55 protein-coding genes, 1 tRNA gene, 1 other RNA gene and 1 pseudogene (1 of these 58 running past the window's edge) are annotated in these 54,485 nt (G+C 73.7%); 24 read left to right on the top strand and 34 right to left on the bottom strand.

Annotation, left to right across the window (positions count from 1 at the left end; genetic code table 11):
- A protein-coding gene (locus tag ABGB16_RS01495; RefSeq protein ID WP_347666111.1) for a hypothetical protein crosses the window boundary here: on the bottom strand, positions 1 to 140 show its 5' portion. 64 nt of this gene lie to the left of the window's left edge; the window shows 140 of its 204 coding nt (coding positions 1–140); its start codon is at positions 138 to 140; its stop codon lies off the left edge, out of view.
- A gap of 319 nt (positions 141 to 459) precedes the next feature.
- Here ABGB16_RS01495 and ABGB16_RS01490 point away from each other — a divergent pair, with 319 nt between their 5' ends.
- The 4 genes from ABGB16_RS01490 (at position 460) to ABGB16_RS01475 (ending at position 2,456) form a co-directional block, all read left to right on the top strand.
- Positions 460 to 1,236 (top strand): nucleotidyltransferase domain-containing protein, encoded by a 777-nt coding sequence (locus tag ABGB16_RS01490; RefSeq protein ID WP_347666110.1) that lies wholly within the window; start codon positions 460 to 462, stop codon positions 1,234 to 1,236.
- Positions 1,237 to 1,298: 62 nt separating this feature from the next.
- Positions 1,299 to 1,613, top strand: a complete 315-nt coding sequence (locus ABGB16_RS01485) for a hypothetical protein (protein WP_347666109.1) — start codon at positions 1,299 to 1,301, stop codon at positions 1,611 to 1,613.
- Positions 1,614 to 1,700: 87 nt separating this feature from the next.
- Positions 1,701 to 1,973 (top strand): hypothetical protein, encoded by a 273-nt coding sequence (locus ABGB16_RS01480; RefSeq protein ID WP_347666108.1) that lies wholly within the window; start codon positions 1,701 to 1,703, stop codon positions 1,971 to 1,973.
- A 114-nt stretch (positions 1,974 to 2,087) separates the two neighbouring features.
- Positions 2,088 to 2,456: a hypothetical protein gene (locus ABGB16_RS01475; RefSeq protein ID WP_347666107.1), complete on the top strand. Its 369-nt coding sequence runs from the start codon at positions 2,088 to 2,090 to the stop codon at positions 2,454 to 2,456.
- A 397-nt stretch (positions 2,457 to 2,853) separates the two neighbouring features.
- Here the strand turns inward: ABGB16_RS01475 and ABGB16_RS01470 are convergent, their stop codons facing one another.
- The 3 genes from ABGB16_RS01470 to ABGB16_RS01460 form a co-directional block, all read right to left on the bottom strand.
- Positions 2,854 to 2,979 carry a hypothetical protein gene (locus ABGB16_RS01470; RefSeq protein WP_347666106.1) on the bottom strand — a complete coding sequence of 42 codons (126 nt, stop codon included), beginning with the start codon at positions 2,977 to 2,979 and terminating at the stop codon, positions 2,854 to 2,856.
- Positions 2,980 to 3,259: 280 nt separating this feature from the next.
- Positions 3,260 to 4,558: a low temperature requirement protein A gene (locus tag ABGB16_RS01465; protein WP_347666105.1), complete on the bottom strand. Its 1,299-nt coding sequence runs from the start codon at positions 4,556 to 4,558 to the stop codon at positions 3,260 to 3,262.
- Positions 4,559 to 4,764: 206 nt separating this feature from the next.
- Positions 4,765 to 5,256: an HNH endonuclease gene (locus ABGB16_RS01460; protein ID WP_347666104.1), complete on the bottom strand. Its 492-nt coding sequence runs from the start codon at positions 5,254 to 5,256 to the stop codon at positions 4,765 to 4,767.
- A 212-nt stretch (positions 5,257 to 5,468) separates the two neighbouring features.
- Here ABGB16_RS01460 and ABGB16_RS01455 point away from each other — a divergent pair, with 212 nt between their 5' ends.
- Both ABGB16_RS01455 and ABGB16_RS01450 read left to right on the top strand, forming a co-directional pair.
- Positions 5,469 to 6,032, top strand: coding sequence for a dihydrofolate reductase family protein (locus tag ABGB16_RS01455; protein ID WP_347666103.1), 564 nt, complete (start codon positions 5,469 to 5,471; stop codon positions 6,030 to 6,032).
- A 542-nt stretch (positions 6,033 to 6,574) separates the two neighbouring features.
- Positions 6,575 to 7,054 carry a DUF1707 domain-containing protein gene (locus ABGB16_RS01450; protein ID WP_347666102.1) on the top strand — a complete coding sequence of 160 codons (480 nt, stop codon included), beginning with the start codon at positions 6,575 to 6,577 and terminating at the stop codon, positions 7,052 to 7,054.
- 148 nt (positions 7,055 to 7,202) lie between these two features.
- On the opposite strand, the gene ABGB16_RS01445 is transcribed toward ABGB16_RS01450, so the two are convergent.
- Positions 7,203 to 7,733: a tyrosine-type recombinase/integrase gene (locus ABGB16_RS01445; RefSeq protein WP_347666101.1), complete on the bottom strand. Its 531-nt coding sequence runs from the start codon at positions 7,731 to 7,733 to the stop codon at positions 7,203 to 7,205.
- A gap of 75 nt (positions 7,734 to 7,808) precedes the next feature.
- Here ABGB16_RS01445 and ABGB16_RS01440 point away from each other — a divergent pair, with 75 nt between their 5' ends.
- Positions 7,809 to 8,396 carry a GNAT family N-acetyltransferase gene (locus ABGB16_RS01440; protein WP_347666100.1) on the top strand — a complete coding sequence of 196 codons (588 nt, stop codon included), beginning with the start codon at positions 7,809 to 7,811 and terminating at the stop codon, positions 8,394 to 8,396.
- 392 nt (positions 8,397 to 8,788) lie between these two features.
- On the opposite strand, the gene rnpB is transcribed toward ABGB16_RS01440, so the two are convergent.
- The 3 genes from rnpB to ABGB16_RS01425 all read right to left on the bottom strand — a co-directional run bounded on the left by rnpB (position 8,789) and on the right by ABGB16_RS01425 (position 11,224).
- Positions 8,789 to 9,206: RNase P RNA component class A (gene rnpB, locus ABGB16_RS01435), an RNA gene on the bottom strand.
- 72 nt (positions 9,207 to 9,278) lie between these two features.
- The gene (locus tag ABGB16_RS01430; RefSeq protein ID WP_347666099.1) at positions 9,279 to 10,721 is read right to left on the bottom strand and encodes a hypothetical protein; all 1,443 of its coding nucleotides are present in this window, start codon (positions 10,719 to 10,721) and stop codon (positions 9,279 to 9,281) included.
- Positions 10,718 to 11,224 (bottom strand): SigE family RNA polymerase sigma factor, encoded by a 507-nt coding sequence (locus ABGB16_RS01425; protein ID WP_347666098.1) that lies wholly within the window; start codon positions 11,222 to 11,224, stop codon positions 10,718 to 10,720. Before ABGB16_RS01425 ends, ABGB16_RS01430 begins: the two co-directional genes overlap by 4 nt.
- 121 nt (positions 11,225 to 11,345) lie before the next feature.
- Here ABGB16_RS01425 and ABGB16_RS01420 point away from each other — a divergent pair, with 121 nt between their 5' ends.
- The gene (locus ABGB16_RS01420) at positions 11,346 to 12,107 is read left to right on the top strand and encodes a sulfite exporter TauE/SafE family protein (protein WP_347666097.1); all 762 of its coding nucleotides are present in this window, start codon (positions 11,346 to 11,348) and stop codon (positions 12,105 to 12,107) included.
- A gap of 93 nt (positions 12,108 to 12,200) precedes the next feature.
- Here ABGB16_RS01420 and ABGB16_RS01415 read toward each other — a convergent pair whose 3' ends face one another.
- Positions 12,201 to 13,433: an MFS transporter gene (locus tag ABGB16_RS01415; RefSeq protein ID WP_347666096.1), complete on the bottom strand. Its 1,233-nt coding sequence runs from the start codon at positions 13,431 to 13,433 to the stop codon at positions 12,201 to 12,203.
- 54 nt (positions 13,434 to 13,487) lie between these two features.
- Here ABGB16_RS01415 and ABGB16_RS01410 point away from each other — a divergent pair, with 54 nt between their 5' ends.
- Positions 13,488 to 13,964, top strand: coding sequence for a MarR family transcriptional regulator (locus ABGB16_RS01410; protein ID WP_347666095.1), 477 nt, complete (start codon positions 13,488 to 13,490; stop codon positions 13,962 to 13,964).
- Between the two features lie 56 nt (positions 13,965 to 14,020).
- On the opposite strand, the gene ABGB16_RS01405 is transcribed toward ABGB16_RS01410, so the two are convergent.
- The 7 genes from ABGB16_RS01405 to ABGB16_RS01375 form a co-directional block, all read right to left on the bottom strand.
- Positions 14,021 to 15,676 (bottom strand): sodium:solute symporter, encoded by a 1,656-nt coding sequence (locus ABGB16_RS01405; RefSeq protein ID WP_347666243.1) that lies wholly within the window; start codon positions 15,674 to 15,676, stop codon positions 14,021 to 14,023.
- A complete protein-coding gene (locus tag ABGB16_RS01400) occupies positions 15,676 to 15,924 on the bottom strand; it encodes a DUF3311 domain-containing protein (protein ID WP_347666094.1) in 249 nt (82 codons plus the stop codon). The genes ABGB16_RS01405 and ABGB16_RS01400 overlap by 1 nt, the downstream gene beginning before the upstream one ends.
- A gap of 135 nt (positions 15,925 to 16,059) precedes the next feature.
- Positions 16,060 to 17,262 carry a bifunctional RNase H/acid phosphatase gene (locus ABGB16_RS01395; RefSeq protein ID WP_347666093.1) on the bottom strand — a complete coding sequence of 401 codons (1,203 nt, stop codon included), beginning with the start codon at positions 17,260 to 17,262 and terminating at the stop codon, positions 16,060 to 16,062.
- A gap of 6 nt (positions 17,263 to 17,268) precedes the next feature.
- The gene (locus ABGB16_RS01390; RefSeq protein WP_347666092.1) at positions 17,269 to 18,006 is read right to left on the bottom strand and encodes a C4-type zinc ribbon domain-containing protein; all 738 of its coding nucleotides are present in this window, start codon (positions 18,004 to 18,006) and stop codon (positions 17,269 to 17,271) included.
- On the bottom strand, positions 18,003 to 18,914 hold the full coding sequence (locus tag ABGB16_RS01385; protein ID WP_347666091.1) for a Nif3-like dinuclear metal center hexameric protein: 912 nt from the start codon (positions 18,912 to 18,914) through the stop codon (positions 18,003 to 18,005). The genes ABGB16_RS01390 and ABGB16_RS01385 overlap by 4 nt, the downstream gene beginning before the upstream one ends.
- 102 nt (positions 18,915 to 19,016) lie before the next feature.
- Complete coding sequence (locus ABGB16_RS01380) at positions 19,017 to 19,619, bottom strand: flavoprotein (RefSeq protein ID WP_347666090.1); 603 nt, start codon at positions 19,617 to 19,619, stop codon at positions 19,017 to 19,019.
- Positions 19,616 to 20,845 (bottom strand): helix-turn-helix domain-containing protein, encoded by a 1,230-nt coding sequence (locus ABGB16_RS01375; protein WP_347666089.1) that lies wholly within the window; start codon positions 20,843 to 20,845, stop codon positions 19,616 to 19,618. Before ABGB16_RS01375 ends, ABGB16_RS01380 begins: the two co-directional genes overlap by 4 nt.
- A gap of 240 nt (positions 20,846 to 21,085) precedes the next feature.
- Between ABGB16_RS01375 and ABGB16_RS01370 the strand changes: the two genes are divergently transcribed.
- Together ABGB16_RS01370 and ABGB16_RS01365 are read left to right on the top strand one after the other, a co-directional pair.
- Positions 21,086 to 21,757: a bifunctional DNA primase/polymerase gene (locus ABGB16_RS01370; protein WP_347666088.1), complete on the top strand. Its 672-nt coding sequence runs from the start codon at positions 21,086 to 21,088 to the stop codon at positions 21,755 to 21,757.
- Between the two features lie 570 nt (positions 21,758 to 22,327).
- Positions 22,328 to 22,585 carry a DUF3040 domain-containing protein gene (locus tag ABGB16_RS01365; RefSeq protein ID WP_145773073.1) on the top strand — a complete coding sequence of 86 codons (258 nt, stop codon included), beginning with the start codon at positions 22,328 to 22,330 and terminating at the stop codon, positions 22,583 to 22,585.
- Here the strand turns inward: ABGB16_RS01365 and ABGB16_RS01360 are convergent.
- Both ABGB16_RS01360 and ABGB16_RS01355 read right to left on the bottom strand, forming a co-directional pair.
- Positions 22,580 to 23,572, bottom strand: a complete 993-nt coding sequence (locus ABGB16_RS01360; protein ID WP_347666242.1) for an SWIM zinc finger family protein — start codon at positions 23,570 to 23,572, stop codon at positions 22,580 to 22,582. The genes ABGB16_RS01365 and ABGB16_RS01360 overlap by 6 nt on opposite strands.
- A gap of 95 nt (positions 23,573 to 23,667) precedes the next feature.
- A complete protein-coding gene (locus ABGB16_RS01355) occupies positions 23,668 to 26,937 on the bottom strand; it encodes a DEAD/DEAH box helicase (protein WP_347666241.1) in 3,270 nt (1,089 codons plus the stop codon).
- 64 nt (positions 26,938 to 27,001) lie between these two features.
- On the opposite strand from ABGB16_RS01355, the gene ABGB16_RS01350 reads away from it, so the two are divergent.
- Positions 27,002 to 27,874: a carbohydrate kinase family protein gene (locus ABGB16_RS01350; RefSeq protein ID WP_347666087.1), complete on the top strand. Its 873-nt coding sequence runs from the start codon at positions 27,002 to 27,004 to the stop codon at positions 27,872 to 27,874.
- A gap of 112 nt (positions 27,875 to 27,986) precedes the next feature.
- Here the strand turns inward: ABGB16_RS01350 and ABGB16_RS01345 are convergent, their stop codons facing one another.
- Entirely contained in the window at positions 27,987 to 28,511 is a 525-nt protein-coding gene (locus ABGB16_RS01345; RefSeq protein WP_347666086.1) for a DinB family protein, read from the bottom strand.
- A gap of 82 nt (positions 28,512 to 28,593) precedes the next feature.
- Here ABGB16_RS01345 and ABGB16_RS01340 point away from each other — a divergent pair, with 82 nt between their 5' ends.
- Positions 28,594 to 28,800, top strand: a complete 207-nt coding sequence (locus ABGB16_RS01340) for a hypothetical protein (RefSeq protein ID WP_347666085.1) — start codon at positions 28,594 to 28,596, stop codon at positions 28,798 to 28,800.
- Between the two features lie 31 nt (positions 28,801 to 28,831).
- On the opposite strand, the gene ABGB16_RS01335 is transcribed toward ABGB16_RS01340, so the two are convergent.
- Positions 28,832 to 29,983, bottom strand: a complete 1,152-nt coding sequence (locus ABGB16_RS01335) for a polysaccharide pyruvyl transferase family protein (protein ID WP_347666084.1) — start codon at positions 29,981 to 29,983, stop codon at positions 28,832 to 28,834.
- A 70-nt stretch (positions 29,984 to 30,053) separates the two neighbouring features.
- Positions 30,054 to 30,440, bottom strand: coding sequence for a GNAT family N-acetyltransferase (locus ABGB16_RS01330; protein ID WP_347666083.1), 387 nt, complete (start codon positions 30,438 to 30,440; stop codon positions 30,054 to 30,056).
- A gap of 111 nt (positions 30,441 to 30,551) precedes the next feature.
- Between ABGB16_RS01330 and ABGB16_RS01325 the strand changes: the two genes are divergently transcribed.
- On the top strand, positions 30,552 to 31,487 hold the full coding sequence (locus ABGB16_RS01325) for a phosphotransferase (RefSeq protein WP_347666082.1): 936 nt from the start codon (positions 30,552 to 30,554) through the stop codon (positions 31,485 to 31,487).
- Positions 31,488 to 31,517: 30 nt separating this feature from the next.
- On the opposite strand, the gene ABGB16_RS01320 is transcribed toward ABGB16_RS01325, so the two are convergent.
- Entirely contained in the window at positions 31,518 to 32,315 is a 798-nt protein-coding gene (locus ABGB16_RS01320; RefSeq protein ID WP_347666081.1) for an alpha/beta fold hydrolase, read from the bottom strand.
- A gap of 155 nt (positions 32,316 to 32,470) precedes the next feature.
- On the opposite strand from ABGB16_RS01320, the gene ABGB16_RS01315 reads away from it, so the two are divergent.
- Complete coding sequence (locus tag ABGB16_RS01315) at positions 32,471 to 33,829, top strand: GAF domain-containing SpoIIE family protein phosphatase (RefSeq protein WP_347666080.1); 1,359 nt, start codon at positions 32,471 to 32,473, stop codon at positions 33,827 to 33,829.
- A 38-nt stretch (positions 33,830 to 33,867) separates the two neighbouring features.
- Here ABGB16_RS01315 and ABGB16_RS01310 read toward each other — a convergent pair.
- The 7 genes and pseudogenes from ABGB16_RS01310 to ABGB16_RS01280 all read right to left on the bottom strand — a co-directional run bounded on the left by ABGB16_RS01310 (position 33,868) and on the right by ABGB16_RS01280 (position 39,905).
- Positions 33,868 to 33,942: transfer RNA gene (locus ABGB16_RS01310), tRNA-Val, on the bottom strand.
- 82 nt (positions 33,943 to 34,024) lie between these two features.
- A complete protein-coding gene (locus ABGB16_RS01305) occupies positions 34,025 to 34,492 on the bottom strand; it encodes a peroxiredoxin (protein WP_347666079.1) in 468 nt (155 codons plus the stop codon).
- Between the two features lie 102 nt (positions 34,493 to 34,594).
- Positions 34,595 to 35,032, bottom strand: coding sequence for a DUF3052 domain-containing protein (locus ABGB16_RS01300; protein ID WP_347666078.1), 438 nt, complete (start codon positions 35,030 to 35,032; stop codon positions 34,595 to 34,597).
- Between the two features lie 112 nt (positions 35,033 to 35,144).
- Complete coding sequence (locus tag ABGB16_RS01295) at positions 35,145 to 38,024, bottom strand: transketolase C-terminal domain-containing protein (protein WP_347666077.1); 2,880 nt, start codon at positions 38,022 to 38,024, stop codon at positions 35,145 to 35,147.
- Between the two features lie 51 nt (positions 38,025 to 38,075).
- A pseudogene (locus tag ABGB16_RS01290) lies at positions 38,076 to 38,502 on the bottom strand (MarR family transcriptional regulator).
- A 242-nt stretch (positions 38,503 to 38,744) separates the two neighbouring features.
- Entirely contained in the window at positions 38,745 to 39,149 is a 405-nt protein-coding gene (locus tag ABGB16_RS01285) for a YjbQ family protein (protein WP_347666076.1), read from the bottom strand.
- A gap of 204 nt (positions 39,150 to 39,353) precedes the next feature.
- On the bottom strand, positions 39,354 to 39,905 hold the full coding sequence (locus tag ABGB16_RS01280; RefSeq protein WP_347666075.1) for a hypothetical protein: 552 nt from the start codon (positions 39,903 to 39,905) through the stop codon (positions 39,354 to 39,356).
- A gap of 356 nt (positions 39,906 to 40,261) precedes the next feature.
- Between ABGB16_RS01280 and aceE the strand changes: the two genes are divergently transcribed.
- Positions 40,262 to 43,006: a pyruvate dehydrogenase (acetyl-transferring), homodimeric type gene (gene aceE, locus ABGB16_RS01275; RefSeq protein ID WP_347666074.1), complete on the top strand. Its 2,745-nt coding sequence runs from the start codon at positions 40,262 to 40,264 to the stop codon at positions 43,004 to 43,006.
- Positions 43,007 to 43,168: 162 nt separating this feature from the next.
- On the opposite strand, the gene ABGB16_RS01270 is transcribed toward aceE, so the two are convergent.
- Positions 43,169 to 43,618, bottom strand: coding sequence for an SRPBCC family protein (locus tag ABGB16_RS01270; RefSeq protein WP_347666073.1), 450 nt, complete (start codon positions 43,616 to 43,618; stop codon positions 43,169 to 43,171).
- Positions 43,619 to 43,804: 186 nt separating this feature from the next.
- On the opposite strand from ABGB16_RS01270, the gene gltX reads away from it, so the two are divergent.
- Positions 43,805 to 45,214 (top strand): glutamate--tRNA ligase, encoded by a 1,410-nt coding sequence (gene gltX, locus ABGB16_RS01265; protein ID WP_347666072.1) that lies wholly within the window; start codon positions 43,805 to 43,807, stop codon positions 45,212 to 45,214.
- A 149-nt stretch (positions 45,215 to 45,363) separates the two neighbouring features.
- Here gltX and ABGB16_RS01260 read toward each other — a convergent pair whose 3' ends face one another.
- Positions 45,364 to 45,966 (bottom strand): copper resistance protein CopC, encoded by a 603-nt coding sequence (locus ABGB16_RS01260; protein WP_347666071.1) that lies wholly within the window; start codon positions 45,964 to 45,966, stop codon positions 45,364 to 45,366.
- 265 nt (positions 45,967 to 46,231) lie between these two features.
- Between ABGB16_RS01260 and ABGB16_RS01255 the strand changes: the two genes are divergently transcribed.
- Positions 46,232 to 46,876, top strand: coding sequence for a hypothetical protein (locus ABGB16_RS01255; RefSeq protein ID WP_347666070.1), 645 nt, complete (start codon positions 46,232 to 46,234; stop codon positions 46,874 to 46,876).
- A 39-nt stretch (positions 46,877 to 46,915) separates the two neighbouring features.
- Here the strand turns inward: ABGB16_RS01255 and ABGB16_RS01250 are convergent, their stop codons facing one another.
- Positions 46,916 to 47,236, bottom strand: a complete 321-nt coding sequence (locus ABGB16_RS01250; protein ID WP_347666069.1) for a hypothetical protein — start codon at positions 47,234 to 47,236, stop codon at positions 46,916 to 46,918.
- Between the two features lie 279 nt (positions 47,237 to 47,515).
- On the opposite strand from ABGB16_RS01250, the gene ABGB16_RS01245 reads away from it, so the two are divergent.
- The 6 genes from ABGB16_RS01245 (at position 47,516) to fabF (ending at position 53,451) form a co-directional block, all read left to right on the top strand.
- Positions 47,516 to 48,367, top strand: coding sequence for a septum formation family protein (locus ABGB16_RS01245; RefSeq protein WP_347666068.1), 852 nt, complete (start codon positions 47,516 to 47,518; stop codon positions 48,365 to 48,367).
- Positions 48,368 to 48,445: 78 nt separating this feature from the next.
- A complete protein-coding gene (locus ABGB16_RS01240; RefSeq protein ID WP_347666067.1) occupies positions 48,446 to 49,684 on the top strand; it encodes a helix-turn-helix domain-containing protein in 1,239 nt (412 codons plus the stop codon).
- 101 nt (positions 49,685 to 49,785) lie between these two features.
- Positions 49,786 to 50,958: an acyltransferase domain-containing protein gene (locus ABGB16_RS01235; protein ID WP_347666066.1), complete on the top strand. Its 1,173-nt coding sequence runs from the start codon at positions 49,786 to 49,788 to the stop codon at positions 50,956 to 50,958.
- Positions 50,955 to 51,899, top strand: coding sequence for a beta-ketoacyl-ACP synthase III (locus ABGB16_RS01230; protein WP_347666065.1), 945 nt, complete (start codon positions 50,955 to 50,957; stop codon positions 51,897 to 51,899). Before ABGB16_RS01235 ends, ABGB16_RS01230 begins: the two co-directional genes overlap by 4 nt.
- A gap of 83 nt (positions 51,900 to 51,982) precedes the next feature.
- Positions 51,983 to 52,222, top strand: coding sequence for an acyl carrier protein (locus ABGB16_RS01225; RefSeq protein WP_007072348.1), 240 nt, complete (start codon positions 51,983 to 51,985; stop codon positions 52,220 to 52,222).
- Between the two features lie 2 nt (positions 52,223 to 52,224).
- Positions 52,225 to 53,451, top strand: coding sequence for a beta-ketoacyl-ACP synthase II (fabF, locus tag ABGB16_RS01220; RefSeq protein WP_347666064.1), 1,227 nt, complete (start codon positions 52,225 to 52,227; stop codon positions 53,449 to 53,451).
- 57 nt (positions 53,452 to 53,508) lie between these two features.
- Here fabF and ABGB16_RS01215 read toward each other — a convergent pair whose 3' ends face one another.
- Positions 53,509 to 53,877 carry a DUF4180 domain-containing protein gene (locus ABGB16_RS01215; RefSeq protein WP_347666063.1) on the bottom strand — a complete coding sequence of 123 codons (369 nt, stop codon included), beginning with the start codon at positions 53,875 to 53,877 and terminating at the stop codon, positions 53,509 to 53,511.
- The gene (locus ABGB16_RS01210; RefSeq protein ID WP_347666062.1) at positions 53,870 to 54,334 is read right to left on the bottom strand and encodes a helix-turn-helix domain-containing protein; all 465 of its coding nucleotides are present in this window, start codon (positions 54,332 to 54,334) and stop codon (positions 53,870 to 53,872) included. The genes ABGB16_RS01215 and ABGB16_RS01210 overlap by 8 nt, the downstream gene beginning before the upstream one ends.
- Positions 54,335 to 54,485 lie beyond the last annotated feature (151 nt).

The raw sequence follows: 54,485 nt of genomic DNA, 5'->3' as shown, positions 1-54,485 counted from the left end.
CGCTGCAGGGCATTTTCGGCGTCGGCCGCCGAGGCGTACGGCCCGAGAACGTACCGCGCCGCGCACACGTCGGCATCGGTCTCGACCCGGTGGTGCCGGATGCACCAGTAGTAGTGACCACCGTTTCCGCTGTCGCTCATGGGATCACTGTGCACCGCGAGCCGACCGCCCGCCACCGGATGCCGCGAACGCCGCCGACGATCTCCACAGTAGACGTGCTGTCCGCCGCCTGGGCCGGAACGGCGAAACCGGGCAGCGGGCCGCGCCGGCCCGGGGCGGGGCGGTCGCACCGCCGGTGACCGGGCCGGTGACCGACGAGCCCTGGGCCGGACCGACACCGCTGGGCCGGACCGACACCGCCAGGACGGGATCGACCGCCGGGCGGGATCGACACCGCCGGGCGGCGCCGACACCGCCGGGCCGGGCGGACGCCCGCCGGCCGCCGGGCCACAATGCGGCATGGACACTGACGTACGGCGGTACCTCGCGGACCTGGTGGCGGCGGCCCGGGACGTGCTCTGCGACGACCTGGTCGGGGCGTACGCGGCCGGCTCGGTCGCCCTCGGCGCGTACCAGGTCGGGCGCAGCGACATCGACGTGGCGCTGGTCTGCGCGGACGCCCTGGCCGACGGACGCAAGCGGGAGCTGGTGGCCCGGCTGCGACACGAGGCGCTGCCCTGCCCGGCCCGGGGGCTGGAGCTGGTCGTCTACCGCCGCGCGGTGGCCGGCGCCGGCACGCCCGACCCCGGGTTCGAGGTGGAGCTGAACACCGGCGCGCGGATGCCGTTCCGGGTGACCTGGTCCGGCGACGAGCGGCCGGCCGCCGACGGCCGGTTCTGGTACGGGCTGGACCGCAGCATCCTGCACCAGGACGGGCTGTGCCTGCTCGGGCCGCCGGCAGTCGAGATGTTCGCCGGTTTGGCGCCGGCCGACCTGCGCCGGCTGCTGGTCGAGGCGCTGACCTGGTGGCTCGCGCTCCCGACGCCGCCCGGCGACGAACCGGCGGCCGGGGCCGAGGACGCCGTGCTCGGCGCGTGCCGCTCGCTGGTGCGCTGCCGGGACGGCGTGTGGCTGCCGAAGGTGGCGGCCGGCCGGCGGCTCGTCGAGCTGGGCCACCCCGGGACGGCGCTGATCGAGCGGGCGATCGACGCCCGGCTCGGCGGCCCGCCGCCGGGTGGCCGCGAGGCCCGAGACTTCCAGCGGGGCGTACGCGACGAGATCCGCGCGGCGGGGTGACCGCCGCGTCGGCCACGGGTGGCGCGTCCGGCGGGCCGCGACCGGTCGACGATGCTGATGGCATGACGAACGCCGGCACCCCCTCGACGCGGACGCTGCACCTCTACTGCCGGGTCGAGGTGGCCGTCACCGACCCCGGGGCCCTCGCCGAGCACGCCGTCGCCGAGCTGCGGCGGGCGGACATCGACTGGGCGCGGGAGGAGGACGACGTCGAGTCGGCGGCCGCCGAGCTGCGACGCGACGTGGCCAGGTCGCTCGCGTCCCTCGTGGACGTCTCGGCCCTGCTGGAGGGCGTGCCGGGGGTCGAGTTCCGCGGCGGCCTGTGCCGGGCCGAACCCGGCCCGCCCCGCGCCTCGCACGCGGAGGCGGAACGGTAGCAGGCCCGATCCGCACAGCGGATCAGACGACGAATGTCGATCGGTCGTCGGATGCCGCCCGCGTCCGATCCTCGCTACCGTCGGCCCATGAGCGGCCAAGGGGCGGCGTGGGTACTGACCGGAGCGCTGCTGCTCGGCCTGGGCGTTGCCGCCGTCCTGCGGCTGCGCCGGCGCAGGACCGCCGCGCGGCCGGGCAGTCGCGAGGAGGCCCTCGAAGCGGCCCGGCGCGCCAGCCGGCAGATCGCCCGCGACGTACGGAGAACCCGTCGGGGCACCATCCGCGGCAAGGGCGGCGGGGGAAACGACGGCCTGGCCATCGACGCGGGCATCACGAGCGACGGCGGACCGGGCTCGGTCTGAGCTCCCGTCGCCGTGCGCCTGACCGGCGGTGGCAGGGGCCGAAATGCCGTGGCGCCGGCTCGGCGTCCGCCGGTACCGTCCGGGCTCGGCGGAGGTCCGAGCGGCGAGGTCGACATGAACAGCGACGAGGGTACGACCGTACTGTGGCGCCCGACCGGGCCGCAGGAGCTGGATCTCGTACGCGAGTCGGGATGGCGCAGCTGGCCGCCCCGCCTGCCGGACCAGCCCATCTTCTATCCGGTCCTGAACGAGGAGTACGCGATCATGATCGCGCGGGACTGGAACGTTCCGGCCTCGGGCGTGGGATACGTGACCCGTTTCCGGGTGGAGTCGGATTTCCTGAGCCGGTACCCGGTGCGGCAGGCCGGCGGCAGGACGATCCTGGAGCTCTGGGTGCCGGCCGAGGAGCTGGACGAGTTCAACGCGCACATCGTCGGGCCGATCGAGGTGGTGCACGAGTTCCGCCCCGCGGGCATCGGATAGCGCTGGCCGCTGTTGCCCCTGGAGCCGGGCGGGATCTTGCGGGAGAGCCGTGAGCGATGGCTGCAAGGCTCCTGGTGGAGGGGTGAGTTGATGCGCGCTGTCTGGTACGAGCGGCCGGGTCCCGCCGCGGACGCGCTCCGGGTAGGAGAACTTCCGACCCCTGAGCCCGGTCCGGGCGAGGTTCGGGTACGGCTCACCCCGTCCTACCGGCCGACCTCTCCGACGAGTTGCTGCCCACGACGGAGCACGGTGCGTAGCGCCACCGGCCATCCTCTCGGGCCCGTAATTTCTGCCGGTGCGCGGCGTGGGAACGCTTCTGCTCAGAGCCTCACCGCCCGGCTACGCGATTCGCCCTGGCCCCGCGCCCCTGGGAGGGCGCGCGGGGCTTCCACGGCCGTCAGCTAACGGAAAGCTTGAGGTAGGGCGAGGTGAACGTGCCGTAGGTCCGGAACACGTTGTGCTGGCCCGTGTTGATCCCTTGCCAGCCCATGTAGACCTTCATGCCGTTGCGGTAGGCATACACGTAGACAGGCTCAGTGCTGCCGGCGGCGAGCGTGGTGCTCCAACACTGGCCCGCCCCGACCAGGCCGCTGGAGAACCCGTTTCCAAGGGAACTCCAGGTACGACGCGTAGGAGGTTGTCTTGCTGCAGAGTCCGGTGCGAAGGAGATCCGCTCTACCGGCAGCAGGTCAGCCGCCCTGTTCCAAACCCGATTCAAGCCAGGCTGCGTCGACGTCCGTCAAGCTCTTCGACGTTTCGGCGGATGGTCAGCGATGTGTTCCGGTGGCAGCCCGCGTCGACTCTTACGGGACAGCCCCTCCGCCCGAGTCGCTGTTGCCTCTGGCCGGGGATTCGCCCTCCGCCTCCTCGAAGAGCGTCTGGCGCAGTCGCCACCGGTGCCGGCGACTGATGAGGAACTCGGTGCCAGCCGTCACCAGGCAGACCCCGGCAAGGCAGGCCAGGGCCTGCAGAGCAGGGAGCCAGGCGGTGACGGGCAGCAGGCCCAGCAGGAGCGCGGCGGCGGCGAGTCGGGGCCAGATGACGATAAGGAGGCCGTGACCGAGCCGCCCGTGGAACCCGGCGTGGGCGAGCAGGAACAGGGCGACGCCGCCGTACATCGCGTACCGCCCGGTGCGGTCGAGCGGCTCGCCGCGGTTGTAGGAGTGGACGGCCTCGATGAGGCCGGGCGTGTGTTTCAGTCCGAGGGAGAGCAGGATGATCCCTGCGATCATGGGTAGGTGCAGGTAGGTGTAGGCGTCCCGGGCGAGTCGTACCCGGTGGAGCGGGTCGGCGGTGCGCAGTGCGTGCTCTCCGACGAGCGCGGAGAGGTCGAAGTAGATCCATTCGAGGGAGCCGACGATGACCGCGGTGAGCGCCGAGGCGATGAGAAAACTCGATGAGGTGTGCAGGTATTGGCCGGTGACGCCGATCGAGACCAGCACCTCGCCCAAGGCCAGGATGATGATCAGGTTGTGTCGCTCGGCCCAGTGCCGGGCGGAGAAGACCCGCCGAGGCACGGGTAGCGCCATCCCGGCGCCGTAGTCGATGCCGATGGCCAGTACCCACAGGGCTATCTGGCCGGCCAGCGTTGTCGCGCTGGCGAGCCCGGCCAGCGGCAGCAACGCGGCGCCGAGCAGGAGGCCGATGGCGGCGAGCGCCGGCACGGTGAGCGACGCGATCTCGCGGCCCCGCAGGCTCGGCGTGGCGTACCAGCGCAGTCCCAGGTACAGAACCCGGACTGTGGCGTAGCAGCCGACGAACCCGAGGGGGGCTGCCACGCTGCCGGAAACGCCCATGAACGCGTCCAGCGTGACAGCCGCCAGCACGAACATCACCGGCGTTGCCGCCAGCAGGGTGAACCTGGTGAGGCCGTAGTTTCCCCGTACCCGGTTGCTCAGCCAGGCGAAGAGCGACCACAACCACCAGAGCTGGGCCAGGACAAGCAGCCCGTGCACGATACCGAGCCCACCCTTGTCGGCGGTCATCAGCGTGGTGACCTGAATGAACGCGAAGACGAACACCACGTCGAAGAAGAGCTCTGCGGTGGAGACGCGGGAGTGTTCGGAGATCCGCCAGACGCCCGGGCGCAACCTCTGGACCATGGAAGCGCCCTCCCGTGATCAGGCTCTGAGCCGGCCCGGCGGCCACCCGCGTTGCACCCACGTCTCCTCGTCGCGTCTCCTCGTCGCGGCAATTCGCTGCCTGGGGCTACCCTGGCCGACGCCCCGCAAACCGGTGGATCGAGCAGCCCGGCGTGCCATTAGCATGCCGCTGGGCCAGCAAGCAGTCGTCCAGGGCACAAGGGGCCTCAGTCAGAGCAGGGGGTAAACCGGCTCGACCATCCCTCGTCAGGCATCCCATCGAGGGCCAACAGCTCGAACCCGTTGCCGTCGTGGCTGACGAGCAGCGCGTCGCTGAATCTGTAGCGCTGTGGGGATTCATGATCGCGAGTAGCTGCGGCCTGACGTTCCCCGAAGTCAAGGCGCACCCATAGTTCATCATCGTCGTCGTGGTCGTCGTCGTCTTCGTGTTCAGTGAGCAGCCACGTGCCCTGAGCGGAAGCGGGCCGGCGGCCGTCGAAGTAGGTGCGCCAGATGTAGTGGTCGCTCCACGTGTCCCGTAGGTCCTGGAGGAGGTGCGAGAGGTAGACGTCCGAGATCGGGTCCAGTCGTGACGACCCGTCCTGATGTGCCGTCGCCCAGTTCTCCTCGCCGTGAGCGCCACCGCGCGCCAAGGCAATAACATGATCAACAGTCGGGGCGTCGGGTTGGGGTACTTTCGCCGCCCGGTGACCTTCCAAGGACGTCGAGTCCCACCTGATGCTTGGCAGTGAATCCGTCCCAGGTGTTGCTTGACGGTTGGTCTAGAGATAAGTGCGGAGATCGTATCGTCGTCCTGGCGCTACGGGGTCCTGGCGTGGTGGTGAACCGGCCCTCGGTGTGGCCTGACCGATGATTCTTCCGCGCCGTGTTGGTCTGTACGCCGAGTACCGACTCACGGGAGGCTGACACCATGCGAAAACTGACCTTCGGCATGAACCTGAGCCTGGACGGCTACATCGCTGCGCCCGGCGACGACCTCGGCTGGAGTGTGCCGAGCGACGAGCTGTTCCAGTGGTGGTCCGACCGGGTGAGGGCGACAGGCATGGCGCTGTACGGGCGCAAACTGTGGGAGACGATGAGCTCCCACTGGCCGACCGCCGACCAGCAGCCGGGTGCCACACCGGCGGAGATCGAGTTCGCCCGCCGCTGGCGGGACATGCCGAAGGTGGTGTTCTCCTCGACGACCAGCACGGTCGACTGGAACACCCGCCTGGTCACCGGCGACGCGGCCACCGAGATCACCCGGCTCAAGGCCGAGGACGGCGGCCCCATGGATATCGGCGGCGCCACACTCGCCGCAGTGGCCATGCGGGACGGGCTGATCGACGAGTACGCGATCGTCACCCATCCGGTCCTGGTAGGTGGCGGCACGCCGTTCTTTGCGGCCCTGGACAACTGGGTGAACCTGACCCTGGTGGAGACCCGGACGTTCCCTGACGGCGTGGTCCTGACCAGGTACGAGACCAGGCGCTGAGTACCACAACCTCGGATCGGCCCGGGCTTCGGGCCGCCCAAGGATCTCGTGGCGCTGTGTTCCGAGGCGATCGTGATACCCCGTCCCGGATCACAGACCGCGTATGGCACAAGACACGCCTTGCCGTGCGCTGTCTAGTCAACACGTGATCAAGAAAGCCGAACGGTGATCATGTCAAGCATCAGGTGGGACGCGAGTGTCAAGCATCTTCCGTGACGGAACAGCAGCCAAGGCCCACACATTGCCGAATTTCCCCCCTTTAGGATCAAGGCGGCCCGCAAAGCGGGCCGCGCCGGCCCGGCCCCGGCCTGCTGGCGACCTCCGGCCGGCATCGGCCGGGCCGGCCGGCCACGCTTACGAGCCACAAGAACGGAAGACCTCGGGGCTCCGCCCCGAACCCCGGCCCTCCTCAGAGATCCGCTCTGACAGCTCAACCGCCCAACTGGCATCGAGGCGAAGAGGGATGCCATCACGGCATACCTGGCACAGCGAGAATTAGCTAGAGCCCATCAGCATGACCAGGTCATCAGTAGGCTCTGCTTGTGAACGACCTGCGGGTGTCCGATCGTGACCGGGAAGCTGTCGTCGCCCGGCTCGGTGCCGCTGCCAGCGAGGGGCGCTTGACCCTCGCCGAGCTCGGCGATCGGTCAGGGCAGGCCTATGCCGCGAAGACCTACCGTGAGCTGGAGGCCTTGGTCGCCGACCTGCCGCTGGCATCAACTCACCCTGACAGACAGGGCGAGCGCCGAAGCCCGGTCATCGATTACACAGGCCCGGCCCTATCGCTCTTTGCGCTAGCCGGAGGCGTGGTCTGGATGCCGCTGTTCCCGCACCTTGAATTCGGCGCCCTTCTCGGAGTCACCGGCGTCGTGTTCGGCGTCTTCGGGATGCGTGCAAGCGCTCACGCTCTTTGCCGTGCGATAGCAGTCTTAGGGCTTGTCGGCGGCTCGATTGGCGTTGCACTGCAAGTCGCCTGGATCGCCCTCTACGCGCTGATGTACGTGAAGGACTCGATCTTTTAACGCGAAATCTCGCCTTTCCAGACTGAGGCAGCGCGGTCCAGCCTTGATCGCGGCTCTGAACTGGTGGGCGACGGACGAGTCGACCTGTACGCCGGATACTCCTACGGAAACCCGCCTTGACCTGCGCAAACTACCGTCACGATCGCGCTCAGTCCGTCGCCAGGCCGTCAGGCCCCGGGCCGGTGTCCCGAAACAGGTCATCGATCGCCCGGCGGGTGCGTTCCTCGCTGGCCGGCATCAGGTGGGTGTAGACCCGGAGCGTGAACCCGGGGTCGGCATGACCGAGGTACGCCGCCAGGGCCTTGATGCTCTCCCCCGCGTCGAGCAGCGCCGAGGCGTAGAAGTGCCGCAGCGCGTGCATGCCCGTCGCCCTGGTCGGCGCGATGCCGGCGGCGATCAGCGCGGGCTTCCAGCTCTTGCCGTCGAATGTCGCGCGGTTGATCGCACCCGTGCGCGGCGTGGTCAGCACGAGTGGCACGGTGACCCGCTCATCGCTGAACGGGTCCTCCCACGGCAGGGTGATCTCTACAGGCTTGCACCAGTCGAGGTGTTCCCTCAGGGCGTCGACCACCGTCACGGGCAGCGGGATGCGCCGATCCCGGTCGTTCTTGGGCAGCCCGAAGACCAGGCGTGACCGGACAATCTTGAGTTGCCGGGATGGGGGCAGTCCGGCGGCCACCTTCCGCGAGGGAGGCTGGACGGTCTATGCCCGGGAACTTGACGCAGGTCATCGTCGCCAGGAGAGGATAAGCGGGTGCGGTCCTCACTTTCGACGCCACCTGCTATTTCCGCCGGCGCCCTCGCCGCCAATCCCCAACCGGTGCTTTCCGCCCAGGGTGGCCTGCTCTTGCGACCTTGGGAGCCTTCCGATGCGCCGGTCTTTTTCGCTGCGTACCAGGACCCCGAGATCCAACACTGGCACACTCGCCAACCCGCATCTGAAGACCAGGTCCGTGAGTGGTTCGAACAGTATCGCCAGGCCTGGGAGCAGGAGACGGGCGCGAGTTGGGCGATGACGCGCGGCGGCGGTGAGGTGCTGGGGCGCATCGCCATGGGCAGCATGAACCTCGATGATGGTGTCGCAGGGTGCGCATATTGGGTGCTCCCGGCCGCTCGCGGAGCAGGCGTGGCCTTCCGGGCGCTGACGGCCCTGAGCGTCTGGGCACTCGGCGAGGCCGGTTTCTATCGTTTGCACCTGGATCACTCAACCCACAACCATGCCTCCTGCCGCGTCGCCGTCAAATCCGGGTTCCTCCTGGAGGGCACCAAACGCAGCGACGCCATCCACTCCGACGGCCGGCACGACATGCACCTGCACGCCCGTATCCGTGGCGACGAGTGACTCGCCTGATCCGGGTTTGCCTCCGCAGTCCAACGCCGGCATGGGCCATCCGTGGGCCAGTAACCGTGGAGCGCAGCGGGCACGAGCGGGCACGAGACGCAACCCGGCGGACCAGCGGCCGCAGGCGTTTCGGGCATCACGACCGCTGAGCACGCTCTTCCAAGCTGAAGCTCCGCAGCCAAGATCAGGCCGTCTCCAGGCCGTCAGGCCGTCTCCAGGCCGTCAGGCCGTCTCCAGGCCGTCAGGCCGTCTCCAGGCCGTCAGGCCGTCTCCAGGCCGTCAGGCCGTCGCCAGGCCGTCAAACGCCGGCCACTGTTGACCAACAACGGCCATCGACGCCTGAACATGCGACCAGGTCGCAGCCTTGATCGAGGCTGCGACCTGGTGGGCGACGGACGAGTCGACCTGTACGCCGGATTCTGTGCCCGGCGCGTACCCCTCGCGGGGCTCGCGCCGGCGGCGGCCATCCATCTCGGCCTGCCGTCGCCGGCAGGCTCCAGCGGCCTACCCGCAGACATCGGGCGGGCAACCCTCAAGCGTCTGCGCGGACCGTCGCCTCGCGGTGACGGCCCTTTCTTGGCCTTGCTCCGGGTGGGGTTTACCGAGCCATCCCGGTCGCCCGGGATGCTGGTGGGCTCTTACCCCACCGTTTCACCCTTACCGTCCCTTTTCGGGGGCGGCGGTCTGTTTTCTGTGGCACTGTCCCGCGGGTCACCCCGGGTTGCCGTTAACAACCACCCTGCCCTGTGGAGTCCGGACGTTCCTCGGCGACGGGCCGCAGCCCGTCGACGCGACCGCCCGGTCGACTCGTCCGTCGCGCCCTCAGTCTAACGACGCCGGCACCTCCGCCGATTCCACCCCGGACCGCCCCTGGACCGGCGCTCACCAGTTCGACACGATCCGCTCGTCGAAGAGCCGCTCCCCCTCGGCCAACTCCACCAGCCGCCCCGAGGCCACGACCCGGCCGTTCCGGTCCAGCGCCCGCAGGGTCACCTCCGCCCCCACCGGGAGCGTCAGTTCCGCCGCGCCGGCGCCTACCGGGGCAGCCGCCCGAACGCGGCCGTCCGCCACGGCCTCGACCCGCACGGCGGTGGCCCGGGCAGGCACCACGAGCAGCCGGTCGGTGAGGACGGCGTGGCCACCCGAGCGCGCCGGTACCCGTACCGCCGCGAGGTCGTACGCGGGGGTGATGCCGGTGGCGACCAGCGGCCAGCCGGCTCGGCTGGTGGCGGCGGTCTCGGTGTCGTCGGGGGTGGCCTGCTCTTCCGTGGCGAGCGCCAGCAGGCCGCCGTCACCGGAGCCGACGTGGAGCACCAGCGGACCCTTCCCCGGTGATCCCAGCAGCACCGCCTGCTCGCCGTCCAGCCGGCCCGCCCACCGGATCACCGGCGTCGGCTCGGCCAGGCCGCCGAGGTTCGCCAGGCCCCGCCACGATTCCGCCGCAGGGCGGACCATCTCCGCGTCCAGCATGAGCGCGCTCGTGGCCGGCCGGTCGTCCCTCGGCAGGTCAGGCGGGACGGCGCCCTTGCCGTGCAGCTCGCGGGAGAACCCGATCGGCCCCTCCTGGCGGGTCTGGCCGTCGCACTCGACCCGCCACCAGCCCTGGGCGAAGCCCGGCTCGACCAACATGTGGTCGCCGATGGGCGCCGGTGTCCACCGGCGCTGCACGGCCGGGCCGACGACGCGGGCGGAGCGGGCGTACGAGACGGCGCAGCCGGCCGGGGCCAGCCCGAGCGTCCAGGTCCGCTGCACCGTACGCGAGCCGAAGCCGAGGTCCAGCACGGTGAACGGCTCCGGTCGCAGGTTGGCGTACCCGCCGATGTCGACCAGCTTCCCGGGCGGCGTGCCGAGCGGCGCCTCGCGCGTGACCAGGGCCGCGGAGTCGTCGGAGTGGTAGGCGACGACCAGTTGGCGGAAGCCGGCCGACTCGTCGATCCAGAGGATCCGCACCGTCGGCAGTTCCGCCATGCCGAACTCGTCTCGGGCGGCGCCGAAGACGCGGGTCAGCTCGGCGACGAGGTTCGCGTCCCCGGCGAGGCTGCCGCGGGGCGGCGAGTCGAGCAGGCGCCAGGTCCAGGGCGAGTCGACCGGGTAGCCGCCGCCGGGGCGCCGGTCGTCGGGGCCCCAGGGCAGCCCGGCCGCGCCGAGCGTCGCGGGCCCGGCCAGCGCCGCCACGAGCAGCGCGGCCACCGCCGCACCGTAGCCGGCGAACCGGCGCCGCCATCGCCGCCGCGCGTGCCGCAGCAGCCGCCCGTACGGGTCCTCGTCCGGCACCACGCCGGCGGCGATCCGGGCCAGCCCGGCCCGCAGCTCGTCCACGCTCATGCTCGCCCCCTCGTCAGCTCGCCGGGCACGTGCCCACCCGGCGCCAGTACCTCCCGCAGCCGGGTCAGCCCCCGCGCCGCCTGGCTCTTCACCGTCCCCACGGAGCAGCCCATGACGGCGGCCACCTCGGCCTCCGGCAGGTCCTCCCAGTAGCGCAGCACCAGAACGGTGCGCATCCGTACCGGCAGGCGGTCCAGCGCGGCCAGCAGTTCGTCGCGGACGGCGACGCCGTCGGTGGTGTCGGGGCCGGGTCCGTCCGGCACGGCGGCGGTGAGCCGTTCCCGCAGCCCGATCCGCCGCCACACGCTGGTGCGCTCGTTGACCATCGCCCGGCGGACGTAGGCCAGCGGCTCGTCGACCCGCCGCCAGTGCCGCATCGTCTTCAGCAGCGCCTCGTGCACGAGGTCCTGCGCCGCGTCGCGGCCGCCGGTGAGCAGGTACGCCGTGCGTAGCAGGTCGCCGTAGCGGGCCTCGACGAACTCGCGGAAGTCCGGGTCATCCACCCGCGCTCCCTCCCCCGTGACCGTGCACGTCGCGCTCCCCTCGTCAGGCCGTCACCGGCTACGACGCGGCGGACGGGGGAAAGGTTGAGAGCCGACCCGCACGGACTAATCTCGGGGGATCATGGACCTCTCCGACGCCGCGCTCCTGCTCGCCGCCGGTCTCGCCGCGGGCACGGTGAACGCGGTGGCCGGGGGCGGCTCCCTGATCACCTTCCCGGCCCTGATCGCGACGGGCCTGCCGCCGGTGCCGGCGAACGTCACCAACTCGGTGTCGGTCTTCCCCGGGTACGTCGCCAGCGTGGCGGGCAGCCGGGCGGACCTGCCGCGGGGGCGGGCGGTGTGGACGCTGCTGCCCACCGCCGTCGCCGGCACGGTGGCCGGCTGCCTGCTGCTGCTGGCCACCCCGGCCCGGGCGTTCGAGCTGGTGGTGCCGTTCCTGGTGCTGGCGGCCACCGCCGTACTCGCGTTCCAGGACCCGCTGCGCCGGCTGGTCGGCCATCCGGCCGACCTCGCCCCGCGCCGCCGTACCGTCACGGTGCAGGCCATGGTCGGGGTCGGCGCGGTGTACGGCGGCTACTTCGGCGCGGCGCTCGGGGTGATGCTGGTCGCCGGCCTGGCGCTGGTGTTGGACGCGACGCTGGCCCGGGTCTCGGCGATCAAGAACCTGCTCTCGGCCGTGGTGGGGTTCACCACGCTCGTGGTCTTCGCGCTGCTCGGCCCGGTGGACTGGGCGGCCGTCGCGGTGGTCGCCCCGGCGACGCTGGTCGGCGGGTACGCCGGGGCGCGGCTGGTCCGGCGGCTGCCGCCGGTGCTGCTGAAGGCCCTGATCGTGGTGTTCGGCACGGTCATCGGGCTGTACCTGCTCTGGCGCGCGCTGCGCTGAACGGCTCCGCGACGCGGGGCGGGCTCACGACAAGACGGGCCGCCCCGCCGCGGAAGGCTGCGGCGGGGCGGCCCGGCCGGGGGAACGGCAGACTCAGTACGCCTCGCCGACCGGCTCCTCGGGGGCGCGCTCCGCCCCGGCGGCGGCGCGGTTCCAGCGCGACCAGAGCACCCGCTCGCCGTAGCCGGCGGCCATCACGTGCGCGAAGGCGAGGTAGACGAGCACGCCCACTCCGAGGACGGCGAAGCTGACCCAGAAGGGCAACGCCAGCCCGTGCTCGGCGAGCTTGCCGGAGATGATCGGGGCGGGGGCGGCGGCGCCCCAGCGGACCAGGTTGAACGCGCCGGTGGCCACCCGCCGGTCGCCGGAGCCCAGGCCGAGCGCCAGGTCGGTCAGGTTGGCGTTGGCCAGGCCCATGAACAGGCCGGAGAGCACGAGGACGGCCAGCGACTCGGCGGTGCCGCTCGACGTGGCGAACAGGACCATGCAGACGAGCAGGCCGGCGACGGCCACGCCGACGGTCTGCACCGCGCCGATGCGGTGGGCGAGCCGGTGGCCGATCAGCAGGATGCCGGCGGCCAGGCCGAGGCCCCAGCCGGTGAACGCCAGGCCCAGCGGGACGACGTCGAGGTGGAGGAACAGCGGCGTGTAGCCGAGCACGACGAAGAACACGAAGTTGTACGCGGCGGTCACCACGCAGAGGGCGACGAACGCCGGCTTACGGTAGGTCGAGAAGATCTCGCCGACGCGTACGGGCGCCTGCCGGGTGGCCGGCTCGCGGAGCCGGCGGGCCGCGACGGCCAGCGCGAGCACCATGAACACGCCGCAGACGAAGAACGGGAGCCGCCAGCTGACCTCGCCGAGCAGGCCGCCGAGCAGCGGGCCGACGGCGAAGCCGAGGCCGAGCGCGGTCTCGAAGAGGCCGACGACCCACTCGCGGTCGTTGGCGAGGTTGACCAGCACCACCATGGCGGTGGCGAAGAACATCGCGTTGCCCAGGCCCCACACGCCGCGCAGCACGGACAGCTGCACGATGTCGTTGCTGAACGAGGCTCCGATGGCGGCCACGCCGACGACGGAGACGCCGGCGATCAGCACCGGCTTGAAGCCGAACCGGCCGCTGGCCAGGGTCGCCGGGATCATGCCGACGGCCATCACCGCGATGTACGCGGTGAACAGCAGCTCGACCTGCCAGGCGGTGACGCCGATGGCCTCGCCGATGGCGGGCAGGATCGGGTCGACGACGGCGATGCCGGCGATGGCGAGGAAAGCCACCAGCGTGGTGGCGTAGATGGCACTGCGGTTGGGCTCGGTACGCCGATCCACTCCGCCTCCCCAGATAGCTGTATCGTGCAGGTAATTTTCTTGTATCATACAGCTATGAGCGACGAGCTGACGAGCGAACCGGAGCGGGACGAGGCCACCCTCGGCCGGATCGAGACCGAGGTGGCCCTGCTGATGCGGCTCGGCGAGGCGACGCGGCGGGCCAATGGCACCGCCGAGCACCGGGTGCTCGACCGGGCGGCGTACGTGATCCTGCGCCACCTGGCCGCCGCCGGCCCGCAGAACGTCTCCGCGCTGGCCGCCCGGCTCAACCTCGACGGCTCCACGGTCACCCGGCAGGTCTCCGCGATGCAGCGCGACGGCCTGATCGCCCGTACGCCGGACCCGAGCGACGGCCGGGGCACGGTGATCTCCCCCACTGCCGCCGGCCTGCAGCGGATGGCCGCCGTTCGGGCCGCCCGCACCCGGCTGTACGGGGACATCCTCGGCGACTGGACCGCCGACGACCGCGGCACCCTCGCGGACATGCTCGCCCGCCTCAACCGGGCCCTGGAGGGGCGCACCCGCCGCTGACGGGCGGCGGAACCGTGACGAGGGCCCCCGCCACGAGCGGGGGCCCTCGTCACACGTCAGGCGACCGGTTCGGGGGCGGCGTCCGCGCCCGAGCGGGTGCCGGGGGTGACGCGCGGGTCGCCCTCGTCGGCGAAGTAGTCGTCCGGGCTGGTGCCGTCCGTGCCGTCCGCCACCTTCACCGCCCGCAGGACGAGGGTGAGCAGGGCGGCGACCAGGAGGTTCACCAGCACGGCGACGATCCCGACGTAGATCGTCTTCGGGGTGTCGAAGCCGAACTCGCTCAGCGGGAACGCCGAGCCGGCGAAGTGCTTCTTCCCGGTGGCCGGGTTCCCGATCTGGTAGAGCATCCACATGCCCAGGCCCATACCGGCCACCCAGCCGGCGACCAGGGCACCCCGGTGGAACCACCGGGTGTAGAGGCCCAGGGCCACCGCCGGCAGCGTCTGGAGGATGATCACGCCGCCGATGAGCTGGAGGTCGATGGAGAACTGCGGGTCCAGGAACACGATGCAGGCCACCGCGCCGACCTTCACCACCAACGAGGTGATCTTCGAGACGTTCGCCTCCTGCGCCGGGGTGGCGTCCCGCTTCAGGTACTCCTTGTAGATGTTGCGGGTGAACAGGTTCGCCGCCGCGATCGACATGATCGCCGCCGGCACCAGCGCCCCGATGCCGATCGCCGCGTACGCGAGCCCGGCGAACCAGTCGGGGAACTGCTGGTCGAACAGCACCGGCACGACCGTGTTGCTGTCGAAGGTGCCCTCCTTGGCCCCGGGCAGCGGCTTGACCCCGGCCGCGATGGCCATGAAGCCGAGCAGCGCGATCAGCCCGAGCAGCAGGCTGTACGCCGGCAGCGCCGACATGTTCCGCTTCATCACGTCCCGGTTGCGGGTGGCGAGCACGCCGGTGATGCTGTGCGGGTAGAGGAACAGCGCCAACGCCGAGCCGAACGCCAGGGTGACGTACTGGAGCTGGTTGTTGGCGTTGAGCAGGACACCGTCGTTCGGGTTCGGCGTCGCGGCGAACTTCGCGTCGGCCGCGTCGAAGATGTCGCCCCAGCCGCCCAGCTTGTGCGGCAGGTAGAAGACCGCCGCCAGGATCACCACGTAGATCAGCGTGTCCTTGACGAACGCGATCAGGGCCGGCGCGCGCAGCCCCGACTGGTACGTGTACGCGGCCAGGATCGCGAACGCCACGATGATCGGCAGGTGCCGGGCGACCGTGCTCTCACCGGTGACGCCCATCGTCTTCAGCACCGCCTCGATGCCGACGAGCTGCAACGCGATGTACGGCATCGTGGCGACGATGCCGGTGATCGCGACGAGCAGCGCCAACACGGGCGAGTCGAACCGGCTGCGGACGAAGTCGGCCGGGGTGACGAAGCCGTGCCGGTGCGAGACCGACCACAGCCGGGCCAGCACCAGGAACACCATCGGGTAGATCACGATCGTGTACGGCACGGCGAAGAACCCGGCCGCGCCGGCCCCGAACATCAGCGCCGGCACGGCCACGAACGTGTACGCCGTGTACAGGTCGCCGCCGATGAGGAACCAGGTGATCCAGCCGCCGAAGCTGCGCCCGCCCAGCCCCCACTCGTCGAGGTGGGCCATGTCCTGCGGGGCGCGCCACCGGGCCGCCACGAAGCCCATGACGCTGACCAGCAGGAACAGCGCCGTGAAGACGATGATCTCGGTCAGGTGGTCCCGCCACATCATTGCCCACCCCGCCTCTTGGTCATCTGGTAGACCAGCGTCGTGACGGCCACGCCGAGCAGGATGTAGGCCAACTGCAGCCAGTAGAAGCGCGGGAAGCCGAGGAACCGCGGGGAGTCCGCGTTGAAGAACGCTGGGATCAGCGGCAGCACGAGCGGCACGAACAGCAACCAGTTCCAGGGGCTGCGGTCCTTCGCCCGCGCCCTGGGCGGCACCCTGTCGGGCGCCTCCGGTTCGGCTTCGGCCATGCGACACACCTCCGGGGGTCGTATCTCGCCATGTGACGGGCGGACGTTACGACCAAGTGACGCCGGTCACGCAATCGGCGAACAACGATGCGCCGAACGGACTGCCGCCTGCGCCGAACGGCGCGGCGGAGTCGATCAGAGGTCGGCGAGGTGGGCGGTGTCGTTGACCGAGCGGACCGCGACGCCGCCGTCGGGCCAGCGGTCCAGCACGGAGATGCCGGCGGCGTCGAGGTAGAGCCGGTGCAGGAACGCGTCGTCGGCGGCGAGCGCGTCGCGCAGCACCAGCTTGATCGGCGAGACGTGCGAGACCACGACGACGGTCTCCCCCGGGTACGCCCGCAGCAGCGCGTCGGTGGCGCGGGCTGCCCGGGCCCCGACCTCGGTGAACGACTCCCCCTCGGGCGGCGCGACCCGGGTCGAGGCGAGCCAGGCGTCCAGTTCCCCCGGCCAGCCCTCGCGCACCTCGGCGAAGGTGCGCCCCTCCCAGGCGCCGAAGTCGCACTCGATCAGGTCGTCCAACTGGCGTACCGGGATGCCGCCGAGCGCCGCGGCGATGGCCTCGGCGGTCGCCGTACACCGGGACAGGGGTGAGCTGACCACGGCCGCGACGGCCGGGGCGAGCGCGGCCACCCGGGCGGCCGTGGCCCGGGCCTGGACCCGGCCCCGCTCGGACAGGGGCACGTCACCGCGGCCGGAGTAGCGGCGCTGCGCGGTGAACTCGGTCTCGCCGTGCCGGACCAGGATCAGCCGGGTGGCGGTGTCGCTCGGGCGCGGCTCCCAGGACGCCGGGGCGGTGGCCGGGTCGGAGCCGGCGCCCCGGGTGGCGGCGCGGGCGGCGGCCTCGCGGGCGCGCGTCCGGGCGGCGGAGTCGGGGCCGGCCACCTCGCGTGGCGGCTCGGCGGCCGGGGGCGGCGCCGCCGCGCCGGCGGCGGCCGCGTCCATCGCGGCGTTGGCGAGGGCGTCGGCGTGCCGGTTGCGCTCCCGGGGGATCCACTGGAACCGGACGGCGGCGAACCGGCCGACCAGCGCCGCCGCCTGCGCGGCGAGCGGGCGCAGCCCCGGGTGCTTGATCTGCCAGCGGCCGCACATCTGCTCGACCACCAGCTTCGAGTCCATCCGGGCGTCGACCTCGGCGGAGCCCAGCTCGGCGGCGGCCTCCAGGCCGGCGATCAGCCCCCGGTACTCGGCGACGTTGTTGGTGGCCACGCCGATCGCCTCGGACCGCTCGGCCAGCACCTCGCCGCTGGCCCGGTCCCGGACCACCGCGCCGTAGCCGGCCGGTCCCGGGTTGCCCCGGGACCCGCCGTCGGCCTCGACGACGACCGCGCGCACCGCCATCGCGGGTTACAGCCCCGACTCGTTGGTGCGGACCATGATCCGGCGGCACTCCTCGCAGCGCACCACCTCGTCCGGGTCGGCCCGGCGGATGCGGGCCAGGTCGGCGCCGGAGAGCTCCAGCCGGCAGCCGCCGCAGCGGGCGCCGGTGAGCAGGGCCGCGCCGAGCCCCGTGTCCTCGCGGATCCGGTCGTAGAGCGCGACGAGGTCCGCCGGAAGGTCGCCGGCGAGGGGCTGCCGGGCGCTGCGCCTGAACTCCTCCTCCTTGGCGATCTCGGCGAGGCTGTCGTCGCGGCGCCGCTCGGCCGCCGCCCGCCGCTCGCGCGCCTCGGCGATCCGCTGCTCGACCCCGTCGAGGGCGGCCTGGGCGGTCTCCCGCTGCTCCATCAGCTCCAGCTCGGCGTCCTCCAGGTCGCTCTGCCGGCGGTTGAGGGAGACCAGTTCGTGCTGGAGCGCCTCCAGCTCCCGGGCCGGGCCGGTGCCGGCGGCCAGCCGCGCCTCGTCCTTGCTCTTGCGGGCCCGGACCTGGTCGACGTCCTTCTCCAGCCGGGCGATGTCCCGGTCCAGGTCGTCGACGGTCACCTGGGCCCGGACCCGCTCGTCCTCCAGCGCCGACAGCTCGCGGGCCAGGGCGTCCAGCTCGGCGTGCTCGGGCAGCGACCGGCGGCGGTGGGCGAGCTGGGCGAGGGCGGTGTCGATCGCCTGCAGGTCGAGCAGGCGGCGCTGGACCTTCGGGTCAGCCTTCACGGGCGGGGCTCCTTGTCGTCCGCGGCGGGTGCGGGGTCGGGGTCGGGGGCGGCGGGTCCGGGACCGGCGCCGGGTGCGGTGGCGTGCACGGTCCACGGGTCGGTGTCCAGATCGGACACCGTGGTCTCGACGCCCAACTCCGCCCGCAGGAGGGCGGCCAGGTCGTCCAGCCAGGGTCGTTCGGTCGCCCAGTGGGCGGCGTCCAGGAGAGCGGGGCCACCCCCGGCGACGTGCTCGCCGGCGGGGTGGTGGCGCAGGTCGGCGGTGAGGTAGGCGTCGACGCCGGCCGCAGTCGCCGCCGCGAGGAAGGAGTCCCCCGAGCCGCCGCTGACGGCGAGGGTGCGAATCGTACGCCCCGGGTCGCCGGCGGCACGGACCCCCCACGCGGTGGCGGGGAGCACGGCCGCGGCGTGCCGGGTCAGGTCGGCGAGGGCCATCGGCCGGGGCAGCTCGCCGATCCGGCCGATGCCCCGGCCCGCGCCGGCGGCCGGTGAGCCCGGTCGCGGGGGCTGCAGCGGGCGCAGCCCGGTCAGCCCGAACCGCGCGGCCAGGGCGTCGGAGACGCCGGGGTCGGCGACGTCGGCGTTGGTGTGCGCCACGTACAGCGCCACGTCGGCCTTGATGAGCTGGTGGACGATCCGCCCCTTGTACGTCGTCGGGGCGACCGAGGAGACACCGCGCAGCAGCAGCGGATGGTGGGCGACGATCATGTCGGCGCCGGCTGCGAGGGCCTCGGCGACCGTCTCGGGGACCACGTCGACCACGCAGGCCACCCGGCGCACCTCGGCGTCGGGCTCGCCGAGCACCAGCCCGACGCGGTCCCAGTCCTCGGCCCAGGCCGGCGGGTAGCGGCGCTCCAGCGTCGCCACCACGTCGGCCACCGTCGGCGGCGGCGCGGTTGTGCTCACGGCGGGCCAGCTTACCGGCGTCGGCCGGACGGCACGGCCTCGGCTGTTGACAGGGGCCCCTTTCACCACCGGAAGTGTCGACAAGAGGCCCCTGCTTCCACCTCAGGCGACGGCGTCGACCTGGTAGATCCGGTTGCGGAGCGCGGCCAGGCCGACACCCCAGGGGAACGTGTGCAGGTGGCGCTCGCCCATGCCGGGCGGATGCAGCGGGTAGACGTCGTCGCCGAAGCACACGTCCACCCCCCATTCGGCGAGCCGGGCCAGGCTGGCCCGGAACGCCGGATGCGCGGCCATCGCGGCGTTGGTGTACGGCACCGCCACGATCGGCACCCCCAGGCCCTGCGCCTCGATCAGCAGCCCGAGGGCGAGCGTGTCGGTGATGCCGGCCGCCCACTTGTTGACGGTGTTGACCGTGGCCGGGCAGACGATCATCGCGTCGGCGGCCGGCAGCACGTCCAGGTCACCCGGGTCCTTGTAGCGGCTGCGGACCGGATGGCCGGTCTGCCGGGCCAGCGCCGCCCGGTCGACGAACTTCGCGCCGTCCGGCGTGGTTACCACACAGACGTCCCAGCCGTCCTGCTGCGCCAGCTCCACCAGCCGGTCGACGTGACCGGCCAGCGGCGAGCCGCAGGCGATGGCGTAGAGCACCCGACGGCGTTCACTGCTGCGGTGCGGGCCGTTACCAGCGGCCCCCATCACGCTCATACTCCCACTCCCATGTGTTCAGCCAACTCCGCGATCGGCGAAGGCGGCGCACCCCGTGTGCGACGCAGGACGTCCGACATCACCTCGTGGGCGATCGGACGGCAGCGGATCTCCGAGGGCGCGAGCCGGTCGCCGCGCAGCAGCATCTCGCCGGCGTTGGCCACGTCGCCGAGCTGCGCGTAGCCCCGGGCGAGGTCGAGCAGGTGGTGGGCCCGGCGCTCGGGCAGCAGGGCGTTGAACGCGGGATCGGGGAGGTTGCGGTGGTGGACCTCGACCGCCCGCCCGCCGTCGCCCAGCTCGACGGCGGCGGCGGCCCGGTGCAGCTCGACGTTGGTCGGGCCGAACGACGTCCAGTAGTGGTTGTGGTCCCCGCCGAGCAGGACGGCCGCCTCCTGGGCGCCGTTGATCAGATCGTCGACGGTGGCGGAGTCGCCGAGCCGGGCGGCGGCCATCGCGCCCTGCAGCAGCAGCAGCCCGTAGACCGAGAGGCGCTCCGGGGAGGCGTCGTTGAGGCCACCGGGGCCGAGCCGGTTGGCGATGTTGACGTTGAGCTCCAGGGCCGGCCGGGCCCGGCCCATCGCCACCATCGCGTTGCAGACCCGGGTGGTGGCGATGCCGGCCAGCAACGGGTCGTCGGCCCGCTGGGCGACCGCCATCGACCGGTCGGCGGCCAGCCAGGCCAACTCGCACTCGCCGAGCTTGCGCAGCACCGAGGAGGCGATCTGGTAGACCTGGCCGAGCAGGTGGGCGGCCTCCCGCGCGTCGTCGCCGCCGTGGCCGGCGTCCGCGGCCTGGGCGTCGCGCAGCAGCTTCGGCAGCGCCCGGGTCAGCATCCCGTAGCGGCCGTACTGGTAGGTGAGCCAGGCGTGGTTGACGGCCTTGCGTATGTCCGGCAGCGGCGGGGGGTACGGGGCCGCGGCGAAGTAGGCACTCATCGAGTCGTACCGCTCCAGGGCGGCCCGGATCTCCTGGACCTCCACCTGGTCGATGCAGTTCAGCGCGTCGCTGCGCCGCTCCGGGTCCTTGCCGAGCAGCAGTTGCACGTCCACCTGGAGGATGTCGGCTATCTCGTAGAGGACGGAGAACTTGTCGAGCCGGCGCACCCCGCGCTCGACCTTGTCCACCCAGCTCTTGGACTTGCCGAGCCGGTCGGCGAAGACCTGCTGGGACATCTTGCGCCGGCCACGCCAGTAGGCCACCCGGCGGCCTATCGGTAGCTCGTCCATCTCCCCATCCCTCCCCCGGCCCCCGACTCCGGCCGGCCCAGCCGGGCAGCTACGCCCGACCGTTCGTACTCAGATTCTTCGCTGGTCGCACAGCCTGTACGTCAGCCGTCCGGACAATCCTCATAGGTTTCATGCAAGTTGCATGAGCCGTTCGCCAAGTCAACGATCGCGGGTTACGGCAGTGACGGCGCTCGACATGCGAGCTGGCACCCGCCCATCGCGGGAGAGGAGTTCGGGCGAATGTGGAGAAACGTCGCGCCGCGCGTCGCACAGCTGTCGCCGCTGGAACGGGTCCGGCTGCGCCGGGTCGCCGTCCGCTACGCCGTGCACGGCTGGGAGGTCACCCCCGGGGCCTGCCTCGCCCGCAGCCGCTTCGTGTGCGGGCGGGCCGGCTGCCCCACGGTCGGCTGCCATCCCGCCCTGGAGGACTGGGAGCACGTGGCGAGCGCCGACCCGGCCCGGGTGGCCACCTGGTGGCGCAGCCGTCCGCACGGCGTGCTGCTGCCCACCGGCCGGGCGTTCGACGTCCTCGAGGTGTCCGCCCACCTGGGCCGGCAGGCCCTCGACACGGTCGGCACGCACCCGGCCGGCGACGGGGTGCGCGGCCCGGTCGTGGTCACCCCGACCGGGCGGTGGATGTTCCTGGTCCGCCCCGGCGACCCGCTGCGCCCCGAGCTGGAGCACTGCTTCCACGTGGTCCGGCACGGCGTCGGCTCGTGGATCCCGGCGCCGCCCACCCGGCTGCCCGAGGGGGCCGTCCGCTGGGCGGTCGCCCCGGAACAGGCCCGCTGGCGGCTGCCGGACTCCTACCTGGTGCAGAACGCACTGATCGACGCGCTGCGGGCGGCCGGCGTGACGCTGAGCACCGATCTGCTCCCCGGCCACCTGCCGCTGCCCCGGCGCGGCTGCTGAACCCGACCACTCAGCCCGCTGTCGGGCAGTGGACGCGGGCCCTGTCGCGCAGTGGACGCGGCCGGCCAGCGTCCCCGGGGGTCGGGAACTCGTTGACCCCGACGAGGGCGCGACCGCGCCCCGAGCGGGGGTCCGATGTCCAGGTACGACGCGCCGCGCCAGCCCGGTGGCGCGGAACCGCCACCGCACCACCACCGGGGGCGCCGCTGGCCCCCGAGCCGCCCGTCCGGCTCCCGCCCCGGCCGGCCCCGGCCGCTGGGCTCCCGCCCGGCGGGCAGCCGCCGGCCCGCCCGCTGACCGCCGCGGTCACCGGCTCACCGCCGTCCCCGCCAGGGACCACCCGTCCCGACCCGGCCCCGGCGTGACGTTTCGGCCCGTCAGTACGCCGATGAGTCCGTTTCGTGGTGCCGCGCGGCCCAAGGCATCGACAATCCTGCGCTGAGGTGATCGTCCACCCTGGCCCGCGCCACCACCTGGCCTGCCGAAAGTAGCAGCAGGAGCAGCGCGTGAGCCGCCGCCGCAGCGGGTATGCCGCCGGACCGCTGATACGCGTGAGGGGAAGGCACCGCCATGCTCAGCAAAGAGGATCAGCGCAGGTTCGAACAGATCACCCGTCAGCTCCGAGAGAGCGACCCGGAGTTCTTCGCCCGGTTGGACCACCGGACGCGGGCCCGGCGAGGCCGGTACCTGATGCTGCTGACCATCGTGCTGTGGGCCTCGCTGCCGGCGATGACCGTGCTGGCCGGCCGGCTGGCCGGCGCGGTCTGCGCGGTGGTGCTGCTGGCCAACGCCGCGCTCATGTGGCGGTTCCGCCGCCGATGGCTATGACCCGGTCGACGGGTCCGGCTCCGGGCGGGCCCGGCCGAACTCCCGGTAGGCCCGGCGCAGCCGCTCCACCAGGCCGGGTCCGCCGAGCGCGGGCGCCGGGGCGCCGAGCTGACGCAGCAGCAGGTCCGGCCCGGTCGCCAGGCTCGGCGGTCGGTCCGGCAACGGGACCGGCGGCACCCAGAACCGGTCCACGGCGTCGGCCAGTGGAGCCGCGGGCAGCGCGGCGAGCGCCCGCGCGGCACCGACGGCCGGCAGGGCCCGGCCGTCCGCCGTGGACGGAGCCGACCGTCCCCGGGAGGGCCGCTCGCGGCCGTCCGGGATGGACGGTCCCAGCCGGCCCCCGGTCGGCCGCTCCTCCTCGGACGTTACGGACGGCGCCGGCCGCTCGTCGTCGACCGACGGGTACGGCGTCGCCCGGCCGCCGGTCGCCGTGCCGACGGTACGCAGGGCACGCAGCCGGTCCAGCAGCTCGGACCGGCGCCGGCCCCGCCAGTGCAGCAGCGCGAACGGGTCCGCGTCGAACGCCTCGGCGAGCAGGTAGAAGGTCGCGGCGAGGTGCTTGCACGGCACGGCGAAGTCGGGGCAGCTGCACCGCTGGGCCAGCTCGTCGACCCCGGCCGGGAACAGGGGCGCGCCGGCCGCGGCGAACAGCTCCTCCAGCTCGGCCGGCAGGTCGCCGGCCAGCAGGCGGGCGCTGAAGAACGCCTGCGCCGCCAGCTCCGCCTCGACCCGCTCCCACAGCCGCGCCGGGAACGGCGCCAGCTCGATCCGCACCCGGTACGGCTCGGCCCGGGAACCCTGCACGCTCGCCGTCACCACGCCCGGGGCGACGTCCAGGCTGAGCACCTGCCCGGCCCGCGCGTACGACCGGCCACGGGTGAGCCGGGTGCCCAGCGCGAACGACTCCAGCACCTCCAGGAACCGGCGGGACCACCAGGACCGGCCGATCGCGCCCCGGGTGCTGCGGGCGCGCAGCCCACCGTCCACCCGGCGGGGCCGGCCGTAGTCGGCGAACCGGCCGGCCGACTCGGGCCCGTCCGACGGGGGACGCCCGGCCGACGCCGACCGACGCGAGGGCGGCGTCACTCCACCACCGCCCCTGCCTCCAGCGCGAACAGCTCGCGCAGCTGCTCGGTGGACAGCTCGGTGACCCACTGCTCGCCCGTGCCCACCACGGACGCGGCCAGGCTGCGCTTCTCGGCGATCATCGCGGCGACCTTCTCCTCCACCGTGCCGGCGCAGACGAACTTACGGACCTGCACCCGCCGGCGCTGCCCGATCCGGAACGCCCGGTCGGTGGCCTGGTCCTCGACCGCGGGGTTCCACCACCGGTCGACGTGGACGACGTGGTTGGCCGCGGTCAGGGTCAGCCCGGTGCCGCCGGCCTTGAGCGACAGCACGAACAGCGCCGGGCCGCCGTCGGACTGGAACCGGGCGACCATGGCGTCCCGGTCGGCCTTGCCGACGCCGCCGTGCAGGAAGAGCACCTCCCGGCCGAACCGGGCGGACAGGTGACCGCGCAGCATCGCGCCGAACTCGGCGTACTGGGTGAACAGCAGGGCCCGCTCACCCGCCGCGAGCACCTCGTCGAGGATCTCCTCCAGCCGGGCCAGCTTGCCGGACCGGCCGGCCAGGGCGGAGCCGTCCCGCAGCAGCTGGGCGGGGTGGTTGCAGACCTGCTTGAGCCGGGTCATCGCCGACAGCACCAGACCGCGCCGCTCGATGCCGTCGCTGGACTCGATCCGCGCCAGCATGTCGTCGACCACCGCCCGGTACAGCGACGCCTGCTCGGCCGTGAGGTTGCAGAGCACCTCCATCTCCAGCTTCTCGGGCAGGTCGGAGATGATCGACGAGTCCGTCTTGAGGCGGCGCAGCACGAACGGGCCGGTCATCCGCCGCAGCCGCTCGGCCGCCTCGGCGTCGCCGTGCCGCTCGATCGGCTCCGCGTACGCCTTGCGGAACGCCGCCGCCGGGCCGAGCAGCCCGGGGTTGGCGAACTGCATGATCGACCAGAGGTCGGCGAGCCGGTTCTCCACGGGCGTCCCGGTGACCGCCACCCGGTGCCGGGCGGGCAGCGCCCGGACCGCCTCCGCCTGCCGGGTCGAGGCGTTCTTGATCGCCTGCGCCTCGTCCACCACCACCCGGTGCCAGTCGATCCCGGCCAGGTCGACCGCGTCGCGGGCGGCGATCGAGTACGTGGTGAGGACCAGGTCCGCGGCGTGTACGGCGGCGGCGAACGCCTCCCCCCGCGCCCGCTCGGCGCCGTGGTGCACGTGTACGCGCAGCCCGGGCGTGAACCGCGCGGCCTCCCGCTGCCAGTTGCCGACCAGCGACATCGGGCAGACCAGCAGGGTCGGCCCCGCCTCGGGCGGGTCCCCGGCCAGCAGGGCGAGCAGCTGCACCGTCTTGCCCAGCCCCATGTCGTCGGCGAGCACCCCGCCCAGCCCGAGCGACTGGAGGAACGCCAGCCACGCCAGCCCGCGCCGCTGGTACGGCCGCAGCGTCCCGGCGAACCCCGGCGGCGGGTCCAGCGGGGTGAGCCGGCGCTCGGCCTGCCCCGCGAGCAGGTCGCCGAGCGCCCCGTCGGCGGTGACCTCCAGCACCGGCAGGGCGTCGTCGGAGTCGGCCTCGGCCAGGCCCAGCCGGAGCAGGTCGGCGACGGTCAGCTCGCCGGCCGACCGGAGCAGCCGCAGCCCGGCGGCCAGCCGCCGCGGGTCCAGCTCGACCCAGCGCCCGCGCAGCCGTACCAGCGGCGTCTTCAGCTCGGCCAGGGCGGCCAGTTCCTCCTCCGACAGCGGCTCGTCGCCGAGCGCCACCTCCCAGCGGTAGTCGACCAGCGCGTCGAGGCCCAGGCCGCCGGCCGCCGCGGCCACCGTGCCCGGCGCGGTCCGGCCCCGCGCCCGCAGCCGGGCCCCGAGCCGGGACGACGGGCGCTGCCACCAGGACGGCAGCAGCACCCCGAAGCCGGCGGCGTGCAGCACCGGCGCCCCCTCGCGGAGGAACCGGTGCGCGCCCTCGGCGTCCAGGTGCAGCGCGTCGGGTGCGGCCGTACGCAGGGCGGCGTCCAGCTCGGGCCAGAGCCGGCTGGCCCGGCCCAGCTCGGCCAGCAGGGTCTCCTGCGGCCGGCCGCCGAGGCCGTCGACCGTCTCCGGGGCCCGCCAGATCCGCCCGGCGTCGACGAGCAGGCTGGGCTCGTCGGCCGCCTGCATCCCGAACTCGACCCGCCAGAGCGCCGCGTCACCGGACGCGTCGGCCCACTGCTCCGCGCCCCCGGGCTCCCCCGCCAGGAACTCGCCGGGCGGGTCCACGGCCGGCTCCACCAGGCGGAAGCTGGCCCGCACCGCGCCGCCGGCCGCGTCGCGCTGCCAGTCGTCCAGCTCCGCGCGCAGCGCGTTCAGGGCGGCCCGGTCGGCGGCGAAACGCCCGTCCGGGCCGGTCAGGGCGGCCAGCCACGCGGGCACCGCGCCGGTCTGCCGGCCGCCCCGGGTCAGCGCGGTCCGGGTCAGCGCGGCCCGGGCGGCGGCGTCGGTGAGCGCGTCGAGGGCGTCGGCGACCAGCTCGCCGGCCGACGGCCCGTCGGCGGCGGCCCGGGCGGCCGGGGGCAGGGCCAGCGCCAGCGACCGCGCCCAGGCGGCGTCCGCGCCGGTGAGCAGCGGCCGCCACACGGCCCGCGCCGGCACCGCCCCGCGGCCGGGCACCGCCCCGCAGCCGGAAGGTGTCGCGCCGCCGGAAGACGTCGCGCCGCCGGAAGGTGTCGCGCCGCCGGAAGGTGTCGCGCCGCCGGAAGACGTCGCGCCGCCGGGCACCGCTCCGCAGTCGGCAGACGTCGCGCCGCCGGAAGACGTCGGCTCCTCGGGGCGGAACGCGCCCGGCGCCGCTGCCTCGGCCGGGGCCACGCCGGGCAGCACCCGGCCCCGGCGGACCAGGTCGGCGGCGAACTCGGCCACCTCGGCGAGGTGCCGCAGGGTGGCGCCGGGCACCCCGGCGAGGTCGCCGGCAGCGCGCAGCAGCGCGAGCGCATCCGCCGGGGCGTACCGGAGGGCGGGAGCGCGCCAGCCGGCGAGGGTGACCGGCCCGCGGACCGGTTCGTCGACGGCGGTCCGGACCAGCTCCGGGGAGTCCGCGGGCGAGCCCGCCCGGGTGGGCAGGCGCAGCAGCACCGAGCCGGCCTGCGCGGCCGGCGGGCCGGCATCGAGGGCGGCGGCCAGCGTGGCGCGGTCGGCGGCGAAGGGGTGGGGGCGCTCGCGCGGCGCCCGGCCGGGCCGGCGGGGCGCGCGGGGCGGCAGGGCGCTGTCCTCCGCCCACACGGCGAGCCCCGCGTCGGGCAGCCACACCCCGTGGACGACCAGCACGCGCTCCCCCTCGTCGAGACCCCGGCCCAGAATAGGCGGCGTGGGGCCGGCTAGCGTCGGCGCCATGGTCGACCTGCTCGTGATCGGCGGCCTGGGGGTGGATCTGCGGGTCCGCGTGCCCGCGCTCCCGCTCCCCGCCGCCGATTCGCTCACCGTCCCCCCGATCGACCTGCGGATCGGCAACACCGGCGCCGGGGTGGCGCTGGCCGCGCGGGCGCTGGGCCTGCGGGTGGCCGTCGTCGACGTGCTCGGCGCCGACCCGCCGGGCGCGGTGGTACGCGAGGCGCTGGACCGGGCCGGGGTGACCGCCGTGCTCGCCGCCGACCCGGGCGGGACCCGCCGGTCGGTGAACCTGGTGGACCCGGCCGGCCGCCGGATGTCGCTGTACGACCCCCGCCCGTGGCAGGGGCCGCCGCCGTTCCCGCCGGAGCGGCTCGCCGCGCTGGCCCGGGACGCCGCGCACGTCCACGTGTCGATCATGGACTGGGTCGTCCCGTTGCTGCCGGCGCTGCGGGCCGGCCTGCCGGACGGGGTACGCCTCTCCACCGACCTGCACGACTGGGACGGCGACAACCCGTACCACCGCCCGTTCGCCGACGCGGCCGACCTGGTCTTCGTGAGCGGGGTCCGGCTGGCCGACCGGGCCGGGGAGCTCGCCGCCGGGCTGGCGCCCCGGACCACGGTGGTGACCCGGGGCGGCGACGGCGCGGAGGTGCCCGACGGCGGCGGGCCGCCCGCCCGGGTGCCAGCGGCGACGCCGCCGGGGCCCGTGGTGGACACCAACGGCGCCGGGGACGCGTTCGCCGCCGCCCTGATCGCCGCCCGGCTGCGCGGCGCGGACCTGCCCGCCGCGGCGGCGTACGCGGCGCGGGTCGCGGCGGCGGCCTGCGCCCACGACGGCATGGAGTACCCGCCGGGGCTGCTGCCGCCCCACTGAGCCGGTCACGCCCGCGCCGGGCGGCCCCCGGTTCGGGTACGCCGAGCCAGGGCGGCCCCGCCCCGCCCGCCCGGTCGGAGTGCGCCCGGGCGGCCCCGCCCCCCGCCCGCGGTCAGAGCGCGCCGGTCGAACCGTCGGTCAGCTCCCGCAGGATGTCGGCGTGGCCCGCGTGCCGGGCGGTCTCCTCGATCATGTGGGTGAGGATCCAGCGCAGCGACACCTCGCCGAGCTGCGGATGGGGCACGACGTGGTCGAGGTCGAAGCGCGCGGCGATCTCCCGGGACCGGGCGCAGGCCCGCTCGTAGCCGGCCGCGAGCGACTCGATGGTGTCCGACCCGTCCAGGGCGAAGCTCGCCGTCGCCTCGTCCTCGCTGGTCAGGTAGACGTCGCCGGGCCCCGGATCGAGCAGGCAGACGAACCAGTTCCGCTCGACCAGGGCCAGGTGCCTCAGCAGCCCGGCCAGGGTGGTCGCCGACGGCACCAGTCGGCGCCGGGCGTCGGTGTCGGTGAGGCCGCGCACCTTGCGCAACACGATCGCGCGATGGAAGTCGAGGAACGATTCGAGCACGGCACGCTCGTCGCCGGCGCGGGCCCGCACCACCGGCTCGACGATGGGATCGACAGGTATTCCGGCCATTCCTGAACCGTAGCCCAGCGGCACCCGGCGGCGGCACGGCCATCACCCTGCGGGGCGACCGCCGCCGGGGCAGGATGGGCCCATGGCATCATCAACGGCAGAGATCCCGTTGGCGGGCGGCGCGGCCGACGGACAGACGGTCACGGTCGAGCTGGACAGCAACGGCCGCCCGCCGCTGACCCACCACCACGTCGGGGAGCGGGGGCTGGCCGAGGCCGACATCTACGAGCTGGAGTCGGTGGGCGACCGGGACGGGTGGCTCTACCGGTGGCGGGGCCCTGCCGTCTGATCCGGCGCGTCCTCCACGCTCCGCCCCGGCCTCAGGTGCGGCTCGGCGCCGCCAGCCGCCGGGAACGCAGGCTCTCCAGCACCGCGCCGGTCACCTGGGAGGTGCCCCGGGCCTGGTCGCAGACGTCGGCCACCCGGCGGGCGGTCTGCGCGGCGCGCTGCTCCCGCTCGTCCCAGAGCCGGTCGACCTCGGCCAGCAGCGGCCCCTCCACCTCCCGTTCCACCCCGCGCAGCGCCGGCACGCCGAGCCGCTGCGCCAGGTCGAAGACCTTCCCGGCGTACGGCAACGGCAGGAACGGCGTGTTCACCATCGCCGCGAAGATCAGGAAGTGCAGCCGCATGCCGACGGCGAGGTCGAAGTGCCGCATCAGCCCGAGCACCTGCCGGGGCGAGTAGTCGCCGTGCAGGACCCGGCCGCGTTCGGCGGCGGTCATGTGCGACATCACCCCGTGCGAGTGCCGGATGTCGTCGCGTTCCATCGGCACGAACAACACGTACGCGTCGATCCGGTTGATCAGGAAGTCGGCGATCTGGGCGATCAGCCGGTGGTAGCCGTCCACGTCGAGCCGTTCGGCGGCGCGGCCCGGCTCACGGACGCTCATCCCGACCAGCCGCTTGCCGGCCGGCACCCCCTCCTCGCGCAGCAGCTCCTCGGGGAACTCCTGCGGCTCCAGCAGGAACGCCGGGTCGGCGGTGACCGTGACGGGGTTGGTCAGCCCGGCCTCCTCCAGCACCATCCGGGACTCCTGGTCCCGCACCGTCACCTCCACGGCGCCGGCCAGCGTCTCCCGGACCATACCGGTGTCCACCGTCTCGGAGAGCGGGCCCACCCCGACCGCGTACGTGAGCAGGGGCAGCCCCCGCTCCTGGGCGACCCGGACCACCCGCAGGTAGCGGCGGGCCTCCCGGTCGTAGAGGATGCCGCCGCCGCCGAGGATCAGCAGGTCCAGCCCGGCGAGCACCTGCGCCGAGTCGACCCGGCTGACCCCCTCCCACGGCACCGCCTGGACGTCGGGGTGCTCCCTGGCGGTGTGCTCCGGGTTGCGCGAGAAGACGACGATCCGCGCGTCCGGTTCGTGGTGTCGCAGGTCGGCCAGGAGGCCGGTGAGGATCGCCTCGTCGCCGAGGTTGCGCCCGCCGTACGAGCCCAGCACACCGATCGTCAGCCCGGTGCGGTCCGCCATCGCCTCGCTCCTCCCAGCGGGTGCCTTCCGCGTGGCGTTCCCGCTGCGCCCGGGGGCATGCCCGGGGCGGTCAGCGCGGCGGCTCCGCGCCGGCGTCCGGGGTGAGCGGCTTGCGCATCTGCTGGTTGGTGACCTCGAAGCCCAGGCTCTCGTAGAGCCGGATCGCCCGGGTGTTGTCGGTGAAGACGTTCAGCCCGAGCTGGTCGTGCCCGAGTCGGCCCACCTCGGCCTCCGCGAGCTGGATCATCCGCCGTCCGTGTCCGCGTCCCCGGTGCGCCGGATGCACCTCGATGTTGTGGATCCAGGGCATGCTCGGACGGCCCGGGCCGGGCAGGCTGACCCAGATCCAGCCGACCTCCACCCCGTCGTCCAGGGCCACCCGCAGCAGGGTGCCGGGGGTGGCCACCCCGTCGGGCAGCAGCTGGGCGATCCGCAGGGCGGCCTCGGCGCCGGTCATTCTGCGCTACGTCGCCGGGTCGTCAGGCGGGGCGGCCCGAGACAGTGGAAGCGCCCGCCTCGGGCGGCTAATCGGTTGCCCCACCGGTGCAGCCTGCGCCACGGTGGCCCGATGGGCGAGACGACGCGTACCCGGATCGGCTGGACGGACCTTCCCGAGCACGTGCGGGCCGGGGTGGAGCGGATCATCGGCGACCGGGTCGTGGCGGCGCAGTCGCAGTCCGGCGGCTGGTCCCCCGGCAGCGCCGACCGGGTGCGCACGGCCGGCGGCCGGCGGGCCTTCGTCAAGGCCGTCAGCCCGGCGCAGAACGACCGGAGCCCGGGCATGCACCGCGCCGAGGCCCGCAACGCCGCGGCGCTGCCCGCGTCCGCCCCCGCGCCCCGGTTGTGGGGTTGCCACGACGACGGCGAGTGGGTGGCCCTGGTCTTCGACGACGTGGCGGGCCGACACCCGGCCACCCCCTGGAACGGCCCGGAACTGGACGCCGTGCTGACCGCCCTGGAGGCCATGGCCACCGCGCTCACCCCCGCGCCGGTCGCGCACGCGCCGACCGCCGCCGAACGCCTCGGGTACGACTTCGCCGGCTGGCACCGCATCGCCGCCGACCCGCCCGAACGCCTCGACCCGTGGGCGGGGGCCCACCTCGACGAGCTGCGTGCCGGCGCCGACCGGGGCATCGCCGCCCTGTCCGGCGACACGCTCTGCCACTGCGACCTGCGCGCGGACAATCTGCTGATCGGCGCGGACGGCGGGGTGAGCGTCGTCGACTGGCCGTGGGCGTGCCGGGGGCCGGCCTGGCTGGACACCGTCCTGCTGCTGGTGAACGTGCGGCTGCACGGCGGCCACGACACGGAGGCGCTGCTGCGCACCCGGCCGATGACAGCCGACGCCGACCCGGCCGACGTCACCGGCGTCCTCGTCGGCCTGGCCGGCTTCTTCGTCGACGCGGCACGGTACCCGGCGCCGGCGGGCATCCCCGGCCTGCGGGCGTTCCAGCAGGCCCAGGCCGACGCCCTCCTCCCCTGGCTCGCCGCACGTCTCGGCTGACCGCACGTCGGCGCCACGCGGCGGCCCGGCTCAGGCCGGCTCGCGCACCTGGGTGGTGAGGAACGGGAGCACCACCGCGGGCAACGCCGGCGAGCGGACGATGTCGTAGTGGGTCAGCCCCGGCAGCACCGCGAGGCGGGACGCCGGCCGGGCCGCGCCGTCCCCGCCGGCGTCGCGCCGGCCGCCGCCGAGCAGCCCGAAGAACTCCACCACGTGGGCCGTGGAGACCGAGTCGGCGTCGGCGAACACCAGCAGGACGGGGACGGTCAGGGCGGCCACCTCCGCCGACCAGTCGTAGTCGCGGCGGAGCAGGTCGCCGGACTTGACCCAGAGCGCCGGCCAGTCCTCGGGACGGGGGGCGACCCGGGCGTACAGCTCATGCGACGCGGTGCCGCGCATTCGCTCGGCGGCCTGCTCGTCATGGGCGGCCATGGCGGCCAGCACCTCGGGATACCAGCCCTGGCTGCGGCAGGGCGCGGAGACCACCACCAGCCGGCGCACCAGCGCGGAGTGCTGGATCGCCACGCGCAGGGCCACCCCGCCGCCCAGCGAGTAGCCCATCAGGTCGACCTCGCCGAGATCGAGATGGCGGATCAGCGCGGCGACGTCGTCGGCCATCGACTCGTACCGCAGCGGGCGGTCGACGTCGGCCGTGCGGCCGTGCCCCTGGAGGTCGACCGCGATCACCCGCCGTCGCCCGGCCAGGGCGGGCAGGACGGGCGCGAACATCTCCGCCGCGCCGAACCCGCCGTGCAGCAGGACCAGCGGGCGGCCGGAGCCGTGCACCTGATACCACAGCGACAGTCCGTTGACCTCGGCGTAGGTCATCGGGGCACCTCCGGCTCCGGCGGTAACTCGTCGAGACCGATCCAACACCAGCCGTACGACGTCCGGGCCGACCGGCGGCCGCGTCCCGTCCCGACCCGCCCGAGCCGGCCGTACGGTGGCGGCGGCCGGCCGACGGGTGGTGCATGATTCTCGGGATGGACGACGAGCCGAGCCGAGCCGGCCCCGCCGAACTGCCGGCGCGGGGCCCCGTCGGGTTGTCCACCGAGAGTCCCTTCGCTGACCGCTCGCCCGCCCCCGACCAACCGGCCAGCGACAACGGGTCGCACGAGTACGATCCTGCCGTGACCTCGGACGGCATCACCGACGATGAACGGTTGCGCCGTATCGAGGCCGTGACGGACGCGACGCTGTCCCGGCTCGACGTCGCCGACCTCTTCGACGAGCTGCTGGACCGGGTCCGTGACCTGCTGCACGTCGACACCGCCGCCATCCTCCTGCTCGACGTGCACGCCCGTCAGCTCGTGGCCACCGCCGCCAAGGGGCTGGAGGAGGAGGTGCGACAGGGCTTCCGGGTCTCCGTCGGCCGTGGGTTCGCCGGCCGGATCGCCCTGGCCCGCCAACCGGTCATCATCGAGGACGTGACCCCCGACCGGGTGGTCAACCCGATCCTGCTGGAGACCGGCGTCCGGTCCCTGCTGGGCGTACCGGTCTTCGCGCACGGCGAACTCGCCGGCGTCCTGCACGTCGGCACCCTCACGTTACGCCGGTTCACCCCCGACGAGGTCCGGCTGCTCGAACTGGTCGCCGACCGGGTCGGCCAGGCCAGCCGGGCCCGGGCGAACAGCCTGGACCACAACGCCGCCCTGGCCCTGCAACGCAGCCTGCTCCCCACCGAACTGCCCGACGTACCCGGACTGGAGATGGCCGCCCGTTACGTGCCCGGTCACGTCTCCGGAGTGGGCGGGGACTGGTACGACGTGTTCACTCTCCCGTCCGGTTGGGTCGGGGTGGTCATCGGTGACGTGTCGGGCCACGGGTTGCAGTCGGCGGTGGTGATGGGCCGGATCCGCAGCGCGCTGCGCGCGTACGCGCTGGTCTGCGACGACCCGGCGGAGGCGCTGAGCCTGCTGGACCGGAAGGTGGTCCACTTCGAGACCGGCAGCCTGACCACCGCCCTGTACGCGATGATCTCTCCCGACGGCGCGACCATCCGCGTCTCCGTGGCCGGGCACCCGTGCCCGGTGCTGGTCGCGCCCGACCGACCGGCCGCCCTGCTCGCCGCGCACGTCGACCTCCCGCTCGGCACCGGCCGCCGGCCGCCGGCCCGGCGCACGGCGGTCCTGAACTTCCCACCGGGAGCGGTGCTGGTCTGCTACACCGACGGGCTCGTCGAACGCCGTGGCGAGCTGATCGACGCCGGCCTCGCCCGGTTGCGGGCCGCCGTCCCGCTGGCACCTGCGGACCAGGTGTGCGCGGCCGTCATGGCGGCCCTCGACACCGAGCGTCCGACCGACGACATCGCCATGCTGGCCATCCGCCGGGTGTCCGACTAGAAGGATCCGGCCGCCACGGCCGGCGTGCTGGTGGTTGGTGGTGGGCGCGGCAGGTTTCGAACCTGCGACCCCTCGCTTGTAAGGCGAGTGCTCTCCCACTGAGCTACGCGCCCGGAACGCCCCGCGCGGCGGGCCGGAGTCCGGCAAGTTTACCTGCCGGGCCCCGGCCCGTCGCAACGGCGTACCTGGGTGGGATCAGGCGGCCACGGCCTCCGCGAGGGCCTTGCGCCAGCCCTGCTGGTCACGCGCCTCGCCGGGCATGTTCATCTCGGCGAACCGGACGACGCCCGCCTTGTCGATCACGAACGTCCCCCGGTTGGCGATGCCCGCGACGTCGTTGAAGACGCCGTACGCCTGGGCCACCGCGCCGTGCGGCCAGAAGTCGGCCAGCAGCGGGAACTGGTAGCCCTCCTTCTCGGCCCAGATCTTGTGGCTGTAGACGGAGTCGACGCTGACGGTCAGCACCTGGACATCGTCGTTGACGTACTCGTTGAGGTTGTCCCGCACCTCGCAGAGCTCACCCTGGCAGATGCCGGTGAAGGCGAGCGGGTAGAAGACCAGCAGCACGGTCCGCTTGCCGCGGTAGTCCGACAGCCGGACCTCCTGGTTGTTCTGGTCGTTGAGCACGAAGTCCGGCGCCTCGGCGCCAACCTCGATCGGCATACGTACTCCTTGGGGGTGGCAAGTTTAGGGGTGGCGTCAGCCTGCCATACCCGGCACGCCCCGTCTACTGTGGCCCGGCCCGCGGAGGGGCCGGCGCGCCGACTACTTCTTGGCCTTGGTGCCCCGGCGCAGCACGAGCCGGGCGCCGCTCCAGTCCCGGCCGGCGTTGACCGTGGACGTCTGCTGCAGGCCGGCGGTGGGCGCGGACTCGGCGATCTCGCTCGGCTCGACGTGGCCCTCCCGCCCGGCCTTGGGCGTCAGCAGCCACACGACGCCGTTGTCGGCCAGCGGGCCGAGGGCGTCGACGAGGAGCTCGAAGAGATCACCGTCGCCGTCGCGGTACCAGACCAGCACCGCGTCGACCACCTCGTCGGTGTCCTCGTCGACCAGCTCTCCACAGCGGTCGGTCAGGGCGTCCCGGAGATCCTGGTCGACGTCCTCGTCGTACCCCATCTCCATGACGACCATCCCCGGCTCGATCCCGAACCGGTCCGCCAGGCTGCGTACCCCGTCGGCGGCCTGACCAGCGGTCGCGCTCACTGTCGCGTGCCTCCTCTTCTCATCCCTGCTCGCCGCATCGCTGCGACGCCGTCAGGCAAAGTCCACACACTTGTGCCTCCCTGCGCAAGTGGCGCACCGGGTGGAACGGAATTTACCGCCCCAGCAGCGTACGGGCACCCTGGGTGATGGCTTCCTCGGAGACCAGCACCTGGCGGGCCGCCGGACCTAATGGTACAAACGAGTCAACTCCGGCAACCCGTCGCGCCGCGCCGACGTACCCGCCGTCGACCAGCGCCGCGATCACCCCCTCGCCCACCCCGCCGGAGCGGCGCGTCTCGTCCACGATCAGCACCCGGCCGGTCGCCGAGGCCTCCCGGACGATGTCCGCCACGGGCAGCGGAGCGATCCAGCGCAGGTCCACCACGCGGGTGCCGACCCCCTCGTCCGCCAGGGTCGCGGCGGCGCGCAGCGACATCCGCACGCCGTTACCGAAAGTGATGATCGTGACATCCTCGGCCGAGCCGACCCCGTACACCCGGGCCCGGCCGACCGGGACGTGGGCGCCGGACCACGCGCCCGGCTCCGCGTACCCGGCCAGCCACTCCCCGTCGCCGTCGGCGTACAGGTCGCGGGTGTGGTAGAGCGCGATCGGCTCCAGGAAGACGCACACGCTGCCGTCCACCGCGGCGCTGGCCAGGCAGGTACGCAGCATCGGCGCGGCGTCGTCCGGGCGGGCCGGCACCGCGATCACCAGCCCCGGCACGTCCCGCAGCACCGCGAGGGAGTTGTCGTTGTGGAAGTGCCCGCCGAAGCCCTCCTGGTACGCCAGCCCGGCCACCCGGACGACGAGCGGGTTGCGGAACGCCCCGGAGGAGAAGAACCGCATGGTGGCCGCCTCGCCGCGCAGTTGGTCCTCGGCGTTGTGCAGGTACGCCAGGTACTGGATCTCCGGCACCGGCAGCAGCCCGGCCAGGCCGGCGCCCAGCCCGAGGCCGAGGATCGAGGTCTCGTCGAGCAGCGTGTCGAAGACCCGGGCCGGGCCGAAGCGGTCGCGCAGCCCCTTGGTCACCCCGTACACGCCGCCCTTGGCGGCCACGTCCTCGCCGAAGACCACCACGCCGGGGTGGTCGAGCATGCCGTCGGCGAGCGCCGCGTTGATGCTCTGGGCGAGGGTGAGCGGGCCGGCCGACTCGGGCGGCCTGCCGCCGAACGCCGCCAGGCGGGCCGCCGCGTTCGGCCCGCCGGCCCGCGCCGCCGCGTCGGCCACCGCGCGGGCCACCCGGGCCGGCCGCCGGGGTGCGATCTCGGCGACCACGTCGGCCGCCGAGGCCAGCTTCGGCTCGCCGATCACCTCCTCGGCGATCCGGCGTACCTGCCAGCCGCGCTCGTCGTACCGGGCCAGCAACTCCTCCCCCGTGGCCACGCCGGCCGAGGCCAGCAGCCGCGCGGTGGCGAGCACCGGGTCCCGCGCCAGGTCCGCGGCGATCTCGCCGGGACTGCGGTACGCGGTCTCCGCGTCCGCCCCGGCGTGCCCCATCAGCCGTACGGTGGTCAGGTGCAGCACGGCGGGCCGCCGGTGCCGGCGTACCCAGCCAGCCGCCTCCACGGCCGCCTCGTACGCCCCGATCGCGTCGGTGCCGTCGGCGGCGAAGTACCGGATCCCCGGCTTGGCCCGCAGGGTCGCCTCCACCCAGCCCCCCGGCGAGCGGACGCTGATGCCCAGGCCGTTGTCCTCGCAGACGAAGAGCACCGGGATGCGCAGTCCCGTGTGGTCGTACCAGCCGGCGGTGTTGAACGCGGCGGTGGCGCTGGCATGGTTGACGGAGGCGTCGCCGAACGAGCAGACCACGATCGCGTCGGGCGGCCACGGCGACCGGGGCGTCGCACCGTCGTCGCCCGCCCGGGCCGCCGCCCGCCGCGCCGCCGGATCCCGCCGGCGCAGCCGCTCCAGCGCCAGGCCCATCCCGACGGCCCGGGGCAGGTGCGAGGCGATGGTGGAGGTGGTCGGCACGACGGCGAGGTCGGCGTGGCCGAACACCTTGTGCCGGCCACCGGCGATCGGCTCCCGGGCGGAGGCGACCACGCCGCGCAGCACGTCCCGGGCCGCCCTCGCGTACGCGTCCTCGGGGCCGTCCCCGGCGACGGTGGCGCCGAACGGCCCGACGCCGGCGGCGGTGGACTCCCCGTCGCTCGCCGATCCGCCGGCGGCCCGGGAGCGGGCGGCGGTGCCCTCGCCTCCAGGCCCGGCGCCCTCGCCTCCAGGCCCGGCGCCCTCGCCTCCAGGCAGGCTCCCGCCCAGTGCGGCGGGGTCGCCGGATGCGGCAGGGTTCCCCAGGCCGGCAGGGCCTTCTGCCGGACCGGCAGGGTCCTCTGCTACGGTCGCGCTCCCAGCCAGCGCGGCGAGGTCGGGGGCGTCCCGGCCCCCGGCGGCGGCGGGCCGGTCAGGGCCGCGCCCGACCCCACCCCCACCCACGGTAGGCCGGTCAGGGCCGGACCCGACCTCACCCCCACCCGCAGCGGGCCAGTCACGGCCGGGCCCGGCCGCGTCCCCGCCCACGGCAGGCCGGTCAGGGCCGGGCCCTTCCTCACCCCCACCCGCAGCGGGCCAGTCAGGGCCGCGCCCGACCTCACCCCCACCCACGGCATCTCCGGTCGTCGCCGCGGCCGGCGGGAACGCCACCTCGCCTGCGGCCTGCGCCGCCCGGAGGCAGTAGAACGCGCCGGAGCGGTAGTGCAGCAGCGCCGGGTCGCCGGGGCGCAGCGCGGCGGCGACAGCCGCGTTGCCCTCGTGGCCGGCCGAGCCGATGGTGTAGAAACCCTCGCCGAAGCTGCGCAGCCACCGCGCGGCGAGGTCGAGCTGCCGGCTGGTGACCTGGGCGTCGAAGAGTTCCAGCAACTGGGCTCCGGTCAGCGGCGAGCCGTCGCGGACGGGCTCGGCGGGGTCGGCCCGCCGCGTCGCGGGCGCGAGCGCGCCGAGGGCCTCCCGGAGCCGGTCGTCGAGATCTTGCGGGGTGGTCACGTCGGACAGCATTACCGACGCGGGCTCACCTCGCCCACCCGGACACGATCCGCCCGGGACGGCTCAGGCTCGCTCCGGCCCGCCCTGCTCCGGACGGGCGCCGGCGGAGACCTTGCGGACCAGCTCGCTGAAGGTGGTCAGCTCCTGCTCGGAGAGCCCGGCGAGCAGTCGGGAGTCCGACATCACCTGATCGACGCGGCGGCCATCACCTGATCGACGCGACTGCGCATCCGCCGCCCGGCGTCGGTCACCACCAGCGTCTTCTGCCGGCGGTCGACCGGACCCACCCGGCGCTCCACCAGGCCGGCCTGCTCCAGCTTGTCGACCAGACCCGTCACGTTCGACCGGTCGCAATGCGGCTGCTCGGCCAGGTCGCGCGCCGGCAGCGGGCGTCCGGGTCGAGCTGGTGCAGGGCACGGGCGACTGCGGTGAGGCCCAGCTCGGCGATCTCCACGTCCTGGTGATGCCGCACGGCCGAGGCGACGTCCATGATCCGCCGACGGTCTCCCACGCGAGGCCCACGCGGTCGCCCGCCCCGGACCCTGAGCTGTGAGAAGACGACGGGGCCATGCCGGACATCCTGCTGACGAGTAAGCGGAGCAGGCGCTCCGCTGGCGCCCGCCGCACCCGTCCGGAAGCGACAACTTCGGGGAAGATGCTCCCTCGACGCGTCAGAATCCAGCAACTTCCCCGAAGTTGCGAACCCGGTAGGTGCTTTGCGCGGGAGGCTCGTCAGCCTGGGAGGAAGGAGAGGCGGACCTGGCGGGTGGGGTTGTCGCCGTTGGTGTCCACCAGGCAGATCGACTGCCAGGTGCCCAGCGCGAGCCGCCCACCCACCACGGGCAGGGTCGCGTACGGGGGGACGAAGGCCGGCAGCACGTGATCCCGCCCGTGGCCGGGCGAACCGTGCCGGTGCCGCCAGCGGCCGTCCGCGGGCAGCAGGTCGTCGAGGGCGCGCAGCAGGTCGTCGTCCGAGCCGGACCCGGTCTCGATCACCGCGAGCCCGGCCGTGGCGTGCGGCACGAAGACGTGCAGCAGCCCGTCGCCCTGACCGGAGACGAACCGTTCCGCCTCGGCGGTGATGTCCCGGACGGTCGGCCGGGACCCGGTCTGGACGGTGATCACCTCAGTGCGCACCCCCGCATTGTGCCGCAGCCGGCGCCTCGGGCAGCGCCATGTCGCCGACATGGGGCATCCCGGCGCCTCGGATACCCCCATGTCGCCGCCATGGGGCCTCCCCCCGCCTCGGACACCCCCATGTCGCCGCCATGGAGTCGATCACCGGCGACCACCGCCAAGGCCAGCCACCGTCCAGGAACGCAGGGCACCGCGCCCTTCCGGTCACCAGCCGCCGCCACCGCCGCTGTCACTTCCGCCCGACGAGCCGCCGCCCGACCAGCCGCTCCCGCCCGACGAGTCGCCGCCCGACCGGTCGCTCCCGCCCGACCAGCCGCTCCCGCCCGACGAGCCGCCGCCCGACCAGCCGCTCCCGCCCGACCAGTCGCTCCCGCCCGACGAGTTGCCGCCCGACCAGCCGCTCCCGCCCGACCAGTCGCTCCCGCCCGACGAGCCGCCGACCGACCAGTCGCCGCGCGACGAGCCGCCGTCGCCGCCCGGGTAGTGGGTGTCGGCGCCGACAGTGCCGGTGGGCAGGCCCCCGCCGTACCACCCCCCACCCGGGCCGCTGGTCGAGGTCGCCGAGGCGTAGCCGTACCGGGGCCGGCGGTCGCCGACCGAGGAGAGGCCCGCCAGCCCGGCCGCCAGCAGGGCGAGCCCGAGCAGCCCGAGCGGGACCATCCCCGCCCTGCCGCCGGCGAGGCCGGCCACGGCCAGCGGGACGAGCAGCCCGCCGGCCAGCACGAGTACGCTCCCCACCGCCCGTCGCGTCGTCATGACCCGAACGGTAGGAGGGCGGGGCAACCCCGATCGGCGGAAGGACACGCACCGCCTGCTCGGCCGCGCGCACGACCGATCCGCCCGACCGGACCGCCGCACGGCCGCCCGCGCGCACGACCGACCGCCCGCCCGGACCGCCGCTCGGCCGGCCCGGCGCACGACCGACCGCCCGACCGCCCGACCGCCCGACCGGACCGCCGCACGACCAACCGCCCGACCTACCGGCCGGCGCAAAGTTACTGGTGGGTACCTGTGTTCGACGTCGCGTCTGGGGGAGCCAGACGTGACGGGGCCGCCACGAGGGGGCAGGATGGCGCTAGAGACCTATCCCACACAGAACCGAGGGAACGCCTGTGGCTACGGAACGCAAGCGCCCGGTGATCACCGCTGGTCTGCCGAGCCAGCTTCCGGACATCGACCCTGAAGAGACCAGCGAATGGGTCGAGTCACTCGACGGTGTCATCGACGAGCGCGGAACCAAGCGCGCCCGCTATGTCATGCTGCGCCTGCTGGAGCGGGCCCGCGAGCGCCAGGTCGGGGTGCCGTCGCTGACCACCACCGACTACATCAACACCATCCCGCCGGAGCGCGAGCCGTGGTTCCCGGGTGACGAGCACGTCGAGCGGCGGCTGCGGGCGTACATCCGGTGGAACGCGGCCATGCTCGTGCACCGGGCGCAGCGCCCCGAGGTCGGCGTCGGCGGCCACATCTCGACCTTCGCCAGTTCGGCGTCGCTCTACGAGGTCGGTTTCAACCACTTCTTCCGCGGCAAGAACCACCCGGGCGGCGGCGACCACATCTTCTACCAGGGGCACGCCTCCCCCGGCATGTACGCCCGCGCGTTCCTCGAGGGCCGGCTGAGCGAGGACCTGCTCGACGGGTTCCGGCAGGAGCTGTCGCACCTGGGCGGCGGGCTGCCGTCGTACCCGCACCCGCGGCTGATGCCGGACTTCTGGGAGTTCCCCACCGTCTCCATGGGCCTCGGCCCGCTCAACGCCATCTACCAGGCGCGGTTCAACCGGTACCTGCACCACCGGGGCATCAAGGACACCTCCCAGCAGCACGTCTGGGCGTTCCTGGGCGACGGCGAGATGGACGAGGTCGAGTCGCTCGGCGGGATCGGCGTGGCCGCCCGCGAGGAGCTGGACAACCTCACCTTCGTGATCAACTGCAACCTCCAGCGCCTCGACGGCCCGGTCCGGGGCAACGGCAAGGTCATGCAGGAGCTGGAGGCGTTCTTCCGGGGCGCCGGCTGGAACGTCATCAAGGTGGTCTGGGGCCGCGAGTGGGATCCGCTGCTGGCCGCCGACACCGACGGCGCGCTGGTCAACCTCATGAACACCACGCCGGACGGCGACTACCAGACCTACAAGGCGGAGTCCGGGGCGTACGTGCGGGAGCACTTCTTCGGCCGCGACCCGCGCACGCGCAAGATGGTCGAGCACCTGAGCGACGACGAGATCTGGAACCTCAAGCGGGGCGGCCACGACTACCGCAAGCTCTACGCGGCGTACAAGGCGGCGATGGAGCACACGGGTCAGCCCACGGTGATCCTGGCCAAGACGATCAAGGGCTGGACGCTCGGCTCGCACTTCGAGGCCCGCAACGCCACGCACCAGATGAAGAAGCTGACGCTGGAGGACCTGAAGCTCTTCCGCGACCGGCTCTACCTGGACATCCCGGACAAGGTGCTGGAGGAGAACCCGTACCTCCCGCCGTACTACCACCCGGGCGAGAAATCCGAGGAGATCGCGTACCTGAAGGAGCGCCGCCAGCAGCTCGGCGGGTACCTGCCGACGCGGCGGACCGAGCACAAGGCGCTGGCCATTCCGGCCACCGAGCGGTTCTCGGACGTCAAGCGCGGCTCGGGCAAGCAGAAGGTCGCCACGACCATGGCCTTCGTGCGCCTGCTCAAGGACATCATGAAGGACAAGGAGTTCGGCAAGCGCTGGGTGCCGATCATCCCGGACGAGGCCCGCACCTTCGGCATGGACTCGCTGTTCCCGACGCAGAAGATCTACTCGCCGCACGGTCAGCGGTACACGTCGGTGGACCGGGACCTGTTCCTGTCGTACAAGGAGGCGACGACCGGGCAGATCCTGCACGAGGGCATCAACGAGGCCGGCTCGGTCGCCTCGTTCACCGCCGCCGGCACCTCGTACGCCACCCACGGCGAGCCGATGATCCCGCTGTACATCTTCTACTCGATGTTCGGCTTCCAGCGCACCGGCGACGGCTTCTGGGCGGCGGCCGACCAGATGACCCGGGGCTTCGTGCTGGGCGCGACGGCGGGACGGACCACGCTCAACGGCGAGGGCCTGCAGCACGAGGACGGCCACTCGCTGCTGCTCGCCGCCACCAACCCGGCGGTGGTCAGCTACGACGCGGCGTTCGCGTTCGAGCTGGCGCACATCGTGGAGAACGGCCTGCACCGGATGTACGGCGAGAAGCAGGAGAACGTCTTCTACTACCTCACCATCTACAACGAGCCGATCCACCAGCCGGCCGAGCCGGCCGACGTGGACGTCGAGGGGCTACTCAAGGGCATCTACCGCTACGCCCCGGCGCCGCAGGTCGAGGGGAACGCGCCGCGGGCCAGCATCCTGGCCTCCGGCACGGGCATGCAGTGGGCGCTGCGGGCGCAGCAGCTGCTCGCCCAGGACTGGGGGGTGGCCGCCGACGTCTGGTCGGTGACCTCCTGGACGGAGCTGCGCCGGGACGCGGTGGAGTGCGAGGAGCACAACCTGCTCAACCCGGGCACCGAGCAGCGGGTGCCGTACATCCAGCAGAAGCTGGCCGACGCGGAGGGCCCGAAGGTCGCGGTCAGCGACTGGATGCGCGCCGTACCGGACCTGATCGCCCGTTGGGTACCGGGGGACTACACCTCGCTCGGCACGGACGGGTTCGGCCTGTCCGACACCCGGCACGCGCTGCGGCGGCACTTCCACGTCGACGCCGAGTCGGTCGCGGTCGCGACGCTGCGGCAGCTCGCGCTGCGCGGCGCGGTGCCGGCCACCGTCCCGGCCGAGGCGGCGAAGAAGTACGCGATCGACGACGTCAACGCGGCCCCGGTCGGCGAGACCGGCGGCGACAGCTAGGCCGTACGACGGCAGGGCCCGGCGCGGTGGTCAGACCGCGCCGGGCCCTTCGTCGCCTCAGTCGGGCCCTTCGTCGCCTCACCGGGAAACGGCGATGGCCCGGCACCCCTGGCGGGGGCGCCGGACCATCTCCGTCGCGGGTGACGCCGGGACCGGCCCGCCTCAGCCGACGGCGGCCAGGTCGGTCAGCCGGGCCAGCGATTCCTCCAGGTCGGCGCCGACCCGGCGGAGCCCGAGCCGGAGCAGGGCGGCCTTGACCGGGCCGGCCGGCCAGCGTACGACGATGAGCCGCACGATGGTCCCGCCCTCCTCCTCGTCGTCCGGCGTGAGCTGGACGTAGATCTCGGTGCGGGCCTCGGCCCGGGCACCGGCGCCCCTGGCACGCTCCCGCCAGCCGATCAGGGTCGGCTCCTGGTAGGCGATCACTTCGGCCTCGTGCGCCGCGCCGCGCCCGGCCTGGACCAGCTGCCGCCGGCCGAAGCCCTCACCCGAGAGCACCTCGGCCGCGCGGACCCCCGCCAGCCAGGCCGGCAACTGCTCGGCCCGCTGCACGACGTCCCAGACCGCTTCCACCGGCGCCACCACGCGCGCACTGCGTTCCACGAGGATCATCTCTGTTCTTCCCCCACTGAGGACATCCGCGATATTCAGCACTCTATGCGCAAAAACGGACGTAACAGGACGGGATCGGAAAAGACACGCCGATCGACCTTGCGCGACGACCCCCGACGGCCTATGGCGCCGCCCGGGACGCACCCCTGGCGGAACCCACCGGCCCGCCGCCGTAGGCTGGGGGACGTGACGGTACGTGTACGCTTCGCCCCCTCCCCGACCGGAATGTTCCACGTCGGCGGCGCCCGCTCGGCCCTGCAGAACTGGATCTACGCCAAGCAGCAGGGCGGGGTGTTCGTGCTCCGCATCGAGGACACCGACGCGGCGCGCAACAAGCCCGAGTGGACCGAGGGCATCCTCTCCGCGCTGGAGTGGATCGGCATCGCCCGGGGCAGCTACGAGGGTCCGCACTTCCAGTCGTCGTACGCGGCCGAGCACCGCGCCGCCGCCCAGCGGCTGCACGAGGCGGGCCGGGCGTACTACTGCGACTGCACCCGCGAGGCCGTGCAGGCCCGCACCGGCTCCCAGTACACCGGCTACGACGGCTTCTGCCGCGACCGGGGCCTGCCGCCGGGCGAGGGCCGGGCGCTGCGCTTCCGTACGCCCGACGAGGGTGAGACCGTGGTGGTCGACCTGATCCGCGGCGAGCCGACGTTCGAGAACAAGCTGATCGAGGACTTCGTCATCGCCCGGGGCGACGGGTCCGCGGTGTTCCTGCTGGCGAACGTCGTCGACGACATGACCATGGGGATCACCCACGTGATCCGGGCCGAGGAACACCTGCCCAACACGCCGAAGCAGCAGCTGCTCTGGGACGCCCTCGGGGTCAAGCCACCGGTCTGGGCGCACGTGCCGGTGGTGGTCAACGAGAAGCGGCAGAAGCTGTCCAAGCGGCGGGACAAGGTCGCCCTGGAGGCGTACCGCGACGAGGGCTACCTCGCCGACGCGATGCGCAACTACCTGATGCTGCTCGGCTGGGCGCCGTCGGGCGACCGGGAGATCGTGCCCTGGTCGGTGATCGAGGAGGAGTTCCGGCTGGAGGAGGTCAACCCCTCCCCCGCGTTCTTCGACGAGAAGAAGCTGCGCGCGTTCAACGGCGAGTACATCCGGGCCCTGCCGCTGGAGGAGTTCGTCGCGGCCTGCCGGCCGTGGCTCACCGGCACCGAGACGATCGCACCCCCGCCCTGGCAGCCGGAGGAGTTCGACGCCGAGGCGTTCGCCGCGGTCGCCCCGCTGGCCCAGACGCGGATCGCGGTGCTCAGCGAGATCGTCGCGAACGTCGACTTCCTCTTCCTGGCCTCGCCGCTGATCGACGAGGCGGCGTGGGCCAAGGCGATGAAGGAGGGCGCGGCCGAGCTGCTCGACGCGGCGATCGCGGCGTTCGAGGCGCTCCAGCCGTGGGACGCGGAGTCGCTGAAGGCGGCGCTGGAGGCGGTCGGCGCCGAGCGCGGGCTCAAGCTCGGCAAGGCCCAGGCCCCGGTCCGGGTCGCGGTCACCGGCCGTACGGTCGGCCTGCCGCTGTTCGAGTCCCTGGAGGTTCTCGGCCGCGAGCGCACCCTGACCCGCCTCCGCGCCGCCCGCGTCCGCCTGCCCTGACCGGGCCCGCCCCGACACCCTCCCCTTTCGGCGATCTTGCACTTTCGGCCCCGATAAATAGGGCAACTACCCCATTCCGGGGGCACAAAGTGCAAGATCGCGGCTGCTGGCGCCCGCCTCGGGGCGGGCGCCAGCACGTACAGGGCGGGTCAGGGGCGCGGCGGCCGGCGGCGCAGCAGGAAGCCGGCGGCGAGGGCCGCGAGCGCGACCACCCCGCCCAGGGCCCAGAGCCAGCCGGCCCCGCCGTCGTCGCCCTCGGCCGCGGCCGGGGTCACCGCGGGCACGCTGGTCAGGGAGGCGACGGGCGAGGACGGGGCGTCCGTCGGGGCAGCGGTGGGCTGCGCAGGCCCGGACGAGGGCGGCTGCGCGGGGCCGGACGAGGGCGGCTGCGCCGGGGTGCCGGTGGTGAGTGTGAAGCGCACCTCGCCCTTCACCGGGTGGCCGTCGCTCGACGCAAGCTGGTACCCGACGATGTAGAGCCCGGCCGCGCCGGGCGCGAACGGGACGCTCACCCGGTTACCGGAAAAGGCCGGCGTCCCTTCGAGGGCGGGCACGTTGTCCGGTCCGGTGACTGTGATCTTCGTCGTATTCGGGTCCGGCTTCGCCAGGAACCGGAGTTCGATCTTCTCGGGCGCGGCGGCGATCCGCGCGCCGTCCTTCGGATCGCTGCCGGTCAGCGAGTTGTGCGCCGCCGCCGGCGTCGCCGGTAGCGCCAGTGACGCCCCGAGCGCCACGCCGAGAACGGTTGACACGGTCCGCGCCGCGCGTGGAACGCTGCCCCCCATGAACCCCTCCGTAAAGGTACTATCCGCCCGTTGATCAACGGCTGGTCATTAGTCGGGCCGGGATCGCAAATAGTTCCAATTCCCGATCCAGCAGCTGCAACCGATCGACGTTCTGCGCAGTCTTTGAGGTGAAGTGTCCCCGCTGTCCTGGCGGGGCACGGTCACCGCCGTCGGCCAACCAACGCGTGACCTGCAGCGAAGCCATCCAGATCGACGGGGCGAGGAGGCGGCGATGGTCCGACTGGTGAGGCGGCTGGTCCTGGCGGCCGCGGGCGCGCTGATGGCGCTGGGAGTGTCCTGGGCCGGCCCGGCGCAGGCCGCGCCCAAGCCCCCGGCGGGGGTCGACATCACCGGCCACCAGCTGGCCGAGCCGCTGCGGCTACGCGCCGCCACCCAGCCCACCGAGGTCGTCGCCGTGATCGACCAGGTGAACTGGCTGAGCCGGGCCGGTGCCGCCATCGGGCCGAAGCCGGACGACCTGGGGCCGAAGTACACGGTCGTGGTGCTCGCCGGGGAGACCCCGACCCAGACGTACGACCTCTACCCGCTGGCCGTGGGCGGGCCCCGGGTGTACCGGCCGGCGAAGCAGCCCGACCCCGCCTACCGGGCCAAGGCCGGCTGGTTCCTCGGACGGCTCAACATGTCCGAGACCCTGCGGACGGCCGGCGTGCCCCTGGAGCGGCAGCTCGACACCGTCACCGGCGGCGTCGGCGGCGGCGAGCGGGTGCTGCCGGACGAGTCGCTGGACCCGGGCAAGGACCTCGGCGAGGCCGTCGGCGAGCTGCAGCGGCTGCTGCTGCTCAACGTCGGCGTGATGGTGCTGATCACCATGGGGCTGGCGGGAATCGCGCTGCTGATCCGCCGTCGCACCCGCTGAGCCGGGGGCGCGGGGTCAGCGGCCGGCCGGGGGCGCGGGTCAGCACCAGCGGCGCGGCGGGCGCTCCCGGCGGATGGCGCGGTGCCGGGGGCGGACCGGGCCGTGCCGGTGGGCACCGGCCCAGCCGGGCAGCTCGCTGAGGCAGGAACCGGCCCGCGCCAGCTCGCCGCCGACGGGCGACTCGGGGGTGCGCTGGCGGGGTACCGGCATGTCGTCGTCGCCCCGGATCGGGACCGGCTCCGGCGGGTGGGCCGGGCCGGCGGCCCGACGGTGGTGCTTGGCCGCCGCCGGCGGCTCGTGGTGGCCCGGACGACAGCACTCTCCCTGGGCGCAGCCGTGCTCGGCCTCCCCGTGCGCCATCCCCCGTCTCCTCACACTCGCGACACGCGCGGGGCCGGCCGGCCCGCGCGCCCTGTCACCGTACTGGCCCTGGCCGACACGCACGGGGCGTACCCCTCGTCAGTCCCGCAGGTTGCGCGGGAGGGCCTTCCCCCTGACGCCCCAGCGTGCCGCCCGCGGCGCGCCCGGGCCCCGGCGCGCACGCTGAGATCCGCGTACTCCCGGCCGCGGGCCTCGGGGCCGCGCCGAGCGGTTCTCTGCCGTATGCTCCCGCCGCGAAGATCGACGGCTGGAGGACCGGTGCGCACCAGAAGTGTTCCGCCGCTGGCCGTGGCGCTGGCCGTCGCCCTGTCCGGGTGCGCCCTGTTGCCGGGCGGCAACCGCCCGTCCGGGTTCGTTCCGCAGGCCGGCGCCTGTCACCTCGTCCCCGGCGACAACGCCAGCGGGGACAGCTACCGGCCGGTCGGGTGCCAGGAGCGGCACGAGGCGGAGACCTTCCACGTGGGACGCTTCGCCGGGGCCGACGCCGCTCTGAGCGAGCCGCCCGCGCCGGGATCCGAGGCGGGCCGGCGGGCGTACGCGTCGTGCAGCACGGCGTTGAACGAGTTCGTCGGCGACGTGTGGCAGACGTCCCGGCTGTCGCTGCGGGTGGTGCTGCCCACCGCGAAGGGGTGGGCGGCGGACGAACGCTGGTTCCGCTGCGACGTCGTCGAACTGCTGGCGCTGGACGTGCTGGAGCCCTCGCCGCGCGCCAACAGCCTGGCGGGCGCGCTGCGCGCGCCGTCGCCGTTCCACCACGGCTGCTACAACAACCCGACCTTCGGCCCGGACGACAGGCTCCAGACCATGCCGCCGGCCGCCTGCACGGGCCCGCACAGCACCGAGTTCGTCGGGGTCTGGTGGAGCGACGCCCTGGCGGCCGGCACCTCGCCCTCGGAGGAGGACCTGATCGACGGGTGCTTCGGAGTCGCCGCCGACTACGTGGGCGTGCCGACTGAGGATCTGGGGGACCAGACGTACGTGTACTTCCTGCTGCCCAGCGACGAGGACTGGGGCGTCGGCGACTCGGGCGTGCTCTGTTTCCTGCACACGGACGGCACGCCGCTGCGCAGATCGCTGGCGGGGGTGGGCCGGCGCGGCCTGCCCGGGTAGGCACCAACAGGTGAGACGGGTCCCTTCCTCTACCGGGGCCGTTAACAGGGGGCCCTTCCCTTCTGCCAGGCTGTACGGATGGGAAGCGAGCCGGAGGGCGGGGAGCTGTCGGCCACGCTGCGCCGGATCGAGCGGGCGGCGGGGGCGCTGGCCACCGCCAGCGTGGCCCGGATGGACGAGACCCTGCCCTGGTTCCGGGCACTCCCGGCGGACCAGCGTTCCTGGGTCATGCTGGTGGCCCAGGCGGGTGCCCGGTCGCTGGTGCAGTGGCTGCGCGACGGCGGCGGGACGGCGGACAGCACGCAGGAGGTCTCCGACGAGGTCTTCGCCACCGCACCGCAGGCGCTGGCCCGCTCGATCAGCCTCCAACAGACGGTGGCCCTGATCAAGGTCACCATCGAGGTGGTCGAGGAGCAGGTCGGGACGCTGGCCGCCGAGGGCGAGGAGCAGCAGCTGCGGGAGGCGGTGCTGCGCTTCTCCCGGGAGATCGCGTTCGCCGCCGCCCGGGTGTACGCCCGGGCGGCCGAGTCCCGCGGCTCCTGGGACGCCCGGTTGCAGGCCCTGCTGGTCGACGCGCTGCTGCGCGGGGACTCCCCGGACGTGCTGGCCAGCCGCGCCGCGGCGCTGGGCTGGTCGGACGCCCCGCCGGTGGCGGTCGCGGTGGGCCGCTCCCCCGGCGGCGAGGTGGCCGCCGTGCTGCACACGGTCTACCGGCTGGCCCGGCGGATCGGCGTCGAGGTGATCGGCGGCGTGCACGGCGACCGGCTGGTGATCGTGCTCGGCGGCGCGGCGGACCCGGTGGCCGCGACGGGGAAGCTGCTGCCTGCGTTCGGGGAGGGGCCGGTGGTGGTGGGTCCGGCGGTGCCGAGCCTGGACGAGGCGACCGACTCCGCCCGCGCCGCGCTGGCCGGGTTCCGGGCCGCCCCGGCCTGGCCGGCCGCGCCGTGCCCGGTGCCGGCCGGCGAGCTGCTGCCGGAGCGGGCCCTCGCCGGGGACGCCGAGGCCCGCCGCCGGCTGCGCCACGACGTGTACGCCACGCTGGTCCGCGCCGGCGGGGAACTGCTGGAGACCCTGGACGCCTTCTTCGCCGCCGGCGGGACGCTGGAGAGCGCGGCCCGCGCCCTGTTCGTACATCCCAACACGGTGCGCTACCGGCTGCGGCGGATCGCGGAGGTGACCGGTTTCTCGCCGCTGGCGCCCCGGGACGCGTTCGCCCTGCAGGTGGCGCTGACGGTCGGCCGGCTGGACCCGGTGGTAACGGTGGTCCCGACCCAGACAATGGGCCCCACCGGCCGGCAGAACGCCACAGATAGGTGACGATCGCCGCCGATTTTTGTGGGAACCCCACAAAGGTGCTAGTGCGGTTTGGTGGCCCTCGGCACACACGTGACTGCCGAGTATCCGGGAGAGTCATAAGCGTGCTCGCCCTACTCTCTCCCGGACAGGGTTCCCAGAAACCCGGCTTCCTGACACCGTGGCTCGACGTGACCGGCACCGAGGCGCGGCTGCGTTGGTGGTCGGCGCTGGCCGGGGTCGACCTGGTGCACCTGGGCGGCAAGGCCGATGCGGACGAGATCAAGGACACCGCGCGCACCCAGCCGCTGCTGGTGGCCGCGGCCCTGCTCGCCGCCGAGCACCTGCCGATGCACGACGTGGCGCTCACCGCCGGGCACAGCGTCGGCGAGCTGGCCGCGGCCGCGCTGGCCGGGGTCTTCCCCGCCGAGACCGCGATCACGCTCGCCGGGGTCCGCGGCCGGGAGATGGCGTCCGCCTGCGCGCTGGAGGCGACGGGCATGGCGGCCGTGCTGGGCGGGGACACCGACGAGGTGCTCGCCTCCCTCGACGCGCAGGGTCTGCACCCGGCCAACCGCAACGGCGCCGGGCAGATCGTCGCCGCCGGCTCCGTCGCCGGGCTGGACAAGCTCGCCGCCGAGTCGCCGGCGAAGGCCCGGGTGGTCCGGCTGAAGGTGGCCGGCGCGTTCCACACCCCGTACATGGGCCCGGCCGAGGCCGCGCTGGCCGAGGTGGCCGCCGGGATCACCCCGGCCGATCCGGCCCGGATCCTGCTGTCCAACCTCGACGGCACCGCGGTCAGCCACGGCCGGGAGATGGTGCAGCGTCTGGTCCGCCAGATCACCGCGCCGGTGCGCTGGGACCTGTGCATGCGGGCGCTCGCCGACCTCGGGGTCACCGGGGTGATCGAGCTCCCGCCCGCCGGCACGCTCGCCGGCCTGATCAAGCGGGATCTCAAGGAGTCCGGTGTCCCCGAGATCGTCACCCTGAACACGCCGGACGACCTGCCCGCCGCACGGGACCTGATCGCCCGGCACGGAACGGCGCCGAGCCACGAGCCGACCCTCCGGTTCCGGGTCGTGGTCGCCCCCTCGGCGGGCACCTTCGCGCCCCTCGACGGGTTGGCCGAGGGTGCGGCGCTGCGGACCGGGCAGGTGATCGGGCACGTCGCCACCCGGCAGGGGCCGGTCGAGGTGACCGCGCACGACAGCGGCCTGCTCACCGAGTGGCTGGCCCACCACGACGACCCGGTCGCGCCGGGCCAACCACTCGCCCGGATCGGGGGTCAGCAGTCATGACAGGAAGTCGTATCGTCGCGCTGGGGCACTACCAGCCGTCGCGGATCGTCACCAACGACGAGATCGCCCAGCTCGTGGACACCAACGACGAGTGGATCCGGGACCGGGTCGGCATCGTCACCCGCCGGATCGCCGGGGACGAAACCGTCGCCGACATGGCCGCGGCCGCCGCCGGCAAGGCACTGGCCGGTTCCGGCCTCACCGCCGCCGACATCGACCTGGTCGTGGTAGCCACCTGTTCCTCGATCGACCGCAGCCCGAACGTCGCCTGCCGGGTCGCCGCCAAGCTCGGGATCACCGCGCCGGGGGCGTTCGACATCAACACCGCGTGCTCGGGCTTCGCGTACGCGCTGGGCACCGTCGACCACGCCATCCGGGCCGGGGCGTCGCGCAACGCGATCGTCATCGGCGCGGAGAAGCTGTCCGACTTCACCGACTGGACCGACCGCTCCACCTGCATCATCTTCGGCGACGGCGCCGGCGCCGCGGTGCTCACCGCCACCGCCGAGGGCGAGCCGGACGGGGTCGGCCCGGTGGTGTGGGGCTCGGTGCCGGAGAAGAGCGACGCGGTACGCATCGAGGGCTGGCGGCCGTACATCAAGCAGGAGGGGCAGGCGGTCTTCCGCTGGGCCACCACCGAGCTGGCACCGCTGGCCCTGCAGGCGTGCGAGCGGGCCGGGGTCGCTCCGTCCGAGCTGGCCGCGTTCGTGCCGCACCAGGCCAACGCCCGGATCATCGACGGCATCGCCAAGCGGCTCGGCATCCCCGACGCGATCATCGCGAAGGACATCGTCGAGTCCGGCAACACCTCGGCGGCGAGCGTGCCGCTGGCGCTGTCCAAGCTCGTCGAGCGGCGGGAGGTGCCCTCGGGCGCCCCGGTGCTGCTCTTCGGTTTCGGCGGCGGCCTGACCTACGCCGGTCAGGTCGTCCGCTGCCCCTGACGTCCGGCTCCCACCGTGCCGTGCGCACCGGGCGGGCCCTGTGCCGCCCGGTGACCAACCCCATTGAGAGGAACCCAACCGCAATGACCCGTGACGAGATCACCGCCGGCCTCGCCGAGATCCTCGAAGAGGTTGCCGGGGTGAACCCGGACGACGTGGCCGAGGGGAAGTCCTTCACCGATGACCTGGACGTCGACTCGCTCTCCATGGTGGAGGTCGTGGTCGCGGCCGAGGAGAAGTTCGGCGTCAAGATCCCGGACAACGAGGTGCAGAACCTGAAGACCGTCGGGGACGCCGTCAGCTACATCGAGGCGCAGTCCTGATCATGAGTCGCTCCGACGTCGTCGTCACCGGGCTCGGCGCGACGACCCCGCTGGGCGGGGACGTCGCGTCGACCTGGGACGCCATGCTCGCCGGCCGCTCCGGGGTGGGTCCGCTCACCCAGGAGTGGGCCGCGCAGCTCCCGGTCCGGATCGCGGCGCAGCTCGCCGTCGAGCCGTCCGAGGTGCTGGACCGGGTCAAGCTGCGCCGGCTCGACCGCTCCCAGGCCATCGCGCTCGTCGCGGCGCAGCAGGCCTGGGCCGACGCCGGCCTGGCCGATTCCGGGCTGGACCCGGAGCGGCTGGCGGTCAGCGTCGGCTCCGGCATCGGCGGGGCCACCACCCTGCTCGCGCAGGACGACATCCTGGAGGCGTCCGGCCCCCGCCGGGTCTCCCCGCACACGGTGCCGATGCTGATGCCGAACGGTCCCGCCGCGTGGGTGGGGCTGGAGGTGGGCGCGAAGGCCGGCGTGCACTCGGTGGCCAGCGCCTGCGCCACCGGCGCCGAGGCGATCGCGCTGGGCCTGGACATCATCCGCGCCGGTCGGGCCGACGTGGTGGTGGCCGGCGGCACCGAGGCGGTCATCCACCCGCTGCCGATGGCCGGGTTCGCCTCGATGCGGGCCATGTCCACCCGCAACGACGAGCCCGAGCGGGCGTCCCGCCCGTGGGACAAGGGCCGGGACGGGTTCGTGCTCGGCGAGGGCGCGGGCATCGTGGTGCTGGAGCGGGCCGAGCATGCTGCCGCCCGGGGCGCCCGGGTGTACGCGCGGCTCGCCGGGGCCGGGGTCACCTCCGACGCGTACGACATGGTGCAGCCGCACGCGGAGGGCGAGGGCGCGATCCGGGCGATCCGCCGGGCCATCGCCGACGCGGGCGTGGCCAAGCAGGACATCGTGCACGTCAACGCCCACGCCACGTCGACCCCGGTCGGCGACATGCTCGAGATCGGCGCGCTGCGCGCCGCGCTCGGCGACCACCCGGTGCTCGCCGCCACCAAGTCGATGACCGGCCACCTGCTCGGCGCGGCCGGCGCGCTGGAGTCGATCGCCACCATCCTGGCCATCCGCGACGGGGTCGTCCCCCCGACGATCAACCTGGACGACCCGGACGACGGCCTCGACCTGGAGGTGGCCGCCCACAAGGCGCGCCACATGGAGATCCCCGCCGCGCTGAACAACGCGTTCGGCTTCGGCGGGCACAACGTGGCGCTCGTCTTCACGCGAGCCTGACGACCCGGCCACGGAGGGGTGCTCCGGTCCCGCGGCGGGATCGAGGGCACCCCGCCGTCAGGCGACGGCGCGCAGGCGGGCGTCGAGCGCGTCCAGGTCGGGCAGGAACCAGACGTGGTCGGCCCGGTTGGACTCGTGGACGAGGGCTCGCAGGGCGGGACTCACCGCGAGGTGCCGGGAGATGTCGCCGATGATCGCCAGGCGTAGCCGGTAGTTGACGAACTTCTGCATGACCTCACCGGCGAACCGGGTGCCCAGCTCGAAGAAGTGGTCGTCGAGCCGGCCCGCCGGCACGGCCACCACCTCGGCGCCGAGGAACGCCGCGCCGATCAGGTCCAGCGCGTCCTGCACGGTGGCCACCGGCGGGCCGTCCGGGTCGCACTCCAGCACCCGCGCCCCGGCCCGTTCCCGCACCACGTCAGGCATCCCCGGCCTCCCCGTCGAGCAGGCCGTTGCCGCCGTCCAAGACGGCCTCGACCAGGTGCAGCATCTCGGCGGTGGCGGCGGCGCCACCGAGTATCACGATCTTCATCCGGCTCCGCTCCTCGTCGTGGACGGTCTGCACGCGCAGCGGCCGGGCGGGCTCGGTGCCGGTGTTCGCCGCGGCCAGGACGAGCGTGGCCAGCCGGTCGGCTGCGCGCCGGTCGACGCCGTCGACCTGCACGATGCTCGACACCTCCACCGGCGCGACGGCCGCGGACCGGACCGGGGCCGGCTGCGCCGCCCGCCCCGTCAGGGCGTCGAGGTCGGCGCGGGCGATCCGGTACTGCTTGCCGATCCGTACGGCCCTGAGCCGGCCGGCCCGGATGTAGCCCCGCACGGTACGCACGTGCAGTCCGAGCAGCTCGGCCACCTGCTCGACCGAATACATTTCATTCCCCATCGTTCCCCATCCTAGACCTGATAGGGAGCAATAGGGAACGGGTCCTGCCGCGACCCACGGCCCTCCCCGAGCCCTGTGGAGCTGCCCGCACGAACGGGGCACCCGCACACGGACCCGCCAACCCACCCCACGCCCCCCACCCCTCCCCCCA

Origin of the sequence: Micromonospora sp. B11E3 (assembly GCF_039871625.1) — a bacterium.
Taxonomy (GTDB): domain Bacteria; phylum Actinomycetota; class Actinomycetes; order Mycobacteriales; family Micromonosporaceae; genus Micromonospora.
Note: the sequence above shows the minus strand (reverse complement) of the source record. Positions and strands in the feature narration are given on the sequence as shown.

What these genes read in the sequence shown, in the direction of transcription:
- ABGB16_RS01230 (WP_347666065.1), top strand. Translation starts at nt 50,955, where the DNA reads ATGACAGGAAGTCGTATCGTCGCGCTGGGGCACTACCAGCCGTCGCGG.
- ABGB16_RS01255 (WP_347666070.1), top strand. Translation starts at nt 46,232, where the DNA reads ATGGTCCGACTGGTGAGGCGGCTGGTCCTGGCGGCCGCGGGCGCGCTG.
- ABGB16_RS01400 (WP_347666094.1), bottom strand. Translation starts at nt 15,924, where the DNA reads ATGGCCGAAGCCGAACCGGAGGCGCCCGACAGGGTGCCGCCCAGGGCG.
- ABGB16_RS01340 (WP_347666085.1), top strand. Translation starts at nt 28,594, where the DNA reads ATGGCATCATCAACGGCAGAGATCCCGTTGGCGGGCGGCGCGGCCGAC.
- ABGB16_RS01365 (WP_145773073.1), top strand. Translation starts at nt 22,328, where the DNA reads ATGCTCAGCAAAGAGGATCAGCGCAGGTTCGAACAGATCACCCGTCAG.
- ABGB16_RS01395 (WP_347666093.1), bottom strand. Translation starts at nt 17,262, where the DNA reads ATGGCGGTGCGCGCGGTCGTCGTCGAGGCCGACGGCGGGTCCCGGGGC.
- ABGB16_RS01485 (WP_347666109.1), top strand. Translation starts at nt 1,299, where the DNA reads ATGACGAACGCCGGCACCCCCTCGACGCGGACGCTGCACCTCTACTGC.
- ABGB16_RS01465 (WP_347666105.1), bottom strand. Translation starts at nt 4,558, where the DNA reads ATGGTCCAGAGGTTGCGCCCGGGCGTCTGGCGGATCTCCGAACACTCC.
- ABGB16_RS01455 (WP_347666103.1), top strand. Translation starts at nt 5,469, where the DNA reads ATGCGAAAACTGACCTTCGGCATGAACCTGAGCCTGGACGGCTACATC.
- ABGB16_RS01380 (WP_347666090.1), bottom strand. Translation starts at nt 19,619, where the DNA reads ATGAGCGTGATGGGGGCCGCTGGTAACGGCCCGCACCGCAGCAGTGAA.
- ABGB16_RS01225 (WP_007072348.1), top strand. Translation starts at nt 51,983, where the DNA reads ATGACCCGTGACGAGATCACCGCCGGCCTCGCCGAGATCCTCGAAGAG.
- ABGB16_RS01295 (WP_347666077.1), bottom strand. Translation starts at nt 38,024, where the DNA reads ATGCTGTCCGACGTGACCACCCCGCAAGATCTCGACGACCGGCTCCGG.
- ABGB16_RS01250 (WP_347666069.1), bottom strand. Translation starts at nt 47,236, where the DNA reads ATGGCGCACGGGGAGGCCGAGCACGGCTGCGCCCAGGGAGAGTGCTGT.
- ABGB16_RS01210 (WP_347666062.1), bottom strand. Translation starts at nt 54,334, where the DNA reads ATGGGGAATGAAATGTATTCGGTCGAGCAGGTGGCCGAGCTGCTCGGA.
- ABGB16_RS01270 (WP_347666073.1), bottom strand. Translation starts at nt 43,618, where the DNA reads ATGATCCTCGTGGAACGCAGTGCGCGCGTGGTGGCGCCGGTGGAAGCG.
- ABGB16_RS01215 (WP_347666063.1), bottom strand. Translation starts at nt 53,877, where the DNA reads ATGCCTGACGTGGTGCGGGAACGGGCCGGGGCGCGGGTGCTGGAGTGC.
- ABGB16_RS01335 (WP_347666084.1), bottom strand. Translation starts at nt 29,983, where the DNA reads ATGGCGGACCGCACCGGGCTGACGATCGGTGTGCTGGGCTCGTACGGC.
- ABGB16_RS01305 (WP_347666079.1), bottom strand. Translation starts at nt 34,492, where the DNA reads ATGCCGATCGAGGTTGGCGCCGAGGCGCCGGACTTCGTGCTCAACGAC.
- ABGB16_RS01315 (WP_347666080.1), top strand. Translation starts at nt 32,471, where the DNA reads ATGGACGACGAGCCGAGCCGAGCCGGCCCCGCCGAACTGCCGGCGCGG.
- ABGB16_RS01280 (WP_347666075.1), bottom strand. Translation starts at nt 39,905, where the DNA reads ATGACGACGCGACGGGCGGTGGGGAGCGTACTCGTGCTGGCCGGCGGG.
- fabF (WP_347666064.1), top strand. Translation starts at nt 52,225, where the DNA reads ATGAGTCGCTCCGACGTCGTCGTCACCGGGCTCGGCGCGACGACCCCG.
- ABGB16_RS01410 (WP_347666095.1), top strand. Translation starts at nt 13,488, where the DNA reads ATGAGCGACGAGCTGACGAGCGAACCGGAGCGGGACGAGGCCACCCTC.
- ABGB16_RS01320 (WP_347666081.1), bottom strand. Translation starts at nt 32,315, where the DNA reads ATGACCTACGCCGAGGTCAACGGACTGTCGCTGTGGTATCAGGTGCAC.
- ABGB16_RS01375 (WP_347666089.1), bottom strand. Translation starts at nt 20,845, where the DNA reads ATGGACGAGCTACCGATAGGCCGCCGGGTGGCCTACTGGCGTGGCCGG.
- ABGB16_RS01240 (WP_347666067.1), top strand. Translation starts at nt 48,446, where the DNA reads ATGGGAAGCGAGCCGGAGGGCGGGGAGCTGTCGGCCACGCTGCGCCGG.
- ABGB16_RS01370 (WP_347666088.1), top strand. Translation starts at nt 21,086, where the DNA reads ATGTGGAGAAACGTCGCGCCGCGCGTCGCACAGCTGTCGCCGCTGGAA.
- ABGB16_RS01350 (WP_347666087.1), top strand. Translation starts at nt 27,002, where the DNA reads ATGGTCGACCTGCTCGTGATCGGCGGCCTGGGGGTGGATCTGCGGGTC.
- ABGB16_RS01490 (WP_347666110.1), top strand. Translation starts at nt 460, where the DNA reads ATGGACACTGACGTACGGCGGTACCTCGCGGACCTGGTGGCGGCGGCC.
- ABGB16_RS01345 (WP_347666086.1), bottom strand. Translation starts at nt 28,511, where the DNA reads ATGGCCGGAATACCTGTCGATCCCATCGTCGAGCCGGTGGTGCGGGCC.
- ABGB16_RS01430 (WP_347666099.1), bottom strand. Translation starts at nt 10,721, where the DNA reads ATGAGCGTGGACGAGCTGCGGGCCGGGCTGGCCCGGATCGCCGCCGGC.
- ABGB16_RS01420 (WP_347666097.1), top strand. Translation starts at nt 11,346, where the DNA reads ATGGACCTCTCCGACGCCGCGCTCCTGCTCGCCGCCGGTCTCGCCGCG.
- ABGB16_RS01480 (WP_347666108.1), top strand. Translation starts at nt 1,701, where the DNA reads ATGAGCGGCCAAGGGGCGGCGTGGGTACTGACCGGAGCGCTGCTGCTC.
- ABGB16_RS01475 (WP_347666107.1), top strand. Translation starts at nt 2,088, where the DNA reads ATGAACAGCGACGAGGGTACGACCGTACTGTGGCGCCCGACCGGGCCG.
- ABGB16_RS01325 (WP_347666082.1), top strand. Translation starts at nt 30,552, where the DNA reads ATGGGCGAGACGACGCGTACCCGGATCGGCTGGACGGACCTTCCCGAG.
- ABGB16_RS01405 (WP_347666243.1), bottom strand. Translation starts at nt 15,676, where the DNA reads ATGTGGCGGGACCACCTGACCGAGATCATCGTCTTCACGGCGCTGTTC.
- ABGB16_RS01330 (WP_347666083.1), bottom strand. Translation starts at nt 30,440, where the DNA reads ATGACCGGCGCCGAGGCCGCCCTGCGGATCGCCCAGCTGCTGCCCGAC.